The organism is Thermococcus prieurii (assembly GCF_054657655.1).
The window spans coordinates 214,571-268,158 of sequence record NZ_BAAHYH010000001.1; the positions used below are offsets into that span (position 1 = coordinate 214,571).

The following is a 53,588-nucleotide window of genomic DNA, read 5'->3' on the forward strand; positions in this document are numbered from 1 at the left end:
GGCCCATCAGCTTGAGCTCGAGCCACCAGAAGATGTCGCCGATGAAGTAGCTTATCAGGAAGCCGAGGAATATCGCCGGGGCGAAGGGCATCGCCTTCTTCCTTAAAAACCTGTTCTCCAGCTTTCCCTCCTCCACGAGTCGTTTGAGTTCCTCAATCTGCTCCTTCGTGAGTCCCTCGGCCGTTGGTGATGCTATAACCCTCCCGTAGTCCGGTTTGAGGAGCGAAAGGTCCACCTTCAGGAGCGCGACTTTGAACCTCTCGAAGGGGTCCGTCCTGTCGCGTCCGATTTCTCCGTCCTTCTCGAAGATGGTTTCTCCAAGTATGTCCCACTCCCTGAGCTCCTCAACCGGCACCTCCTCCACGAGCACCTCACGCCTTATGAACTTGACGAGTGCCAGAAACACCTTGAAGGCGTAGAGGAACGCGAGGAGCCTCAGGAATGCTAAGAGAGAGCTCTCCGGTGAGAGGTAGACGAGATACGCCAGGACGAGCGCTCCAACAACGTCCCCGACCTTTCTCAGCATGCCGAAGACCGTTATGAGAGCTATCGCGAGGAGCCAGCCGATGACGGGGTTCAGTGAGAGACCGAGACCTTTCTCGAGGAGTACCCGGACGCCGAAGGCGCCCATAATCCAGAGGGACAGCTCCACGGTGAGGCCCGCTCCCGAGACGAATATCTCCCTGAGCTCGGAGAAGCGCTTTCTCACGATTATAACGCCGAAGGCGTAGATGAAGATGAACGGGAACACTGCGATGAGGCCGTTGAGGAGGATTGCTATTGGGTAGAGAGGGTAGTGGACGTAGTAGGGGGCGGTTATCTTGGCCGTATCTGGGGGGTATGGCAGGAGCGCGGAGAAGCCGGCCAGTATAACTGCGTCGCCGCTCGCCCATGCCCCGATGTAGAAGAGGAGCAGACCGAGAATCAACCCAACGACCAGGGCTATTATTCCCGAGAGGGCAACCAGAACGCTACCCTCGCTCAGTCCCTTGTAAAGATAGTAGAGGATTCCGATTTCAACGGCCGGAACCGGCAGTTTGACGAGCCACTTCGGGAGGGAAATCTCTTCCTCACCCTCATCCCAGCCGAGGAACTTTCCGATGAGCGCTAAAAAAACCGAGACGTGGTTGTCGAAGATGAAACCGGTCTTTAGGTCGGTGTACGAGGTGACCAAACCCATAACTAGCCCAACCAGAAGTGGAACCGTTTCCATACTTTCACCTCACAGGTTTTCAAGGAGCTGTTTCCTAACGCTGTCAACGTAGTTGTTGACGTTCCTGTTGAGGTCTTTCATTGAGTTGAAGATGACCCTCGTGGCTACGAGGACGAGCACGAGAACCGCGGCCAGCATGAACAGGTACTCCAGCGCAGTTTGAGCCCTTCTCATGGTCCCTCCCAATAAGGTTACGCCCCAAAGCCTTTAAAAGTTTCCCCGAACTTTTTTCGGGAGCGAAGATGAAGGTTCACAGACTGTTCGTCAGGGACGAGTACCTGGACTTCATAAAGTCCGGCCAGAAGAGGATAGAGGTTCGCGTCGCTTACCCCCAGCTGAGAAAGATTCAGCCAGGGGACAAGCTCATCTTCAACGACTCGATTCCGGCCGTTGTTACCGAGGTCAAGCGCTACGAGACCTTTCGCCAGGTTCTCCGGCAGGAGCCGATAAAGAAAATCTTCCCCGACGAGCCGAGCTTCGAGAGGGCCGTAAAGAGGTTCCACAACCTCTACCCCAAGTGGAAGGAGAACCGCTATGGCGTAATAGCCATAAAGTTCAAGCTCATCGGTGAGGAGCGATGAAGCACCTCGAGTTCGATGGTCGCTATGCCGATGCGATACTGAAGGGGAAGAAGAGGGCAACCGTCAGGCTGGGCAGGAGGCCGAACCTCATGGAGGGCGACACCGTCCTAATCCACGCCGGCGGTTACGCCCTCGGAAAGGCCGTAATCGAGAGGGTCGAGAGCAAGACGGTGAAGGAGCTCACCGATGAGGATGCTTTCCTTGACGGCTTCTCGAGCAGGGAGGAGCTGATTAAGGCTTTGAAGGAGCACTACAAGTACGTAAACGACGATTCCAAGGCCCACGTGATAGTCTTCCGCCTCGTGGAGAAGTTTGACAAACCAGTGATGAGCTCGGACTACGCCTACGAGGGCAACCTGCCGGTTGAGATAGCCGAGAAGGCGTTAAAGTACCTCGACCTGCCCGAGGAGGACAGAAAGCTGATAGAGCTTTTCCTCAAAACTGGAAGCCTGAGGAAAGCGGCCTACAGGCTTGGCGGCCTGAACAAGCGCTACCTTATAAGGGACGCGCTGAGAAGGGCCTACGAGGAGCTGAAGAAGAAAGGAATCATGGGGCCGAAGCTTTGACGCTCTCGAGGAGCGCCACCGTCTCCTCGCCATCGACTTCCTTCTTAACGGCTGAAAGCTTGACAGGCATGAGCTTGAAGGTGTTTCCGTTGATTAACCTCCTCAGGGCCTTTTCAAACTCCTCCATCTCCCTCTCGTCCGCGAAGTCCACCTTGGCTATGAAGTCGTACTCCCCGTAGAGCCACTGCCCGTTCACGGGGAGCTTCTCCAGAACCTCGTCCCTAACGCCCCAGACGAGGAGTACCGCCTCGATTTTCTTCACCTCCGCCATAAAAGGGGGTTGTCCTACGATAAAAGCATTTCTCAGCTTTTTCCGTCAGACCTACAACCCTTCGAAATATTTTCGGGTGAAATTCGTCTTCCCGGCGGGAACCGTTTTAACGCCGGCCGAGAACCTAAACCGGTGGTGAAAATGAAGGCGGTCTTCTTCGACTTCGTCGGGACGCTCATAACGAAGGACGGCGAAAACGTGACGCACCTCAACATAATCCGCGAGGTTCTCAGGAGGGCCAACGCCAACCTTGACGCCGAAACCGTTTGGAGGGCCTACGAGGAGGAAAGCTCAAAGCTCTTCAGCGAACTGGCAGGTAAGGAAGCGAGGAAAATCCGTGAGGTCGATACGGAAGCTTTAAGACGCGTTGCAGAGCGCTACGGCTTCTCGGTTCCGAAGGACTTCTGGGAAATCAGCCTTGAGATGCACGCCCGCTATGGGGAACTCTTCCCCGATGCCATCGAGACTATTAAGGCGCTCAAGGCGCTCGGCCTCCACGTGGGAATCATAACCGACTCGGACAACGACTACATCGAGAGCCACCTAAAAGCACTCGGAATCTACGACCTCTTCGATTCGATAACCACCAGTGAGGAAGCGGGCTACTTCAAGCCCCACCCGAGGCCCTTCCAGCTGGCCCTTGAAAAGGCGGGTGTAAAGCCGGAGGAGGCCCTCTACGTCGGCGACAACCCGAAGAAAGACTGCGTTGGTGCCAAGAACGTCGGCATGACGAGCATCCTCCTCGACCCGAAGGCCGAGAAGAGAGAACTTTGGGGCAACTGCGACTTCGTCGTTTCAAAGCTGGGCGACGTCGTTGAAATAGTGAAGGGCCTGATGGAAAAATGATGGGGGTCGGCAACGGCAGGGCTCTTCATCGGCAGAGCCTCGTGTAGCGAAATTCTCGTCATTCCCCTCTTCTTCACTTCAGCCTCTGGTAGGCGACGTAAAACCTCTGGACGACGGTTATCCACGCGAGTATTCCGACGATGTAGACGCCGTACTTGACGTATTCCGCCCCGAGGAACGAGAAAACCATCAGGATTATCAGCCTCTCCGCCCTCTCTGCTATCCCCACTGCGAGCTTTCCTGAGCCGGCCAGCTCGGCCCTGCAGCGCTCGTAGCTCACCAAGTAGCTCCCCATGAACGTCAGGAAGGCAGCGCGCCAGTCGGCGAGACTTCCGAGCGCGATTCCAAAGAGCACCGCGCCGTCGCTTATCCTGTCGAAGGTCGAGTCGAGGAAGGCCCCGAAGCGGCTCGTCTTTCCGGTCAGCCTCGCCAGCGTTCCATCGAGGGCGTCAATGAGAGAACCTATCAGGAGCGTTAAAGCTGCTAACCTCGGCTCGCGGAGGTAGTAGAGGTAAGCCGCGAGGAGACTTATAAGGAGGCCTATCACAGTAACCGCGTTCGGCGTCAGTCCGGCCCTTGCGAGGGGCTTTACTATCGCCTCAAGGTAGCCCCTGACGTTCTCTCGATACCTGTTGAGGACCATTTCCTTCACCCGTCGAGCTGGATTACCTTCTTCCCCCTCTCCTGTGGAATTATTTTGAGCCTCGCGTTCTGGAACTCCCTGCGCAGGCCCTCGCCGTCGAGGAGCCTGTCGAGGAAAACAGCGAGAGCCGCCACCTCGCTGTGGGGCTGGTTGCCAACTGCCACGTTGTAGTGGGCCAGCTCGTAAACGTCTCTCGGAACCTTCTCGGCACCAACGACGATGAGGAAGTCCTTTCCAGCCCTCAGCTCCTCCTTAAGCTTCGGCATCGCGTCGTCTATGTGCACCCCGTACATCGTCAGATGGACTATAACGCCCCTCTCGCGCCACTCCCTCAGGATTTTCTTCCAGCTGGGGTCGAAGGTTATCTCGAACGGTCCTCCCCACCTCCTCACGACGTCCTCAACGCTCTCCCTGACGTGCTCGTCTTCCTCGGCGGCGATGATTATTTTGTCGGCTCCGAAGGCCCTCGCCGTCAGGGCCACGTGCGTTGTGATTCGTTTGTCCCTCTCCGGCCTGTGGCCGAGTCTGAGCACCGCTATCATCACACCTCACCCGTGAAGACCCTCCAGTAGTAAGTGAAGTCGTCCCTCCAGGGTAGGTTGTGGTAGAACTCGTAGAGGGCTTTTATATTTTCCTGTATCCTCTTTACACTCCACGTCTCGAAGATTTCGTTCAGGCTCGCCTCGTTCGGCGCGGACGCGAATACGAAGAGGGCATAGAGCTGTTCCGACGGCGGCATTCCCGCGAGTACGAGGTCGAGCTTTGAGCGGAGTTGTGGTTTTAACCTGCTCATGACGACGTTCGTGAGCCTGTCCTCTAAATCGTTCAGGAACTGGTCGGTGACGTCTACGTGTTCGTGTCCCCTCAGCTTAGTGGGGTCCTGGGCGACTATGCGGTATCCATCGATGGTAACCAGCTGATAAATTCTCGGGAAGTACGGGCTTGCTAGGTACTCGTCAAGGGTTCCTATGAAGCCGTGGCGGAAATCTGCCACGTACCATCCGCTGCCCGTGTAGAACTCGGTGATTGGGTCAATCGTGCAGTCCGTTCCGTTGAAGAGGCTGACCACCCTCGCCGGTATGTTCAGGGAGCGGAGCATGGCGGTCATTAGAATCTGAGCCTCAGCGTAGCTTATCTCGGTTCTGTTCAATATCTCGCTCGGCTGCAGTGTTGTCGTGTAGTTGTTGAGGTAGTAGCTCGACAGAATCCAGTCGTACAACTGTACTCCCGCATCGGATGCGGATTTTGCCCCGTGAATTATGGAGAGGGCTTTGGGTTTCAGGTCCTCGGGGTTGAAATGGGACGTCGATTTGAATTTTTCATTCCAGTAGGCGTCCACTATGTAGCGAGACGTTACGAAGGCGTAGTACTTTCCATAGGCGGCCTTTAAGGTGCTTTCCTTGGCCTTCCACGGCTGCCACAGAACCGTCACGTTGAAGCTCTTCACCATGCTCTCCCTCACGTTGTCCGCTATGTACTCGACGACCACCGAGGCAAGGCCACTTCTGTACGCGTACGGGGCGGAGACGGCGTAGGTCAGCGTGACGTTCTGGTGTGGGGAGAGTTGGGTTGGCACGGTCGGTGAGCTTAAGACGCGCATCCCAGGGAGTAGCCTGAGCGATACCGAAACGAGGGTTATGGCCGAATCGTAGTTGTTGGATATCTCAACGGTGACCGGGAAGTTCTCCCCACCCCTAACGGTGTCTGGGGCGTTTACCGTGATGTTTATGCCCGGCGCGGGCGTTCCGCTCTTCGAGACGACCACCATGAAGTGACCGTAGAAGCCGGTCCAGGTTCTCTTCAGTTCGTCCCTTAGCTCCAGGGACACGGGAAGGGAGTACTTGCCGGGCCTAGATGGAGCCCGGAGTATCCATATGAGCTGAACCGACTGGCCGACCTTAAGAACCGAGGGGAACGTTGGGGTCTGCACGATTTGAAAGTTGTCGTTGCCCAGGATAAGCGTGGCGCCGACCAATCCAACCTTGCCCGTGTTGTTTATCGTCACGATTAGGTGGATTGTACCACCTGGCTGAACAACGGTTTTGTCTATCGAGAACGTTACCTTGGCGGGCTGTCTTACAAGGCATCCCGATGCGAAGATTATCATGACGATACTTAAAACAAGGGCTCCTCTCTTCACCTTCATCTCCAAACCCTTTAAAGCTCGAACCGTTAATAAGCTTTAGGTGGTGGAAATGATAACGCTGACGACGGACTTCGGGCTCAAAGGTCCCTACGTCGGCGAGATGAAGGTCGCGATGCTCCGCATCAACCCGAACGCCAAACTCGTCGACGTCACCCACGCGGTAACGAGGCACTCGATAATCGAGGGCTCCTTCGTCATGGAGCAGGTGGTCAAGTACTCCCCCGAAGGAACGGTTCACGTCGGCGTTATAGACCCCGGCGTCGGGACCGAGAGGAGGGCGGTAATCATCGAGGGCGACCAGTGGCTCGTCGTTCCGGACAACGGATTAGCTACTCTCCCGCTCAAGCACATAAACCCGAGACGCGCCTGGGAGATAGACTTCGAGAAGATTAGAAAGTTCACGGGTTGGAGGATAAGCTCTACCTTCCACGGCAGGGACGTCTTTGGACCGGCCGGCGCGCTCATAGAGAAGGGGGTTTCTCCAGAGGAGTTCGCGGAGGAGATTCCGCTCGATTCCCTCGTTAAGCTCGACGTTGAACCAAAGAAGGAAGGCGACCTCTGGATTCTGAAGGTAATCTACGTGGACGACTTTGGCAACGTCATCCTCAACCTTGAGAACTACGGAAGGCCGGAGGCGGTTGAGCTCCCCGACTTCGGGCTGAGGATTCCTTACCTCGACGCCTATGGCTACGTGAAGCCCGGAGAACTGCTCGCCCTGCCCGGAAGCCACGACTACCTCGAGATTGCCGTCAACCAGGGGAGCGCGAGCGAGAGGCTCGGCCTGAAGGTTGGAGACGAGGTTAGGGTGAGGCTGGTTTAGAAAGGGTTTTGAGTAAATTGAACGAGTTTAATATGGGTGAAAAGAATGGGTGAGATAACTCTTCGGGTTCGCGTTCCAGATGGTATGGAACGACTGTTTGAACAGGAAATAAAGGCTCTGGTTAGGGCGTTCGAAGGCGGAAAGAAGGGACCGAGGGTTACCCTTGATGATGTGTTTGGCATTGTGAAGAGCGAGAAGAGTGCCAAGGAGCTGAGGTTGGAGGCCTATGAGGAGCTCTTTGGTTGATTCGTCGGTTATCATTGAGGCCCTGAAGGGCAATCCCGTTGCCAAGCGAGTGCTCCAGTCAATTGAAAACGACCCAAAGTTTACAAATCCAATAATTTTCAGCGAAGTCCTGTTTGTTTTTCTGAAACTCGCTACGGGCAAGAGCTACCTTACATTGAGGGGCAACCCCGAGGAAATTGAAAAACATCGGGATAAGCTTGAGAAAGTATATCTCTATCTCAGGGACAATTTCTCGGAGCTTCCCCTCACTGAAGAGATAGAAGAAAGGGCCTTTGAGTTCGTTCTGAATTACGGCCTGCTCCCCAACGATGCCCTAATCCTCGCCACTGCGAAATTCTATGACCTAACTCTGGTTACTCTCGATTCTGATTTCGTCGATGCCGCCAAGAGTGAGGGAATAAAAATTGTCGTTGGTGATTCGTTTAATGAAACTGAACGAGTTGTTCAAAAAGATTGAACGGGGTGGTTGCATGGTTAAGCGCGGTCTCTTCGTCGGTCGTTTCCAGCCCGTCCACAACGGGCACATGAAGGCTTTGGAGTTCGTCTTCTCGCAGGTGGACGAGGTCATAATCGGAATCGGAAGCGCCCAGGCCAGCCACACGCTCAAGAACCCCTTCACGACGAGCGAGAGGATGGAGATGCTGATAAGGGCTTTGGATGAGGCGGGCTTTGAGCGGCGCTACTACCTGATTCCGCTCCCTGACATAAACTTCAACGCCATCTGGGCGACCTACGTGGTTAGTATGGTGCCCCGCTTCGACGTCGTCTTCACCGGCAACTCTCTGGTTGCACAGCTCTTCCGCGAGAAGGGCTACGAGGTCATCGTTCAGCCGATGTTCAGGAAGGACATCCTCTCGGCGACGGAGATAAGGAAGCGCATGGTCGAGGGGAAGCCATGGGAGGATTTGGTGCCGAGGAGCGTCGCCGAGTTCATTCGGGAAATCAAGGGCTGCGAGAGAATCAGAATGCTCGCGACGGACCTCGAGAAGAACGAAAAGGAGCTCCAGGCGCCGATAAGGATTCCGGAGTTTTAGTTTTGTCCCGTTAATTTCTTTTCAATAACTCTCAGGATGTCTTCAAGAGAGATTTCTTTTGAAGGCTGGACGTTGTCTTTTGAGCCGACGTGCTTGTGGTGGGGAAAAGTCTCAACGTCCTTATGGTGTGGAGCGTTGTCCCAGCGGACGATAAGCTTTCCGTCCTTCTGCCATTGAAAAGAGTAGTTGTACTCATCCTCCGATACGAATTCCCGGATGTAAAGAACGCTCCCATCTATCAGCTCTGCCCTGATTTTCAGGAAATAAAAACTGTCCCCTTCTTTGTAGTCTATAATTTCATAGCTTTTGACTGCTGGACTGGTCTCAAGCAATTCTAACTCTCTGGGCATGTTCAATCTCCTTCAGCCTCTTCTCCAGCTCCTCAAGCTTCCTGACGTATGCTTTCCACTCGATGTAGTCGTCCCAGGCCTCGAAGGATTCTTCCGAGTCCGTAAGTTTTCTTTCAAACTCCCCCAGCGTCATCCCGTATTTCTTTTCGAAGGCCCTTACCCTCTCACGTATGGGCGCCAGCTCGGAGATTACCCTTAATCTCTCGTATGTCAACACGTCTCTCTTTGAAACCACGACCTCACTCATCTCCACCACGTTCCTAACTCGCAGTTCTTGGATAAATACCTTGTCATCCCGTTGTAGCAGACAACATGAAGAGGTTAATTTCAATGGATTTCTGAGTTCTGACAGGCTCTCACCATCTCTGTTTTATCCGCCGATGGGGTTAATCTTTTAATTCTCCCTGACAAAACACGATTGGCAAAGGTGAAATTCAGGACATATTTTCGGGCAGGTGAGACTGTGGCTTTAACACTCGCCCAGCTCCGCGAGGAGGTAAAGTACACCGCGAAGCAGGTAGGGCTTAACCTGATTTCCATTCCCTGGGTAACGGCGACAATCTACTGGCTGTCCAGCTGGTTTCCCGTTTCGAGCGGGACAATCGTCGGCCTTGCAAGCGTTTCGCTCGCCATAATATTCCCGCTCTTCTTCAGCGGGGCCGTTTTTCGGGAGAAGCTCCTGGGCATTCACGAGCTCCTTCTCTCGCTCCCGTTCCCTCCCACGCGCCTCCTCCTGCTCAAAACGCTTGCCGGGTTCGTCATTGAAGTAACCGGGATTCTTCTGGGAAGCTTCGTCGGACTGCTCCTCGCCTGGCACAGCGGGGCTCACATTCCGTTGACCCTCATACTCCCCGGACTGCTGATTTCAATGCCCCTGCTCTTCACCTTCACTTTCTTCGTGATTCTAACAACGCTCCTCTTCCAGTCCGCGTGGTTCAATGCCGTGAAGGTTGCCGTGGGTTTCGTGGCGTTCTTTGTTCCCCTCTACGTCCCGAAATACTTTGGAAACGTTCTGTCCCTGAAGCTCGCCCTCGTATTGTCCCTTGCCATCTCGGCTGGGATTTTAATTCCATCCCTCTCAATCGTGAGGTCCCTGGGCGACCGCCTCGCCGAGAGGATGGTGCTGGTGTGATGCTTTCAATGTTTGATAACCTCAAATTGAGAGAACTATTGAGAGTTGTAGAATTTTACGTTTTCAGTATTTCTGAAATAGGGCTTTTAGTGGGTTACTTTTTTTTTAAAAAATAGCTAACTCTATATTGTCAACTATTAGTTTAAGAAAAACTTTAATATTTAAAATACAATCTAACAACGGTGGTCCACATGGGATGGCTGTGTTTTGCAGAATGTACAGCAGGGTGTGCCCTTGGATGTGGAGCAGTATGTTATATAACCGGAGCAACTGCGACTTTTGTAACTTCTCAAACAGCGATGGCTGGTGCAACGGCATATGCTGTGTCCCATTGAGGTGAGAACATGAATAAATTTATTCCCTCTTTTATCTTTTTTAAAACGGACTCTGGTACTGAATATCTGTTCGATGATGTAACGGGTATTGTGCTTCAGATTCCCCGAGACGTTATCTCAAAACTCAAACATATCCTCTTTGACAGCACAACGCCCTTCGAAGCCCTAACAAACATTAAAAAGGCGTTAGACAGAGACAACGAGTATCCGGGAATGTGGATTGTATTGGAAACTTTAATCTCTAATTTCGGAGCATTTTACAGGCCTCTCCTTGAACTAAGTGATTTCGAACTCGATGAAGATGTGTTAAAATATATGGTTCTGAGAGATGGACTTTATGAAATGCTCTTAGAGGTTACCAACAACTGCAACTTTAGGTGTCGGTATTGCGTGTTCGGAGGTAATTACAAGGACTTTAGAACCCATGGATACTCCTATATGACACTGGAAACTGCAATAAAAGCCATTGACCTGTACTTTGAGTATCTAACGGAGGGAGCGTTATTGAATCCAATGAGAGAGCCAACTATAGCTTTCTATGGGGGAGAACCTCTTCTTAACTTTAAACTTATTGAAAAGTGTGTTGAATATATGAATCAGACTTATTCTGATGGATTTACCCTCCGATACACAATTACAACTAATGCTTCCTTGATAACTAAAAAAATAGCAGAATTCCTTGTCAAAAATGATTTTGATGTGGCTATAAGTTTAGACGGTCCTCAAGAAGAACATAATCGGAATAGAACCCTAGCTAACGGCAGAGGTACTTTTGACCTAGTGATGAGAGGTATATCTAACCTTAAAAAGGCTCAGAGAGAGTACGGCTCTAACAAAGAATATTTCGCTTTAATTACATATGATACAAAGTCAAATTTACATAATATCGCAAAATTTTTTGATGAAGACTCTCCCATACACCCTGTATTTGCAAGTCCGGTGCGCCCAATGGGAACTACATACTATTTCCAGTTTACGAGGAAAGATTATGAGACTCACGAGAAGATGTTACAAGAGCTCTTTAAGAAATTCCTTGATGATTCTCGGAACGGTCACAAGTCAGCCTTTTCTGAAATTTTATTTGGTGGTCCTGGATCTTTAATGTTCTATCGGAACATGTTAAGCCGCAAAAATCCAACGGTAATATTCACCTCAACCTGTATTCCAGGGTTTAAATGGTATGTAACCACCGGTGGGAAGATTCAGGTATGTGAAAGGGCACCATCCAGCACTATAATTGGGGACGTAGATAAAGGTTTAGACTTCTCTGCAATAAAAACACTAATTCAGAGGTACTCCAAGTTAATAATGGATAAATGCAATTACTGTGGTCTGGCCCACAGTTGCGCAAGATGCTTTGCATACATGGATTCAGAGGACTGCAGTCTTTTTAAGCGTTGGGTGATTGACGGATTAAAAACAGCATTCACAATATATGAGAATAATCCTGAATATTTTGAAAAAAGATTGTCAGTGTTAAATGAACGGGGTGGAATCTATGTCTTGGAAGTTCTTTAAGCTGTATCCTTGGATATATCACTATAGGGGTACTAATGGAACAACACTTTATGACTGGCTGAATGGGAAAATACTGAGCCTAAACAATGAGCAGGCAAAAGTACTGGAAAAACTAATAAATGGGGTCTTTGAGGAGGATATTCTCAAGCATAATACTATACTGGCCAAGTTGAGGGACTTTGGGTTTGTTTCTTCGGATAATATTTACATTGACAATCTCATGAGGGGATCAAAACTTCAAAAAGTGATGCAATTTATAAATACTTTCCATGTACAGCGGCTTGATTTAGTACTTAACACGCCATGCGACAAATATGAGTCATGCCCCATAAGAAATTCTATGGTTGTATCTCATGCATGTGAATCCTGCTTAGGATGTGCAAGAAATGATATACTAAGCAGAAAGATTAACCCTGAAAAACTGGCAGAGCTGTTAAATGTGTTTAGGCCACAGGTGGTGACCTTAAGCGGGGGAGAACTATTTAGTGATGCTCCTGTAGTCAATAATGTGTTATCACTGCTTTTAGAGTCTAAATATCCTAATATAGCCGTATTAATAATGCCTTTGCATTCCATTGTGAAATTCAGAAGTGAAGTTGCTAAACACGCGAGTATGTTTCTAGAACGGGGCAAAAAGCTTGCACTGACTGTTATAATTACCAAGCATGAGTTTAAAGACATCCCGAAACTCTTGGGAATGATGAAAGAACTCAATATTACTCTGACATTTGTGGCGTATATGAATCTTGATAAACCCCCTGCAGAGATACCAGAATTGAACAGCTTACAAAAAACTGTTACAATAGTACCCGCTTTCTATTCTCTCAGCGGGCAGAACGTTCTTGGGAATCTTGAGAAATTTTTAAACATGCAATACGTGAATCCCTACATAGTTAACTATCCAGCAATTGAGAACTTAATAAATGCCATCGAGTATGGCTATGCCAGTTGTTTATATGGAAATCTTATGATAGACCTTCCTAATGGGATTATAGCTCCCTGTAAAGGATATTATCTATTGAATTATAGCCAGAAAGAATTAAACCGAAAAGCACTTCAGAAGGTTATGTTGTTATGGGAAGATCCGTGCCGAGATTGTTCCCTAAAAGGAGCGTGCACTATGTGCCGCACTGTGGTTAGATCTCTCAATATCGCTCCAAACTCTTGCCCAGTATGGAAGGAATTCATAGAGGTGAGAAAATGAAATTGGCACTAGCCCGGCTCATTGAGGAAGTTACGTACGAAGTTAAGTACACTGCAAAACAAGTTGGATTCAATCTCATCTGGATTCCCGGGTTGGTGGCGGTGATTTACCTCTTCACGAGCTGGACTCCCCTTACGAGCGATGCCATCGTTGGAATCTCAAGCGTTTCAATCGCGGTTATGATTTCCCTCTTCTTCAGCGGTCCAGTTGTCAGAGAAAAACTCCTCGGAATCCATGAGATGCTTCTAGGTCTCCCCATTAGCCCCGTTCAACTCATGCTACTTAAGACCCTCGCGAGCTTCGTTATCGGAATCGCTGGAATTGCACTGGGGAGTGCCGCGGGATGCTTCCTCGTCGGGCATGCTGGCAATTCAATACCCTTAACAACAATGTTCTTTGGGATTCTGGTTTCAATTTCCCCCCTCCTAAGCTTTACGTTCCTCATAATCCTGATAACGCTCCTCTTTCAGTCAAAGTACCTTGATATAGCGAAGTCTATAATCTTCTTCGTGGCTTTCTTTGGGCCAATGTACATCCCCAAGTACTTCGGAGTTGGCCTCTCGCTGGAAACCGCACTGGTGTTATCGCTCCTGCTGTCGGCGGGGGCGTTAATTATCTCTTACTTAATCATCCACACCTCTGGAGAGGAGCTCGCCGAGAGGATAGTGCTGGTGTGAGGTGGTTCCATGATAGTCCTTGAGAACGTCCGGAAGGCCATAAGGGGAAGGGAAGTCCTCCGCGGGGTAAGCTTGACCGTAAAGCCGGGCGAAATCCACGCCTACCTCGGCCACAACGGGGCCGGCAAGACGACAACCTTTCGCCTTATTCTCGGTCTCCTCGTCCCGGACTCCGGCAGGGTTGAGGTGCTCGGCGTCAACCCGCTCAAAAACCCAGAGGTGAGGGCCGAAATCGGCTACCTCCCGGAGTACGACCTCCTCTATCCAAACCTATCGGTGTGGGACAACCTCAGGCGCTACGCTCTGCTGAAGGGAGTTTACGATGAGAAAGAACTTGGAGAGCTCCTCGAGTTCTTCGAGCTTGAAGAATACGCCAAAAAGAAGGTTTCGGCCCTATCAAGCGGGACGCGGAGGAGGGTCGCGATAGCGCGGGCCTTCCTTGGAAGCCCCGAGGTTCTAATCCTCGACGAGCCGACGAGGGGCCTCGACCCCGAGTGGAGGCTGAGGTTCAAGCGGTTCCTGAGGGAGTACGCGAGGAAGAACGACGCCTCCATCGTTTTCTCGACTCACATCCTCAGCGACGTCGATGAGGTCTGCAACACCGTGACGGTAATCCGCGAGGGTCGGGTTCTCTTCTCCGGAACCCTCGAAGAGTTCAGGAGGAGCGCGCCGGCGGAAGAGGCCGTCCTCGTGAAGGTGGCCGATGTTGAGAGGGCCATCGCGGTTCTCCGGGGGAAGGGCTATTCCCCGGAGGTCGTGAATGGCTACATAGCCCTGAAGAACGCCGAGCCGTCGGAGGTGAACGCACTCCTCGTGAAAGCCGGCCTGAGAGTTGAGGAGATTAAAAGGACGGAGCCGAGCCTTGAGGAGGTTTACGCGAGGCTCCACGGGGGGTGATTTGCGGTGCGCCCCTGGGAAGTTGCCCTCGGAAAGTTCCTCACGCCCTGGGAAGAAAACGAGGTCGTCGAGGCCGCCATCCTCACGGGAAGCTACGCCCTCGGCCTTCAAACTCCCCGCTCGGACGTGGACGTTTACATAATCCTCTCCGACGATGTGGACTGGCGGGAGAGGGGAAACGTTTTCGTTGACGGCTTTTTGATTGAGTACTTCGCGAACCCAGTGCGGGCCGTTAGGATGTACTTCGAGGAGGAACTGGCCCAGAACAGCAGGGGCACCGCGAGGATAATCCTAACCGGAAAAGTTCTCTTCGACAAGACAGGTATCGTAGAGACCCTTCGAGCCGAGGCTGAGGAGTATATGAGGAAGCCGTTCCCAAAGCCCGACCCCCTGAAAGTCGAGCTGGCCAAGTACTTCCTCTGGGACGCCCTCGATAGCCTGAAGGATTCCGAGGAACGGGGAGACCCGAGCTACTCTTACCTCTATCATCTGGCTCTGAGGGAAGCCCTTGAGTCCTACGCCCGGTTTTTGCGGGTCGAAGTACCGCCGGCGAGCAAGGTGTATCGTCTCTTCAGTGACGAGGCCTTCAGAAGGGCTTACCTCTTTCCCGACTTCCCGGATGATGAGTTCGTTGCCCTCTTCCTCAGGGCCATGGAAGAAGTCAGAACCGGGAACGCCGAGGCGTTGGTAAACCACGTCCTTGAGAAGATGGGCGGATTCAGAATAGATGGTTGGAGGCTGAGGACTGGGGTTAAGGTTTAGCCTCTGGTTCCATATCCCGCCAGTGCGAGGTTTCGTTTAACGGTTCCTCTAAAGCCCGCGATAGGGTAAAAATTAAGGTATCAAAAACTTAAAAAAGTGGAACCCTAAATTTCTCACATGCCGGACAAAACCCTCATCAAAAGGTACATCCTTAACTTCCACGAGAGGGACTTTGAAGGGGTAATCCCAAGGGAGCTGACGGTAAAAACGCTTCCCGGAAGGGCAACGGTTATAATCGGCCCGAGGAGGGCCGGAAAGACCTACTACCTCTTCTCCCTCATCGACCGAAACGTCCCCGAGCGTTACCTCTACGTTGACTTCGAGCACCCGGTCTTTCACCCGATGACGCCGGGGGACTTCATAGACGTTCTCGACGCCTACCACGAGCTCTATCCGGAGATAGAGAAGCCCGTTGTTCTCCTCGACGAGGTTCAGGCCGTTCAGGACTGGGAGAGAATCGTCCGCTATCTCCTCGACGAGGACTATACCGTCTACGTTACGGGCTCTTCCTCAAAGCTCCTTTCCCGCGAGGTGGCTACCCATCTTCGGGGCCGTTCGCTCACCTACACCCTCTTCCCGCTCTCCTTCAGGGAGTTCCTGCGCTTTAAAGGAGTCAAGTACCGGGGAAGGGAGCTCTACAGGAACACACCAAAGATAAACCGCCTTTTGGAAGAGTACCTTCGCTCTGGGGCATATCCGGAAGTGGCCCTCGCTCCAGAAGATGTTAGGGAGCTCATCCTGAAGGACTACTTCGACGTTCTCATAAAGAAGGACGTCCTCGAGAGGCACCGCGTTAAGAACGTCCACCTCCTCAACGAGCTCCTCTACTTCTCCCTCAGGGCGTACTCAAAGTACGTCTCCTTCGACTCCCTCTACAGGCTCTTCAAGGGCAGGCTGAGGGTGACGAAGAGGACGATAGCAAACTACTTCGCCTACCTTGAGGAGGCCTTCGCGCTCTTCCTTGTCAGGAGATACGGGCGCTCGCCCAAGGGAAGGATAGTGGCTCCAAGGAAGCTCTACCTGATTGATACGGGTCTGGCCCTCTTTGGGGAGAAGGATGTTGCGAGGGACGTTGAAAACGCCGTTTTCCTCGAGCTGAACAGGAGGTATTCCCTAAGACCTGGCCTTGAGGTTGCCTACTGGAAAGATGAAGCGGGCAGGGAGGTTGACTTCGTCGTCTCGGAGAACGGGAAGGTCAGAGAGCTGATTCAGGTCAGTCTCAGGCTCGACGATGAGAGGACGAGGAAGAGGGAGTTTCTGGCCCTGCTCCATGCATCCAAAAGGCTCGGCTGCAAAAACATGAAGGTGATAACGCTTGGGGAAGAGGGCGTGGAGGATGTCTCATTCTACGGCATGAGGGGCCGGATTGAGTTAATACCCCTCTCGAAGTGGCTCCTTGGCAGGGGCATTAGCTGACTTCCTATGGGCTATCCGCCAGAACATCGCCCCCGCCAGTAGAAACAGCCCGAAGCTCGCCGCGTAGGGCAGCGTCGGGTGGAGGCTCGCCAGCGCTCCCGCAACGAAGGGCGTAAAGAGACCGAGGAGCTTCCTGTAGCTCGATATCGCCGAATGGAACTCGCTGGTCCTCTCCTTGGGAGTCAGCTTGAACATCCAGGAGCGGTAGAACGGGAACCAGAAGGTGTTTCCGAAGTCGCCGACCGCGTAGACGATGAGGGCGAGCCAGAAGGGTGGCGAGAGTGCCATCACCAGCGCGTAGAATGCGTTAATCAGCATGCCGGCCCCTATCGCCTGGAATCCCTTCCCCTTTGGAACCCTCTCGCTCGCGTAGGTCCCTATTATCGAAGCCAGACTGCTCGCGCAGGCTATCAGCGTCACCTCGAAGACCGTTTTATGGAGCACAAAGACGACGTAGTTTATCAGCACGATTTCGGGAGCGAGCTCCCAGGCGAGAGTCAGCAACGCCTCGAAGACAAGGAGAACCTTGAACTCGCCTGCCTTGAAGGTGAAGCCCTCCGGCGTTATCCGCTCCTCCCGGCCAACGGAGGGGAGGAACCGCCAGATGTACGCTACCGTGACGGCAGAGAAGAGGCCGAAGAACAGGAAGGCCCAGCGGTAGCTTTCTGGCCCCGGATAGACGTAGCCGAGGACGTAGCCGATAATTGGAAATGTAACCAGCCTCGATATCTCCGGCAGGCGGAGGTGCCATGCGAAGATTTCCTCGTACTTATCCTCTGGGTAGATTACCTGCTCGTAAGCTCGATAAAGGGGATAGAGAACCGTCGAGAGCTTTTCAATCGTTCTGCCGACGAAGAGCATGATGGGAGCTATTGCCCCCTTCGCAAGGCCGTAGAGGACGTAGGCGATGCCATCAAGGACGTCTATCGCGATGAGGCCCTTCTTGATGTCCCAGCGGTTGAAGAGCCGGCCGAAGAGGTAAGTTAGGGGAATCACGATTATGTTGACCGCTGTGAAGAACGCTCCGACCTCAAGGATTGAGTAGCCGGTCTCCATGAGGTAGAGCGGGAAGAGTATCCAGACTATCAGGCCGGGGGAGATAAGCGTGTGGTAAAGCATGTAGGCTTTGGCGTCCCTCGGAATCTCGCTCCAGCGCATTTGAAGTCCCGTTCAGATTACAACCGGGATTTTAAAAAGTTTCCGAGACATTAGACGTAAACCAGCGCCGGCTCTTCCCACTCTGGATACGGGTCAATCAGCGCGATTCTTACGAACCCCCTCCGCTCGTAGAAGAGCCTCGTCTCATCGTAGGGTGTATGACTCAAATCACCAGACGTCTTGACAACGAGTAGCTCGAAGTCTCTCTTCCTCGCCCACTCCTCAATGAATTCAAGCAGTTTCGTGCCTATCCCCTGCCCCTCAGCTCCCTTTTAACGACCATCCAGAGGATTTTGAGGGCTTTCCTGTTGGTGGGCTTGACTGTCACGAAGCCGAGGACGTCGCTTCCCTTGACGGCGACAAAGGTTGTTTTCTCCCTCAAGTCACGTTCAATCGCCTTTAGGCCAGCCTCATTGAACCACTCCGGCAGATTGCGAGCTATCCTGAGGCAGACCTCCCTTTCGGCTTCCGTCTTAGCCTCACGAACCCTCACTCCAGCCACCCTTCCAGAGCACTGTTAACGACCCTTAAGAACTCCTCTTTCGTCCCACCTTTTCTGTAAAACTCCTCCAGCAGCTCCATGAAGCGCTTCTCCTCCTCAGTGGACCTCTCCCCACGCCAGCGGAAGATTCTGAAGAGCTCGCCGAGGAGCTCAATCGTGTGGAAGTCTCCCTCCTTTGGCGTTGGCTCCAAGTCTTTCATCAGCTCGACCGTGTTGATAACGTCGTAGCCGAGCTTCTTCCAGAAGGCTATCGCATCTTTGTCCTGCGGTAGGACGAAGAGGTAAAGCGCGCTGTCCCACTTCAGAACTTCTTTCTCGGCTCGCTCCACGAGCGCCCTTCCGATGCTCCTTCCCCTGAACTCGGGCCTTACGAAGAGCTCTTCAATCCAGAAACTGCCCTCCCTGCTTGAAACCCTGATGAAGCCAAGAGGCTCTTCCTCGATGGCGAGAAATATCAGGTCGCCTCGTCTGAAGTAGTGCGTTGCCTCGGCCCTGTATTCGGCCTCGGCATGTGGATTCCACCCCTGCTTTCCCCTGAGTTCACGAAAGAACTCAATGTAAAGCTCCTGGAAGTCTGGGAGGTATTCCCCAGACAGGCGGATTATCTCCATACCCCTCACCTCAAATCAGTTTCTTCCTGAAAACTAGAACGTTCGGCCCCTCTGTCTCGTCCCAGAGGAAAAGGCCGAGCCTCCTGAGCCCGGGCAGGAGGGGCTTAACCCCGCTCGGGAGCATCACGTCGAAGCTCTCCCTTCCGCGCTCCTTGGCGACCCACGCCATCGCCGGAAGCATCGCCTTGAGAGTTGCCAGGCCAACGTCAAGGGGCGTGAACGTTGCTCCTTTCTTGGAGACGAGGAAGCGGAAGCCGTTGAAGTCGTAAATGTAGGCGTTTTCTCGAATCCAGTTTAAAGCCTCCTCGCTCCTCCTCACGAAGCGCCAGCCGACGGGAATCAGGCCGAGGGTCAGGTCGCTCAGCTCAGGCTCGATTTTCTCGGGCTCCTCCGGTTGAAAATCCCCGACCTTGGCGCTGAAGACGAAGAACTTCGCCTTAACTCTAAAGCCTGTCCTCTCGGCCATCGAGATGCTCTCGCGGTTGAGGAAGTAGGTCTCGAACTCAAGGGCTTCGATTTTGCCTTCCCTTGCGAGTCCCTCGCCGAGTTCGAGCAGGAAGTCGTGCAAAAGCCTTCCATAGCCCCTGCCCCTGTATTCCGGATGGACCCTCAGCCCCTCGAGCCAGCCAACCTTTCCGGGCAGAACGGTTAGTTTTGCCGTCCCGATGACTCTGCCATCGAGTTCGAGCACGTAGAAGTTATCGCCGAGCCACTCGTCGAAGACCCGCGCTAGGTAGTCCTCGCCGTCCCAGGTCAGCCTCGCTATCTCCTCAATGAACGGTCTATCCTCCGGCCTTGCCTCGCGTATGAGCATGAACCCCACCGTCCTTAACTTGGGGAAACCTTTTAAGGTCCTTTCTCAACTACTCCTGGTGGTGTTAATGAAGCGCCTCCTAGCGGTCACCCTCGTTCTCCTTCTAGTTTTCACCTTCTTCGGATACGCCTACCACAGAAAGAGCGTTGAGGTGAAGAACTCAGAATCCGGTCTGCTCTCCGTTTCTACCACTGCCCTCTTCTGTCTGAGCGATATGGGGGCATTTAAGACAATGGTTGAGTACAACGCGAGCGCGGATTTACTGAGGGAGCGCGCCGGGAGATACGCCTACTGCGCGCAGGTTCTCAGTGAGGCTTCCGAGTCTCTGTATGAACTCACCGGAAAGGAAAGCTACCGGAACCTCCACGTTGCCGCATCAAACCTCGAGATTTTCTTCAACCACGTGAGGAACAGCGAAGAGCCGAAGAAGTATCTCCTCAAAAACGTCGATGCCCTCGTTGCCCTCGGTAACGCCTTCTCAGAGGCCTACAAGGTGGAGCTGAGGGGGAGTTTGGGAGAAAACCAGACGGGCCGGCTGGTCAATCTAACGAAAGGCCTTTCGTGGTGAATGCGAGGATTCCCAGCGCGAAAACTCCTAGTAGAAAGGCACCAACTGGAAGCTTCGACCCGGTTCCGGTCTCGATCAGCCACGCAAAGGTCAGTTGCGAGAGGGGGATCACCAGTGTCGCGAGCGCATCGAAAAGCCCCCGGGCAGTTCCAAGGCTCTCCAGGGGGATGAACCGCTGCATGAGGCTGTCGAACGAGACGTTGAGGAGCTCCCCGCCGAATCCCAGAATCAGAACCGCGGGAAACAGCGCTATCACAGCAGGAACGCCGACGATGAGGAGCGCGATGCTTTGAAGGAGCATTCCAGCCATCAACGGCCTCTTGAGACCAACGCCGCTCTTTTTTGCGAGAAGGGCAATAATAACAACGGCTGCAAGGCTCCCAACGGTTGTGAGAGACTGCAGAACCCCGTAGATGAACTCTCCCGCGCTCAGCCCCTTCAGCGCGGCGAAGACGAAAATCCTGAACGAGCCGAGGGCGAAGTTGAAGAGGAGCACGGAGGCGAGAACTCCGATGACGAGCCGTCTCTCAATGGTCGCTCTTCCACTGGAGCTCTCCAGCGGGGGTTCCCCGCCCTCCCCCCTCACCTCGACATTAAGATAGGGGACCAGCGCGAGCGCCCCAACGAGAAGGAGAACCGCGTCGAGGAGCATGGCCTTTATCCCGAAGCGGTAAGAAAGAAAGCCGGCCAGCGGGAAAACCATCAAAGAAACGGCGTTTCCGACGGTGGCGAGCTTTGCGTTGAGGCTCTGGAGCTCCGACGGCTCGAGGGTCATCGAGGCTACCAGCGAGAAGCCGTAGTAGCGGTGGAGAATGTCGAGGGCGGAGATTCCGGAGACGATGAGGTAGAACGCAGTGACGTTCGATGAGAGTGGAATTATAAGGACCGCGAGAATAGACTGGAGGATGAGCGCTAGGAAGGCCAGCCTTACCTTCCTGGCCGTTCTGTCGAGCGTCCTTCCGAGGAGGGGCGGGAGGATAACCCAGGGCAGGTGGGAGAAGAGGGCGAAGCCGCCGATGCTCAGGAGCGAGCCTGTGCTCTGGAGGACTCCCCAGGGTAATGCTACACTCTCGATGGCATCTCCCGCTGTTCTGAGGGCTGACGTGAGGAGCTGGAGGCGGTAGAGGGTTCGCTTCATGGCCGGACTTTGGGGGAGGATTTTAAAAGAATTGTGAAGCCCCGTTCATGGGTGAGCTCATGGAGCGCTGGGACTTCGACGGCTGGGCCGAAAGCTACGACGAGGACGTCGAGACGGAGGACTGGATACACCGCGACTACTGGAGAGTTCTGAGGCTCGTGGCTGAGAGAGCCCAGGGCCTCGTCCTCGACGTCGGCTGTGGAACGGGCAACATCCTGCGCTTCCTCGACCCGGAAAGCTACATCGGCGTCGAGCCCTCCGCGGGGATGCGCAGGAAGTTCAGGGAGAAGCACGGGTTCGAGCCACTCGACGGGCACTTCCTGAGGATTCCCCTCCCAGACGGGAGTGTCGATACCGTGATAACGACCTATGCCTTCCACCACGTGCCCGATGAAGAGAAGGAAGACGCGATAAAGGAGATGCTCCGCGTCCTGAGGCCCGGCGGTAAAATCATAATAGCGGACGTGATGTTCAAGTCGGAGGAGGCGAAGAGGCGCATCGGCGAGGAGGACGGACTCACAGAGGAGATAGAGGACGAGTACTTCACGACCATTGAGGGGCTTAGGGAGATATGCGCCGAGCTCGGTCTGGAGTGTCGGTTTGAAAGGCTCAATCGCTACGTCTGGGTTGCGGAACTGCTCACCCCTGACCGGAAACGCTAAAGGACTGACCACTCAACTTCCAACCATGCCCGATGAGGAACTCGTCAGGGAAGTGCAGGAGCTCAGGAAGGCGCTCGAAGAGCTGAGGGAGAGCTTCGCCCTCGTTTCCCAGCTGGCGCAGGCGTATCTCCGATTAATCAACCTCTACGCCCAGTACGGTGGTCTGGGGATAGAGGTGGCCGTTCCCGAGGTTACAGACCCGATATCGAGGGAGATCGTCCGGATTCTCTTCGACCTCAAGCGGGCGAACGTGAGCGAGATAGCGCGGGAGCTGAAGGGCAGGCGCGGAAAGGCCTCGCGCAACACCGTGAGGGCAAGGCTGACCGAGCTTCGGGAGATGGGAATCGTCGTTGAGGTTCCGGGTGAGAGGGGGAAGTGCTACGCCCTCTCAAAGAAGGTGGTCAAAAAGTGGCTTGAAATAATCGGAATCCCGATTAAGCTTGACCGGGCTAATGATTATCGAGGTGGTTGGTATGGAGGAGAAGGTTGGAACCCCCAAGAGGAAGCTGGAGGAACTCCTGGACGAGATCGTTGAAGAGATGAGGAACGCGAAGACGCCGGAGGAAGTGAAAGTCCTCAGGGAGAAGGTGGAAATCCTCGAAGACCTCACCGAGGCCTACGGGGGCGACAAGAACTTGGAGAAGATACCTGCACTCCTGGATCTCATGGATAAGGTAGGGGACATGATAGAGGACATCCTCCAGCCGCTCAAGGAGCTGCTCAACGAGCTCTACAGCCCGGAGAGGGTTCAGGCGATGGGGAAGAGCGTGGCGGAGTTCTACAAGAACCTCGTCGAGGCGGGCATGGACAAGGAGGCGGCGCTTGAGCTCACCAAGGAGTACATGGACTCGATAAACCCAGGTAAGAAGCTCATGGAGATGCTCGGCGGCCTTATAAAGGGACACGGCGGGAAGTTCCAGATTCCGGGCTTCCCTCAGGGGTTTGGGGGGGAGAGAAAGACCGACGGGGGTAGTGAATGAACCCGCTTTCCCTCCTCCGCTTTTTTCTCCGCCTTCCATCGCTCGCGTTTAAAATCGCCGGTCTCGTGAGGACAACCAACCGGGCGAGGCGGGGCTTTAAGCGTGTTCTCAGGGCTGAAGGCCTTCCAGAGGACGTGGTTGGTGAACTTGGAGAGCATTTCTCCCCACAGCTCCCGTCTCTTTTCAAACGGTAACCTCAATGCCCGCGACCTCTTTCACGATTCTCCTGAACCTCTCGAAGTCCACTTTCTCCTCTTTTAGGAGTTTCCTTAGGACATCGTAGAATGCATCCCCTGCCCGCTGGTGGAGCTCGCACAGAATCAGTGCGCCCTTCGTGTAGGAGAGCTCCCAGAGGCCGAGTCTCCCCCACTCCGACGGTCTGAGCTTCTCCGCTTCTGGAAAGCGCTTAACGATGGCTTCGTAGTTCCTTTTTAGGCCTTCGATGAAGCGATTGAACGCTTCTTCGCCGTGTATTTCTCTAATTGCAAGCGCCGTCAGGTAGTTGGCGAAGGCCTCGTCGAAGAACCTGCTCAGGTGCGCCTCGGGTGTTGCCCTCGGGTTCCAGAGATGGGCGAGCTCGTGGTATAGGTTTGCAGGTATCCCGGCCCTGAGCGAGCTTCCGGGGACGAGTGCGTAGCCCTTCCCGGCCTGCCCGCCGTAGTTCTCCGGCGTCTCGATGACGGTGAACTTATTCGCCCTGCGTCCCAAGATGGACGAATAAAACCCGTATGCCTTCTCAAGCAGTTCGAGGGTTCTGCCGATTCCTTCCTCGCCCAGAACGAAGAGCCTGAAGGGTTCCTCCTCAATCACTGTGAAGGGTGCCACCGCGATGTCGAGCCTGTTTGTGCCCTCAATCTTCAGCCGGTTCCCCTTGATTTCCCCGCCAAACGCCACCACTAACCCTTCCGGAACGTCCTCGACCGTTATTTCCGCGCTAAATTCGGAGCCAACGACCGACTTGATGAGGCTTTCAAAGTCTGGCTCCGACGGGATTGGATAAAAGAGCGAGTCCGTCCTGAGCAGGGTGTACTCCGGGTTCACTGAGTCCTTGAGGTAGGGGAGGACGTTTTCATAGCTCTCAAGCCTTCCCGAGTATTTCAGCTCGACTTCCTCGAGCGGTTCTTCAAGCCGGACGACGCCGGCCTCGAAGGCCTCAAAGCCTTGGAGACCCTCCAAGCACCATGAAAACGGGACGCTCGCGGATTTCACTCGCAGACCGCGATTGAGGAGGAAGGTTCCCGCTTTTCCGGCCAGCTTTAACTTCGCCTCTGCTTCCAATGTTCCCCTCTCGAAGTTGAGATTCAAATGGAGTTCCAAGCGCTTAATCATTTTTCATCCTCTTGTTCTTACTTCCCCGCCCCACATAAAACTCCCAAACAAAATAAAATCTCCTCTTCTGGATATAATAAAACGAATGGTGAAGAAACCCTACCAAAATATGACACTGAATTAAGTGGTATAAATTCAGTATCCGTTTTTGAATTTGAATACCCATATTTAGCTCCAATAATTATTCCTATTTTATCATTATTTTTAAGAGTTATTCTGTTCGACTCTATTAATTCACATATTATACTCTCAAAGGGGCGAGGGGCGTAGCTTGTGACCCCTATTGTAAACTTATAGTTTTTTAGTGCCATTAATAGTTCATCTCTGTTTTTTATTATCTTATAACTCAAACCAAAGTCATTCAATATCTTGCCTATTTTAGCTTCTTTTATACGGTTCTCCTTGTTATATATCAAAAATTCAAATATATTAAAAGGTGTTTTCCTAAATTCATAACTTGCCTGAGAGTTTTTAGTATCCTCTAAACTGTTATTCGACGGTTTGTCGACGATTCCAATAATATCTGAAATACTAAATACTCCATCTATTAGTGGATTGTTATCCCCCATAGTCACAATCATATCTCCCCTGATATCCACTATTCTGTGTAAGACTGTGCCACTGAAAGTCTTGACTAGTACGATATCTCCTATGCCAAGTGGAGTTTCCGAGTAAAATTTTCGTATTGTAACCATATCCCCGTCTTTTATTGTGGGATACATGCTATTACCTGTAGCTTTTAGTCTTATTATGCCTCTCTTTTCTAATGCCATTCTGTAAAGAATTTCTAAATCTTTTTTGTTCATACTTTTCATTCAGAATCTCCCTCCTTTAACAGGTATCCCTTTGAAATTAAGTCTCTAATAAATGTATTAATATCTTCCATAATCCTTTGCACATTTTCATGCCCTGTTAGTATATGGATATGCATGGCAATATCTTTTACAGTATAATGTTCACAGAGTATAAATATCAAGTAACCAATTTCATTTGTCATATGTATATTTCCTGACTCTGGATCATAAAAGATAATGTCTCCATTGGAATTCCTCTGTACGATTATATTCTCGTTTTTTTGAACTTTCATTTACATCACTCTCCGTATATTATTTGTTGGGAGATTAACTTCGACTCCAAACTCTTTAAAAAACAAGAATGTGGGGAAAGTTGATTTCACTATTTCGCAGTTGTACATGTCCACGGCGTCTATCTTTCCATACATGGCAAATGCGTTTCCTCTGCATCCTCCACCACATACATACCTAAATATGCATGATGAACAAGAGGACAAAGATGTTACTTCAATTTTTTGAACGAATTCAGTAGCTTTGTGTGAATGTAAAATTTGAGATAGTTTTGTTTGCATAATATTCCCAAGTCTAAAATTGGGATATTCAAGCATTCTGCAGGGATACACATCACCATTTGCATCTATCAAGGCTTCAGTTCTCAATGCCCCACATGAAATTCTTCTTTTTATTTTTTCAAAATAGAAACTTTTCATATTTGGTATAGTTTTTCTCTTAAAGCTATCAATTGATATCTTTCTTATAATTTCTCTTATTGAAACACTTACGTCCATATGATCTTTTGCCCTTCCAAGTGGTAACATTGGTATTAGGTTAATATTGTGCCTTTTAACTCCAATATCCTCAAAAAATTGTATTGTTTCTGATAGAGTCTTAATGTTGTACTTGGTAATAACTATGTTCAGCGACACTTCAATTCCATTTGATATACACATCTTTATACCTCTCAGAATTTCCGAAAGAGTGCCCTTTCCTCTAGTCTTTGAGTTAATCTCCTCTATGTGGCTGTCAACACTAATAGTCACATGCTTGAAATAGTTGGCAACGCTATCAACAATGTTTCCGCGTAATAATACCCCATTTGTTATGAGAGCTAATTCTAAGCCAAGATTTTTTGCATACTCTGCAATGGTAAAAATATCCTTTCTAAGTAATGGTTCGCCACCTGTGAATACTATTTCCCTTCCATCATTTTCATGTATTTCGTCAATGACCTTAATCCACTCTTTCGTATTTAATTCAGTGTTTAAGGGTTTCCATTTCTTATCCTCCCCAGAATTATAACAATAAATGCATCTAAGATTGCATCTATTAGTTAACTTGATATAATATATGCTTGGCTTTATTTGGGAATTATTTTTTGTATTTTGTGTTATAGTGGGCACGTCAAGTAATAAACAATTTGCTAACAGTTTGGATACTATCTTAACAGCCTCTTTATTACTAACCGCACCTTTATCGACACCATTATTTTTTAACTCGTCAAGTTTATGCAACTCTTCTTTAGAGATAGTGACCCAGCTTGGGACTTCTGGGTCAAAAGCTATGTATTTGCCATTATACTCAAAGACAACAATTCTTTTTAAATTTTCAACAGCCTTAAGGATTGGTATCTTAATCACAACTCCCACCCCCATCACACTTGTGTGAATTTTTTGAGCTCCTTTGAAGCATGTATGATTAACAACAGGGTCACAATACCACTAGCTAACAACACAACTAGGGGCGTCTTTCCTAGGAACATTTGACTCCTTAGCATGTAGAGGAAGTATGTTGCAGGATTCACATACGTAATTGGATGAAGATAGCTGGGAATTGCTTCGACAGGATAGAAAATTGGCGCTGAGTACATCCACACGAGATTGAGTATATTAATAAGGCTCGAGAAAGCACTAATAGTTTTTATTCTGACAAGCATAATTATGTAAATTGCTGAATACATTAAGCTAGCTATTAAAATTGTGACTATTACTAGGGGGACACTACTAACAGACATCCCCACATTAAACCCCAAACCAGCAATAAGCAACATCAGTAGGCCCTGCAATATTGTTATTATTGACACCCCAAGGATTTTCCCGATTATATAATGACCTCGCCCTATGGGAGCTGATAATATAAGCGTTATTATATTAGAGAATCTTTCATTAAAGATTGATTGAGCACACATCATTGATGTAAACATTATGGTCATTAACACTATACCCGGAACAGCAAATGAAGAATACGATATCAACACATTTCTGAACTCAATGTGTCCAACTACATTGTTAATAGAACTCATAAAGAAGATAATTAGGATTATTGGCTGGATTAGTAAGGACAGCAAAAATGCCCTTGACTTTGTATACAGCTTAAGTTCTCTATAAAGGATTGGAGATATCACCCTATCACCTCCAGATATATATCTTCAAGATCTTTCACGCCCAATGTGACCCTATATGGTCTCAAACCGCTATTTGCAAGAATACGAAACACTTCTTGTATTTCCCCCTCATCCGATAGCCGTACAATCACAGTAGTGTCCGAAACTTTTTTGCCATTCAGAATATCAGCCGCTTGGTCTGCGAGACGTTTTTCATCAAATTCTACTATTACTATGTTTTCAGAAAACATGCGTCTTATTTTCTTTGGGGGACCTTCCAGAATCTTTTTGCCATGATTAATTAATACGACTTTATCTGCATTTTCTTCAACTTCCTCCATGTAGTGTGTAGTCCACAATACAGCACGTTGGGTAGTTTTCATGAAATCTCTTACGAGATCCCAGAAGTCTCTCCTACTCTGGGGATCCAGACCTACGGTAGGTTCATCCAATATCAAAATCTCTGGGTCTATTGCGAATGCCCGTGCTAATTGTCCTCTCCTAACAAGCCCACCAGAAAGTTTTTCAATTGGCTCTTTTCTCTTTTCCCACAAATTGAATTCTTTCAGTACCCTTACTATTCTATCCTCACGCTCTTTCTTGGGGAATCCATACATTCTCAAAAAGATGTCTAGATTATCCCAAAGGGATAAGAAATAGTCAAATGCGTTATCCTGAGGTACGAATGCGATTTTCCTTTTCACACTCAAGAATGCTCTTTCGTCGGTAGGAGAAACACCACAGACAGAGACAGAGCCTGAAGTGGGAGTTAAAAAACCCATAATAATTTTCAACGTTGTTGTTTTTCCAGCACCGTTTGGCCCTATAAGTGCAGTTATTTCATTCCGATATACTTTAAAGGACAAATTGGACAATGCTGTAATCCCACTGGGATATCTCATTGTTACATTTAGAGCTTCAATTGCGGTGTTCATACACCTCCCCCCAATGGAATATGCTCAAATGAAACATGACGAAATATGGGACAAAAAGATAAAAGAGATTATGTCATAGTAACTTTTCCACCTCCACCACCCACAAGAAGTCCACACTGGCAGGCACAAGCCAGTATATCCTCCAACTCTACTTCCATAAGTTTGGGTTGTATATACTCCATTTTGGGATCACCTCCCAAGCAGTTTTCGTGTAATTATTTACCAACATGGGTTTTAAAATTTTCGCTAACTATAATATTGCAACCTTTGGTTAAAAATGGTTAATGGAGATATCAACGTGTAACTCGTAGTTAGGGCATTAGGGTTCTTGAGAAGAACGGCTTCGAACTAGTGGGAAGGTTGAGAAATCCTCGACGAGGTAAATATCATCTGTTTCGAAACTATGAACCGATAGTTACCTTGATGGCTGTTCCAGTTATAGGCTCAATCCCAAGTTAATGAAAAGGGACCACCCAAGAGCAAAGAGGAAGAGTTTTCGGATGTTCTCTTTCATCCTCATCACCCTCGGAGGGTTTAATCCTCAAGGATGAGGATCTGCCCGAGGACGTGGTGGATGAGCTTGTCGAGCATTTAACTCCTCGGTTTCCGTCTCTTTTCAAACGGTAATCCCAATGCCTGCAGTCCCTTCACGAGCTAGAGGAACTTCTCGTAAATCAGCTCGTCTAAGTACCTCCCGTCGCTCCAGACGTGCTCCCGGAACCGTCCGCTCAATGAGAAGCCGTTCTTCTCGAGAACGCGGATTGAAGGAATGTTGTCGCTGTGAACCTTCGCCCAGACCTTGCGCAGGTTTAGGTGCCTGAAGGCGTATTCGCAGAGGAGCCTCACGACTTCCGTTCCGTAGCCCTTTCCCCTCTCCTCCGGTGCGAGGTAGTAGAACAGCTCGCCCCATCTCGCGCTCCAGTTGACCCAGTTGAAGCCCGCGATGCCTATGAGGGTTCCATCTTTTTTGAGGACGGCAAAGGTAGGTGCTTTTTCTTTGTTCTTCCTCAGCTCTTCATAGAATTCCTCCTCTTCCTCCGGGAGCGTGAAGTAAGCCGAGTTAAAGAAGTTCCTGACCGTGCTTCTCTCGTTGTACCACTCCCAGCTTTTCTTAAGGTCTTCCTTGAGCAGTATTCCTAGCGAGACTTTCTCTCCCCTGAGGATTACCGGCCGCATGGGAACACCCATCTTTACAACGCGAAAGAGTTTTAAGCGTTTTCCATGACGTTGGTTTCAGTGATACTTGTGAACCCGCTCTCGGTCTTCACTTTGGCTTTGTCTATGCTGGAATAAGGGCCATTAGGAGGAGAAGCGGGCGATGACCATCCTCCAATCTTTCGTCACGCCCGCTGCAATCCCCTCCCCCAAAACCTCGACCCAGCCGTTCTCCCAGAGCTCCCGAACCTTTGGCTCCTTTCTGCCGGCGATTTCAACGACGACTGCGTTCCCTTCGAGCTCGCCGCCAACGAGGAGCTTATTTTTGAGGGGCAGAAGCGAGGTCGCGCTTCCCTCGCCGAGCTCAACATCTCGTTCACCAATCCTGAGCCAGAAGTTCTCCCCGCGGTAGCCGGCCAGGACGAGCTCTCCGTTCCAGAGGCAGGCCGTCAGCGCTATCCCCTCCACAAGGGCTTTCTCTCCGCGGAGCTCGCCGTTTTCATCGAAGTCAAAGGCTCTGACCTCCCAGCGTCCATCTTTGACGCTCCCGATGAGCTTTAGACCATTTCCCGATGGGAGAAGGGCCGTGAAGAGGACGTCGTCCCAGCTTCCAAAATCCTTCAGCCAGAGGAGCTCGCCTTCCGGGGAGACCTTGCCAATGAAGAAGCCCCTGTTTCCCGGCCTCCCTGTTTCGTCCGCTATGATGATTCCATCCCCCGCGGGCAGGATTGAGTGAACCGCCCCGTTGCTTCTAACGTCGAGCTTCAGCTCCCAGAGAACGTTTAAGTTCCCATCAAGTCTCGCGAGGTATGCCTTCCAGCCCTCGCCGCCATAGGGCGTTGCGGTTCCCTCGACGGACCCGCCGATGAGGTAGCCGTCGTCGAGCTTAGCTCCGCTATGTCCTTCCCAGTCGTTTTTTCCGGCTAAAAAGCGCGTTTCAACTATCTCTTCCCCATCGAGCCTTGCGAGCATTATCCTGTAGTTCCTCCCGTCGTGGACGATTCCAACGAGCAGGTCGCCGGCTAAGGCCGTGGGGACGGTCTCGGTGCCGAAGGAGTAAGTTCTCATAACCTCTCAGCCTCCGTGTGACTCTACGGGGATTGCAAAGAGCTCAGGGCCAGCGTTCTGGGCTTAAACGGATTCCGACCCCGAACATGGTTCACCCCCGAGCCCAACTTTACTTTTAATGGTGTTTAAACGTTACTCCGGTTTTCTCCCGACGGTCACAACGCTGAAAATACTTCTGTAGTGGGTTCTCACGTCGAAACCAGCCTTCTTTAGGACGAACTCGACTATCCACGGGGCCCAGACGTTGATTTTAACCTTGAAGAAGTAGCCTTCTCAAAGTTCACAAAGAGTCTCTCCGCGGTCCCGGTGAGCGTGTCGAGACGAACGTGGAACGAGGTGAAGGGCTCTTCCACCAGCACCTCGCGGTAGTTCTCGTGGAGCAGCCTGACCCAGTCGGCGTACTCGACGACCAAGGTGCCGCCAGGCTTCAGGACGCAGAAGGCCTCCCAAACGGCCGAGTCAAAGTCGTAGATGCTCATATGCGGCAGGGGATTGCCGAGGAAGGCAACGAGGTCAAAGCTCTCATCCGGAAAATCAAGGTTCTTAGCGTCCATTACCTTGAACTCGGCTTTATGCCCGAGCTCCCGGGTGATTTCTTTGGCTTTCTTTACGAGCTCTTCCTGCGTGTCTATTCCCACAACCCCAAAGCCCAGCTCCTCGAGGGCGAAGGTTGAAACCCCCATGCCGCACCCTACGTCGAGGGCCTTTCCGCTAAGTCGGGGAAGAACGTCCCTGAGGAGTTCCCTCATCCGTTCGAGCCTCTTCCGTCCGGTTTCGCCCCGCGGGTCGTAGAGCCAGGGTTTCTCCTCGTAGGTCGGCTCGAAGGTTACCCCGAGGTTCCGGAACATGCCACCACCGTGTTTACAACCCCGAATTGTTTTTAAGGGTTACCATTGATTTGGAATTCAGGTGTTGGAGGTGGACGTTGAAAGAGCAGTTGAGCTCGCGCTGTCCCTCGGCGCGGAGTACGCCGAGGTGAGGGAGGAACGGCTCCTCAGGACCGGAGTCACAGGTTCAGAGGAGGTGACCGTCTCCACCCGCTCCATTGGAGGCTTCGGCGTTAGGGTCCTTGCGAACGGCTCTTGGGGCTTCGTTTCTGTGAACTCTCAGGAGGACCTTGAGTGGGCCGTTAAACGGGCGATAAAGCTCGCACGGGTCGGGAAAAGCAACGTGAGGCTCGCCGAGATAAAACCAGTTAGAGACAGGGTGAAAAGCAGGATGAAGGTTAAGCCCCCGGAAGTGCCGCTCGAGGAAAAGGTTGAGGTTGTCCGGGGGCTCCTCAACGGGCTTCCAGAGGCGTCGAGGAAGGTCGTCAAATACTCGGACTTCTCGGGTGTTAAAAGGCTCATCACGAGCGAGGGAACTGAAATCGAGTGGGAACTGGCGGGAATCTCCTTCATAACCTATTTAACGGCCTCCTCAAATGGACGAAGTGCAGAGCTCTTCAGCTTGACCGGCTCAATCGAGAGGGGCTTCGAAGCCGTTGAGGGCATGACGGAGAAAATCCTCGGCGAAATCCGCGGTCAGATGAACTGCTTCCTCCACGGGAAACGGCCCAAACTGAAAGACGTTCCGGTCCTCCTCTCGCCGCGCTTCGCGGGGATGATTGCCCACGAGGCTTTGGGACACCTCGCAGAGGCTGACGAGCTGCCGAACACGCCTTTAGCTGATAAGCTCGGCGAGAGAATCGCGCCGGAGTTCGTGGGCCTGAGCGACGGGAACGTTCCAGATGGCCACGGAAACGACCTCTACGACGACGAGGGCGTTCCCGTTAGAAAGGTCGAAATCCTGAAGGATGGGGTTTTCAACGAGCCCCTTGTGGACAGGGAGCGGGCCTTTGGGCTCGGCGTTGAGCCCAACGGGCACGCGAGGGCCGAGAGCTACGCCTTCGGGCCGATGGTGAGGATGAGGAACACCTACTTCGAGCCTGACGACTGGGCGTTTGAGGAGCTGCTCGAGGAAACCAAGCTCGGCTACTACCTCGTGAGCGCCGGCCCGGGGCAGACTGGACTCGATTCTTCATTTACAGTTGGAGTCATGGAGGGCTACGTCATCAGGGACGGCGAGATTGCCGAGCCAATCTTCGGCGCGACGGCGAGCGGTAAAGCCCTCGACGCGCTCCCCGGAATCAGGGGGCTCGGGAGGGAACTCGACTTTGAGAACTCCTACTGTGGAAAGGGGCAGGTGGTGAGGGTGAGCATGGGAGGGCCTCACGTCCTCTTCGAGAAGGGAATCCGGGTGGTGTGAATGGAGCGCGAGGTTTACCGCCTGAGGGAGGAGCGGACCGGCGTTTCCTTCGAGGGGAGCATAAAGCCCTTCGCCCGCGTTAGGGAGTTCACAGCGGCGAGGCTCATCGAGAACGGGAGGATGAGTTCAGCACTCGCCGAAGGTAAAGACGAGGAAGGAGCTTTGAGGCTCGCCCGCGAGACGCTCCGCTTTTCAAAGGAGGAGGACTACCACCTCCCGACCGGTTGCAGGGCCCGCTGGGATCGGACGTTTGAGGTGGAAGTTGAAGACCTCGCCGGCGAGCTCTCCGCGCTGGTCGGTGAACTGGAAAAGCGGGGGTTCTCGCTCTCCGGGACGGTTGAGCTTATAACGAGGCGCTTCTCGGTCGAGAGCACCGCGGGGGCGGACGTTGAAGGTTCTTACTCCCTCATGAAGGCCGAGTTCGAAATCGGGGGCGAGCTTTCATTCTCCCTCTCCGCGGGCTCGGCTTCAAGGGTTGAGCTCAGCGGGTTCATAAACCCTTACCTCTGGCTCATAGAGGGGCTCGGCGAGGCCAATCCTCCAAAGGGAAACGTTGAGACAATATTCGCCCCGACGCCTCTTTACAGCATTCTCCTCGTTCCCGTCCTCTGGAAGTTCCGCGGGAGCACTGCTCTCAAATCGCCGGGAATGGAGGCAAAAGAAGGGGAAACCTTAGCTTCATCACTCGTCACGATTCTCGACGACCCCCTCGATGAAAATTCCCTCCGCTACGTGAAGGCGGACGACGAGGGGGTTAGAGCAGGGAAGAACGTTCTGATTGAGGACGGAATCGCCAAAGGTCTGCTCTGGGACAGCCACAGCGCATGGAAGGCCGGTAGGGAGAGCACCGGGAACGGGATAAGAATTGAGGAGAAAATCATCGCCGGTTCGCATAACTTAACCCTTGTACCGGGGAACAGGACGCCGGAAGGGCTTATTTCGGAAATTGATAAGGGCTTTATTGCCCTCGGCATCAGGGGAGCGAACGCCCTTGACCCAACCACCGGTGATTTCTCGGTCGTCGTAACGCCGGCCCTCCTCATTGAGCGGGGTGAAGTTAGGGGCTTCTCGAGCTTCGAGCTCAGGGGAAACGTCTGGGGACTCCTCAAGAATGCAACGGGCATTGGGAGGGAGCTAACGAGAGTATGGCTCGAGGAGGGACTTTCTCTCTCGCTCCCGTTCCTTAGAACCGAGGTGATGCTATGAGGGACGCCTTGACGGTCCTCGCGGTTCTCTTCCTCATAGCCCTTTCTTTCCTGCCCGCTGTGCTACTCGGTCCCGTCTATTTCGCATTCCTCGCCCTATACTTTGTTGCAGTGTACCTCGCCGAGCGCATCGGGCGGACCTGGCTTGAGGAGGCCGTTTCGGTCGTGTTTGCCCTAGTCTTCGCCCATCTCATTATGGAAAAACTCGGGCGCTGGGACGTGCGCCTGTTCGGAATCTTTGCTGTCCTTGTTTTGATTTCGGCAATCCGGAGGCTGAGAAATGAGGGTAGCGCTAATCCCGATGCGCGTTGAAGCTGGAAACTTCGAGGCCAACTGGAGGGAGTTCGAGAAACGCTTTCGAGAGGCGCTGAAACACGGGCCGGACTTCCTCGTCTTCCCCGAGTACTGCCTGACCGGCTTTGAGGAGTGGGACTTCAGCGGGGCGGAACTTTACGGTGAGATAGTCGAGAGAGTTAGCGCGCTCGCACGGGAGGCCGGAGTTTACGTCGTCTTCGGCCTCCTTGAGCCATACAAGAACTGCATCTACAACTCCGCCCTCCTCATCGGGCGCAACGGCGAGGTTCTCCTCAGGCACAGGAAGTTCCAGGAGCCGATGAAGTTCTGCACCGGAAACACCGTCAGAACCGCCAGAACTGAGTTCGGGAAGGTGGCGGTAATCATCTGCGGCGACCTCTACAACAGGAGGATAGCGAAGTGGGTTAGGCGGAAGGGGCCGGACTACCTGTTCGTGCCGATGGAGTACTCGCCGGACTATGGGGAGCTTAACGATGAAGATGTTAAGGCGATGGCGGAGCGGGTGAAGTTGCTCGGCATTAGGGCCTTCATCGTCAACAGCTATCCTCCCGGAGGCGCGTGGGTCTTCGATAAGAACGGTGAGCTCCTGGCCTCTTCCCGGCGGGAAGAGATGCTCCTCTACGACCTCCGATAAAAGTGAAAAGAACAGAAAGAGGGGTCAGGCGTCCACGTAGGTGGCCTCGGCCCACTCGTAGGCGTCGAGACCGGTCTTCTCGGCCTCCTCGGGAACGCGGACGGGGGTTATCTTGTCGGTTATCCATATCAGGATGTAGGTCACCACGAAGGCGTAGATGGCGCAGAAGACCGCAGCCGCCACCTGCTTGAAGAAGAAAGTGGCGTCCCCATGGAGTAAACCGTTGCTTCCGAGTATCGCCGAGCTTCCGAAGATTCCGAGGAGGATTATTCCGGAGAAACCTCCGATGCCGTGAACGCCCCAGACGTCGAGGGCGTCGTCCCAGCCCCTCTTGTTCTTGAAGTCAACCGCCAGGTGACAGATTATGGCCGAGAGGACGCCGACAATCATCGCGGCCTGCGGGCTTATGAATCCCGCTGTGGGGGTAACTGTCGCCAGGCCCGCTATCGAGCCCGTCATGAAGCCGAGGGCACTCCACTTTCCGGTTCTCCAGTAGTCGAGGAACATCCACGTAACCGCGGCGAAGGCGGCCGCTTCCATCGTGTTGACGAAGGCAACGTTGGTGTCGACGTTGACCCTCAAAGCAGAGCCAGCGTTGAAGCCGAACCAGCCGAACCAGAGCAGGGCGGTTCCGATGAGTATCAGCGGGAGGCTGTGGTTTCCTTCCTTTACGTGCTTTCTCGCGCCAAGGTAAGCTATCACGGCAAGGGCACCGAAACCGGCGCTCGTGTGGACGACTATTCCACCGGCGAAGTCCTCAACGCCCCACTTCTGCAGGAAGCCACCGCCCCAGAGCCAGTGGGCGAAGGGGAAGTACACGAGGAACAGCCAGAGGGTCATGAAGACGATGAAGGCCTTGAAGCGCATTCTGTCGGCGAAGGCTCCAGTCATGAGAACCGGGGTGATTATGGCGAACATGAGCTGATAGACCATGAAGGTGTACATGCTGATTACATGGTTCCCCGGGTAGAGGGTGCTCGGGGTTATGTTGTTCAGGAAGAAGTAGTGGGCGTTTCCGATTACACCTTTGACGTCAGGTCCAAAGGCGAGGCTGAAACCGAAGAGAACCCAGAGTACAGTCGTCCACCCGGCCGAGAAGAAGTTCTGCATCATCATCGTTACCGCGTTCTTCTTGTTGACCATACCCCCGTAGAACAAAGCCAAACCGGGGGTCATTATAAACACCAGCGCCGCCGCTATCAGCATAAAACCGTCGCTACCTGGACTGAACATCTTTGCCACCACCGTGCGATTTGTTCCAGCGGAACCTTCGAAAAATGTTCGTAACTGTGTGTTATACTACTTTTGGTTCATCTGTCTATATCAAAGCCTATTTTGTTATTTTGTGTTATATTGTTGTCCTTTGTTATCTTTGAATAACTTTAGACTAATCTTTCATATATTTTTTTGACGAGATGTCATGTCATTAGGGCCTTTTAACGGCGTTTCTGGGGGGAATAATCTAACAATTTGATATTGCATAATAGAAAAGTTTTGTCGAAAAATATTCAAAAAGTTATGAAAAATCTTTTGGACGACTCATGGACCTGAACTGCGTCAGTGCCCTTTGCCCTTTCCCTGCCCCGTCTCCATCTCCGAGCCTATTATCTCCTCGTACTCGGCCTTGCTAAGGAGCTGGGGCTCGTAGGTCACCCCATAACTGGAGAGAGTCTTGACGAACGAACGGAGGTGGTTTCTGCTTCCCTTCATGAGGTTCTCATAGACCGCTATGATATCAACCTTGTTCGTCTGGTCAATCCTCTCCTGGAGGTCGATGATGTCTGTTTCCTCTATCAGGGCTCCAACCATGAGTGCATCAACCTCGCTCTTGCTACCCATCTCAATCAGCTGGTCATAAAGCGCCTGTAGGTCGGGATTGGTGAACACTCCAACGGGCTCGTTGGCAGTTGGGTCGGTTATGTTGTACTTCTCAAGGAGCGAGCGAACGGCATTCACGTGTGTGCTCTCACTCTGGGCTATGTTGTTGAATATCTTAAGACCCCACTTCTCGTAGAGTTTAATGTAAACGTCGTGTGCCAGCTTTTCCTCTTCTACCATGTAGAGCAAGCCCTCTTTTTCCTCCGGACTCAACTGGCCGGCCGGTACCGAGTCAACGTAGTTCTGGAGTTCTTCGGTGTTGACCGCCCCGTTCTCGTCGGTGACGTTTGGTAGCGTATCACTCGAGGGTGCCTGGACCTTCGCTGGCCCAGTCTCGGTTTCGCCGTTCAATATAGCGTAGAACTCTTCTTTGCTGAGAACCTGCGGCGTGTACTCGACGCCCATCTTTTCGAGCTGGCCGACGAAGGCCCTGAGGTGGTTTCTGCTTCCCTTCATGAGGTTCTCATAGACCGCTATGATATCAACCTTGTTCGTCTGGTCAATCCTCTCCTGGAGGTCCTTGATGTCGGTCTCCTCTATCAGTGCGCCGACCTTAAGTGCATCGACCTCGCTTTTCATTCCCATCTCGATGAGCTGGTTGTAGAGCTTCTGAAGCTCCTCGTTATGAAACTCCCCGACTCCCTCGTTCTGGGTTGGGTCCGTCAGGTTGTACTTCTCAAGGAGCAACCTAACCGCGTTCACGTGTGTGCTCTCGCTCTCGGCGATGTTTTTGAATATCGTAAGCCCCCACTTCTCGTAGAGCTTTGTGTAAACGTCGTGGGCGAGCTTTTCTTCTTCAACCATGTAAAGCAGGCCGTCCTTCTCCTCCGGGGTTAAGGTACCTGCTGGCACCGAGTCAATGTACGATTTCAAATCCCCCGTGTTTACGTTGCCGTTCTCGTTGACGGCGTTGGGCAACTGGTCGGCGCTTCCCTTTCCAGCCCCTCCGCCGCTTGTTTTGGTTCCAGTGGTTGTCCCTGTGCTTATGCAGCCCGCTCCCAGGACGCTGAGGAGCAGTATGCCAACCAGCAGAACACCAAAGAATCTCCTCATGGTTCTTTCACCTCTCCATATGCAACTTTATTATTACATATGTCTCTCTATTTAAAAACCTTTTGGTTTCTCGATTCCACCCGTAATACTTCGACGTTCGAATTTTTAACGGTTTTCCAAAAGTTTATCTACTCTCCCGTATAGTTTTCAGCGGTGAGAGCATGTATCTCCCCGCGGTTTTCATCGATGAGAACGTCGCCTTCTCGCGGATACCTATGAAAGAGCTGGACGAAGTTGCCGAAACCTTCGACGCGGTGGTGGTCCTCGTTGAGGACTTCGAGCTCCCGTATTCGCTCGATGAGTGGAAAAGACGGGAAGTTAAGGTCTTCCACAGCCCAATCCCGGATTTCAGCGCTCCTCCTTTGAGTCAACTCCTTGAAATCCTCCGCTGGATTGAAGCCAAGGTTGGAGAGGAGAAGAAAGTCCTCGTCCACTGCCTTGGTGGATGCGGGCGGAGCGGGACGGTTGCGGTGGCGTGGCTGATGTACTCCCGGCGTTTGACCCTCGGTGAGGCCCTCTCCGAGGTCAGGAGGCTCAGACCGTGCGCGGTTGAGACCGGGGAGCAGCTTGAGGTTCTTAGGGAGCTCGAACGGGTTTTGTTGGCCCGACTCCAGTACTCCGAAAGTCCCTGACCCCGAAGGCCTTATCGACCTTCCACAGCAGGACCTTTGAGAGCTCGAGGCCAAGTTCGCGTTGAGGACGAGAATGGTGTCCCGGTGGTAATAGATAACCTGTGCGTTATGTTGACGTTGTGTTGATGCCGTTGGATGCCAAAACCGAGGTTATGAATGCTATGATGCCCGGCTTCTCCAAGATGCTCTCGGGTTTACCAGAACTATTGTGGTACCTCAATGACCTTGAGGACGCCCTCCTAGTAGCTTCAAGGGAGCGCCCTTGTCCTCGCTGGAGACTGTTATCACGAACGTCTCAACGTCCTGTGTAAGCTGGAAAACGCACTCTCTCCATCTTCTTGGAGGGCTCTTTGAGGTTGGGCCGGGACGGTGCCCTTCTCTGCGGTTATGGTCGTGAGATTTGATTGAGGTGAGATTACTGCTCTATGTCCCTCCTCTCAAGCTCGTCGGTGAAGAGCCGGGCCAGGGCGCTGTAGTTGACTATCCCCAGGCTCATGCACTCCTTAACTGCCGGCTTTGTCTCTACGAGTTCCTTGACAAGTTTTGCGATGCTCGGCTTTCCCTCCTCCATCTTCACACCGCAACCTCGTATGTCACCATGGGTGATAAACTTTTCGGCCGCTGGATGGACACACCTGTCCAAACTGTTAAATATCCACGCGTCCACGCCATCCCGGTGATTTCCAATGACAGGTGATGGCTTTTGGCCTGAGCAGGGCAATTAGAAACTCAAAGAAAAACGCCATAATAGCCGAGCTGAAGGTCCATTCTCCCAAGTACGGCGATCTTTTACGGGGCCGTGATCCCTTCGGAATTCTAAGGGCGTATGAGCGTGCCGGAGCCGTTGGGGTTTCGTACATAACCGAACCCCGGTACTTCAGGGGGAGCTTTGAGTTCCTCAGAAAGCTCTGCAGGGAGACCGAACTGCCGGTTCTCAGGAAGGATTTCATAACGACCGGGGAGGACGTTGAAAGAACTGCCGAGGCAGGGGCAGCCGCGGTTCTCCTGATAGCAAGGCTCCTTGGGGAGGATCTGGCGGAGCTTGTGGATCTAGCAAAGGAGCACGGGTTGGACACGCTCGTTGAGGTGCACAGTGAGGGGGAGCTGATGAGGGCCCTGGAAACCAGCACGACGATGATAGGCATCAACAACAGGGACATAAGAAAGCTCGAGCTCGACAACGGGAACGTTTCCCTGACCGAAAGGCTCGCCCCGCTGATCCCTAGGAAATACGTCAGGGTCAGCGAGAGCGGTATATCAACGCTTGACGACCTCAGAAGGGCCCTTCGGCTGACGGACGCGGCGTTGATAGGTACCGCACTGATGAGGGCGGAGGATCCCGAGGAGCTCCTCAGGAAGTTCGTGGAGGTGGAGGTATGAGTCTTCTTGAAAGAATAATCTCGGGAGAGAACCTCAGCTTCGATGAAGCCTACGGTCTCTTTCATGAGCTTGAGAAGGAGAGCGAGGTTCGAATAGCGGCCTACCTCGCGGCGCTCCAGACCAAGGGCTACACGGGGGAGGAGATCGCGGGCCTCGCGAAGGCAATGCGCGACGCTGCTGTGAAGGTTGACCTCGGTGAGGTGGCTGATACCGCCGGCACCGGCGGGGACGGGAGCTCAACGATAAACGTCAGCACAGCCTCCGCCCTCATCCTCTCCTCCTTCACCCGCGTTGCCAAGCACGGGAACACGTCTGTAACGTCCAGGAGCGGCTCGGCCGACCTCCTCAGGGCCCTCGGGATAAACCCCGAGATCGGGCCGGAAAGGGCGAAGGAGATGGTGGAGAGGACGGGCTTTACGTTCCTCTTCGCGCCGCTGTATCACCCCGCCCTCAGGCCCATAATGCCCGTCCGGCGGGCCCTTGGTGTGAGGACCGTCTTCAACATCCTCGGCCCCCTCGCGAATCCGGCAGAGCCAGCGTACCAGATCGTCGGCGTGAACTCTCCCGGCCTCCTGGAGCTCATGGCGGAGGCCCTCTCTTTCCTCGGGGTCAAACGGGCCCTCGTCGTCCACGGAAGCGGGATGGACGAGGTGAGTCCATTCTCCGAAACGAGCGTCGTTGAGGTCAGGGGAAAACGTGCGGAATCCTACACGGTCTCGCCCGAGGACTTCGGGCTGAAGCCGGTGAAGCCCGTCCCCTGCGCCTCCCCGGAGGAGAGCGCCCGGCGCATAAAGGCCGTTCTGGCCGGGGGCGGAGGGGAGGAGGACAGGAACTTCGTTCTGGTGAACGCCTCGGCCGCCCTGTACGCGGCTGGGGTTGCCAGGGATTTCAGGGAAGGCGTTGAGATTGGAGAGAACGCCCTCGGGAAGGAGATGCTGGAGAGGCTGGAGGCGATAGCGTGCCTTTCAAGAGCCTGAGGTACGTTGATCCCCTCGACCTGTACTCCGCCCTCAGGGACTTCGACATGCCCTTCATCCTCCGCTCGGCTGAAAAAGGCGACAGGAAGGCCAGGTTCACCTACGTCTCGGCGATGCCCGAGTTCAGAGTTGAGGTCTCGGGCGGGGGCACGTTCGTGGATGGCGAGAAGGCATCAGATGAGACCAACCCATTCCGGGCCCTGAAGGGCCTCATGAATGACAGCGTCGAGGGCAACCGCTTCCTCGGCGGCTTCGTTGGGTACATCGCCTACGACGCTGTTCACAACTACGTTAAGGGAGACATCGAGGAGCCGTCGGTCTTTGGCTACTACCCCTGGGTTTTCGTGTACGACCACGTGAGGAACACCTTCGGATTCTTCTACCTCCGGGAACCGCCGTTCGACCCCGAGGCCGTGGTGAGGAGGGCAGGAGGGGGAAAGCGGTCCGGAGGTGGTTCCTCCATTGTCTCCGCAGACGCCGGGATTGAGGAGTTCGTGGAGATGGTGGAGAGGGGGAAGGAGTACATCCGCTCGGGCGACGTCTTTCAGGTCGTTCTCTCCAGGGAGTACCGCGTTGAGACGGACCTCGACCCCCTTGAGGTGTACGAGCGTCTCGTTTCCATAAACCCCAGCCCCTACACCTTCCTCCTCGAGTTCGGCAAGACCGTCGTCGGGGCGTCGCCCGAGACGATGGGTTCGGTCGAGGGAAAGACCTTCAGGATAAACCCGATAGCGGGCACCGCTCCCCGCGGCAGAACCCCTGAGGAGGACGAGAAAATCAGGAGGCGCCTCCTCAGCGACGAGAAGGAGAGGGCGGAGCACGTCATGCTCGTGGACCTCGCGAGAAACGACGTCAGGAGAGTCTCGGAGGCGGGAAGCGTGAGGCTCGTCCGCTTCTTCGACGTCCTCCGCTACAGCCACGTCCAGCACATAGAGAGCGAGGTCGTCGGGGAGCTCAGGGAGGGGTTCACCGCATTCGATGCCATGGAAGCGGCGTTTCCGGCGGGGATCCTGACCGGTGCGCCGAAGATAAGGGCGATGGAGATCATAGACGAGCTGGAGAGGAGCAGGAGGCGCGTCTACGGCGGGGCAGTCGGCTACTTCTCGGCCACCGGTGACGCGGACCTCGCGATAGCGATCAGGATGGCGGAGATAGACCGCGTTGCAAGGGTCAGGGCCGGGGCCGGAATAGTGGCGGATTCAGTTCCTGAGCGGGAGTACGAGGAGACCGAGAACAAGATGAAAGCCGTCCTGAAGGCCCTGGGGGTGGTTGAGTGATAGTTCTCGTGGACAACAGGGACTCCTTCGTCTGGAACCTAGCCGAGTACGCTTCCCTCTTCGACGATGTTAAGGTCGTTCCCAACACGCTCACGCCGGCCGAGGTGAAGCGGCTCGACCCGGACGGGATAATAATCTCCCCCGGACCCGGCTCTCCCTCAGACAGGAGGGAGGTCGGCAACTCGCCGGAGATCGTCCTCGAGGCGGAGGTTCCGGTGCTGGGCGTCTGCCTCGGCCACCAGATAATAGCGGAGGTCTTTGGCGGAAGGGTCGGCAGGGTGAACCCGAGGCACGGTAAGGCCAGCCCGGTCAGGCACGACGGAAGGGGCGTCTTCAGGGGGGTCAAGAACCCCCTGAATGCCGGCCGTTACCACTCCCTGGCCGTCATCGAGGTTCCCAAGGGGTTCAGGGTAACGGCCGTCTCCCTCGACGACGGCGTCATCATGGGAATAAGGCACAGGAAACTGCCCATTGAGGGCGTTCAGTTCCATCCCGAAAGCGTTCTGACCGAGTGGGAGAGCCGGGAGGGGCTCAAGATAATCAAAAACTTCGTGGAGATGACGAGATGATGTTCGTGAAGATATGCGGTGTCAGGAACTCGGACGAGCTGAGGCTCGTGGAGAGGTACGCGGACGCGACCGGGGTAGTGGTGAACTCGAACTCCCGGAGAAGGGTTCCGCTGACGGTTGCCAGGGAGCTTATCGAGGAATCGCGGATTCCGATATACCTGGTCTCGACGATGGTCGGCTTCTCTGAGTGGGCCAACGCCATCGAAAGAACCGGGGCGGAGTACGTCCAGGTGCACTCCAACGCGCATCCGAGGACGGTCGAGAGGCTGGTCTCCGAGTACGGGGTCTCGGTCATGAAGGCCTTCACTGTCCCGAGGGAGAGCGATTCCCCGGAGGAGGACGCGGAGAGGCTCCTCGAGCTCATCGCCCAGTACGAGGTTGACAGGATCCTCCTCGACACTGGGGCCGGGAGCGGCAGGAGGCACGACTACCGCGTGAGCGCCATCGTTGCGAGGAGATACCCAATAGTCCTCGCGGGTGGTCTAACGCCGGAGAACGTTGGGGAGGCACTGAAGTGGGTCAAACCGGCCGGCGTGGACGTCTCGAGCGGCGTTGAGCGGAACGGCGTGAAGGACAGAACGCTTATAGAGGAATTCATAGGGAGGGTAAAAAATGTGGTTCGGTAGGTTCGGAGGGCAGTTCGTCCCCGAGACGTTAATGGAGCCTCTGAGGGAGCTTGAGAAGGCCTACAACGAGCTCAAGAACGATGAGGAGTTCAACAGGACCCTCAACTACTACCTCAGAACCTGGGCCGGCAGGCCGACCCCGCTCTACTACGCCAGGAGGCTGAGCGAGAAGATAGGCGGGGCGAGGATATACCTCAAGAGGGAGGACCTGCTTCACGGCGGTGCGCATAAGACGAACAACGCGATAGGGCAGGCTTTGCTTGCGAAGTTCATGGGCAAGAGCAGGCTCATAGCGGAGACCGGGGCAGGTCAGCACGGGGTCGCAACGGCGATGGCTGGTGCGCTCCTCGGGATGAGTGTCGACGTTTACATGGGGGCGGAGGACGTGGAGAGGCAGTCCATGAACGTCTTCAGGATGAAGCTTCTCGGGGCGAACGTCATCCCGGTCCACTCCGGCTCGAAGACCCTCAAAGATGCGATAAACGAGGCCCTGAGGGACTGGGTCGCGAGCTTCGGGCACTCCCACTACCTCATAGGCTCCGTCGTCGGGCCCCACCCCTACCCCATCATCGTGAGGGACTTCCAGTCCGTGATAGGGAGGGAGGCGAGGGAGCAGATACTCGAGGCCGAGGGAAGGCTCCCGGACGCCATAGTGGCCTGCGTGGGCGGCGGAAGCAACGCGATGGGCATCTTCTACCCCTTCGTAGATGATGATGTCAGGCTGATAGGTGTCGAGGCTGGAGGAAAGGGCCTTGAGACGGGTCTCCACGCCGCGTCGCTCAACGCCGGTGAGGAGGGCGTCTTCCACGGCATGCTTAGCTACTTCCTCCAGAACGAGGAGGGGCAGATAACGCCGACCCACAGCGTCTCGGCCGGCCTGGACTACCCCGGCGTCGGGCCGGAGCACGCGCAGATGAAGGAGAGCGGAAGGGCGGAGTACGTCACGGTCACGGATGACGAGGCTCTGAGGGCCTTCCACGAGCTCTCCCGGACCGAGGGCATACTGCCTGCACTCGAGTCGGCACACGCGGTTGCGTACGCCATGAAGCTCGCGGGGGAGATGGAGCGGGACGAGGTAATAATCGTGAACCTCTCAGGAAGGGGCGATAAGGACCTCGGAATAGTCATGAAGGTGAGCGGAGATGTTTGAGAGGGGCTCGATCATACCCTACATAACGGCCGGCGACCCGAGCGTCGGGGCAACGCTGAAATTCCTCGACGCCGTAGCGGAGTACTCCGGGGCGATAGAGCTGGGGCTCCCCTTCAGCGACCCCATGGCCGACGGGAAGACCATACAGGCGTCTCACGAGAGGGCCCTCAGGGGCGGCTTCAGGCTGAGGGACCTCTTCCCCCTCGTGAGGGAGTTCAGGAAGGACCACGACACGCCGCTTGTTCTGATGACCTACTACAATCCGGTTTACAGGACCGGTCTCAGGGAGTTCCTGGGCTCGGCGAAGGCCAGCGGGGTTGATGGAATCCTCGTGGTTGACCTGCCGGTGAGCCACGCGGAACCCCTGCTGGAAATTGCGAAGGAGGAGGGGATTAAAACGGTCTTCCTCGCGGCACCCAACACCCCCGATGACAGGCTGAGGGAGATATGCAGGGCATCAACGGGCTTCGTTTACCTAATCTCCCTCTACGGAACCACCGGCGCGAGGGAAGAGATACCCGATACCGCTTTCCAGCTGTTGAGGAGGGCCAGGGCCATGTGCAACAGAAAACTTGCGGTCGGATTCGGCGTCTCGCGGAGGGAGCACGTTGAAAGGCTCCTCCAGAGCGGTGCAGACGGGGTGGTTGTGGGGAGCGCCCTCATAAGGCTCATAGAGGAACACGGGGAGGAGGCGGCCCCTCTCCTGAGGGAGACCGTAAAAGAGCTCTCAGGGCTCTAAGTTCTTTACTGGGCTTTTTCTACCTCTTCCCACGCCTTCCTTCTCAGCAGGTGGTCGGCAAGAACAAAGGCGATCACCGCTTCAACCACCGGGAGCGCTTTGGGGACGATGCAGGAGTCAAAGCGGCCCCTCAGCCTCAGCTCGACCTCATCCATCCTATCGAGGTCGACGGTCCTCTGGGGCAGGTATATTGAGGGCGTTGGCTTGAACGCTATTCTGGCAACAAGGGGCATTCCGGTCGTTATGCCACCGAGGACGCCGCCGTGGTTGTTCGTTTCTGTGACAACCTTCCCGTCCCTGATGACGAATGGGTCGTTCGCCTCGCTCCCCCTCATCTCCGCGAACTTGAATCCCAAGCCAAACTCAACCCCTTTAACAGCTGGAATCCTGAAGAGCGCCGAGGCCAGATCCGCCTCAATGTCCTCCTCCCAGGGCCCGCCCAGGCCGGGGGGAACGTTCACCGCCACGGCCTCGACCACGCCGCCCACACTGTCTCCCTTCTTCCTCGCGTCCTCCATCTCATGGAGCATCCTTTCAAAGGCGTCCTCGTCCGGGCAGTATGGGTTGGTCGAGGCGAGCAGCTCCTCCGGCTCGAAAGACGGGCACTCCACGGAGCCTACGCGCCTGAGGTAGGCCCTTATCCTCACGTTGTACCTCTCGAGGAGCTTCTTGGCGAAGTAGCCGGCTATGACGGTCCCAACCGTTAGCCTGCCGGAGAAGTGGCCGCCACCGCGGTAGTCGTTGTAGCCGAAGAACTTCAGCTTGGCGGGGTAGTCCGCGTGGCCCGGCCTCGGGGTGTTCCTTATCTCCTCGTAGTAGGATGAATCCACGTCCCGGTTCCACACCATGACCGCTACCGGCGTCCCCGTTGTGAAACCGTTGAAGACGCCGGAGAGTATAACCGGCTCGTCGCTCTCCCGTCTCTTGGTCGAGAACCGCGGGATGCCCTTTCGCCTCCCGAGCTCGACCTTCATCTCCTCAATTTTAACCTCGATTCCCGGCGGCAGTCCCTCCACCAGAACCCCCACCGCCTTTCCGTGGCTCTCCCCAAAGAGCGTGAAGCTAAGCAGTCTTCCCCTCATTTAAGCAACCTCCTCAGGTCATCGAAAAATCCGGGGTAGGACTTGGCGACGACCCCTTCGTTCTCGATGACGGTCTCCCCGCGGGCCCCGAGGCCCAGTACCGCCATGGCCATCGCCACCCTGTGGTCGTTGAAGTCCTCAACGGTAACCCCCCTCGGCCTCCCGCCCCGGATTTCCAGGCCGTCCCTCAGCTCCCTCACCTTCACCCCCGCCCTCGCGAGGTTGAGCGCCATCGCATGGACCCTGTCGCTCTCCTTGTACCTGAGCTGTTTACCGCGTATCACGCTCCTTCCGTCGGCGTAGGCGGCCAAAACCGTGAGGATCGGGAACAGGTCTGGGAAGTCGGAGCAGTCCATCTCAAAGCTCCTCAGCTCCCCCCTCTCAACCTCCACGTAGTCCCTCCCGACCCTGACCTCCGCCCCCATGCTCTCCAGAATTTCGACGATGGCGCGGTCGGCCTGGACGTCCTCCAGGTCAAGGTTCTCCACCCTGACTTTCCCGTACAGCGCTCCCGCGGCGAGGAAAAAGGCGGCGCTCGAGTAGTCGCCGGGGACGTGGAAGTCCGTTCCACTGACACCCGGGAAGACCGTGATGCCGCCGTTCCGCTCGAAATCAACGCCAAAAGCCTCCATCGTCCTGAGCGTCATCTCTATGTATGGTCTCGATACCGCGTTGTCGAACTCAACGCGAATTCCGGCTCGGGACGCGAGTATCAGGAGGGCCGTCACGAACTGGGAAGAGAGAGACGCGTCCACCCTTACCCCGCTTCCAAGGCTCCCCCCGGACACCTCGATGGGAAGTTTCTCGCCCCTCACCCTCACGCCGAGCGAGAGCAGGGCGCGGACGAGCGGGGCGAAGGGCCTCTCCCGTAGCCTTCCCTCGCCGTCGATCACGCTCCTTCCCCTCGCGAGAGAGGCCACGGCGACGCTTATCCTCGCTGTTGTCCCCGATTCCCGGGCGTTTATCCTCGCCGGCAGGATCTCCTCCGGGGGAATCACCCGGTTCCAGTCCGCCTCGGCTCCAAAGGCCCTGACCGCGCTCAGCGTTGCCTCCGTGTCGTCGCTCACGAGGGGTTCCTCTATTCTGCTCTCTCCATCCGCCAGGAGCGCGAGAAAGAAGGCCCTGTGGGTGTAGCTCTTCGACGGCGGCGCCCTGATCGTCCCTTCCAGGCGGTCAACTGGCTCTATCCTCAAGGTATCACCTCAGGCTCGTTATCTCCACCCTCCCGAACTGCCCCCACTCCTCCGAGAGGGCCTCGGGTTCATCGGTCAGGGCGAAGAAAGCGGGCCCCTTCCCGCTGAGCCCGGCAACCGCGCCGAGCCGCAGGGCGGTCCCGATGGGTTCCGTGGGGTGGCCGAGGAAGGCCGAGTACACCAGGCCGTTGATCACTAGGGCCCTCCTCCACTCGCCCCGGGCGGCCATCTCGAAGGCCTCCCCGATGTAGGGGGCTATGGACGAGAAGTCCAGGCCGGAGAGGTCAGCGGTCATCAGGGTCTCCTCGGGTATCAGGAGGACGAGAGGCTCTGACTCAACCTCCTCCCGCTTAATCAGCTCGTCCCTCACGTTGTCGGTCAGGCAGAGGCCCCCGAGAAGGGAGGCTGACGCGTCGTCAAAGGCCCCGGTGATGGTGACCCCCGCGAGCCTCGCCGCCTTCACCCCGAGCCTCACGGCTTCAACTGGCTCAATCTCGATCCCGAGGGCATCGCAGAGCGCCAGAACGAGGGCGTTTGCAGCGGCGGAGCTGCTCTTGAGGCCCTTTCCGACGGGGATTTCGGAGCTGATCTCGAACTCGATCCCGAAGTCCTCCCCGGTCTCACGCCTCACCACGTCAACGACCGCCTCAACGAGCCGGGTGTCCCCGTAGCTCTCCCCTCTAACGGTTATGCTCCCGGATATCCCCCCGTCCGTGAGCCTCACCCTGGCCTCGGTCCAGAGGTCTATCCCGACGGCCGCGCCCTTTCCGGTGGCGAAGGCGTTAACAACTGTGACGGCGCTACCAGCTCTTCCGTAGCTCCTCAAGGGCGGCCCCCCTCATCAGCTCTGGATCCGCCTTTTTTCCGGTCCACAGTCGGAAGCTCTCCACGCCCTGGTGCACGAGCATCCAGAGCCCGTCGACCGTTACGCAACCCCTCTCGGCCGCCTCCCGCAGGAGCCTCGTCCGCAGGGGTTTGTAGGCTACGTCCATGACCACCAGCCCCTCCCTCAGGAGGTCCGCCGGAACCGGGCTCTCGTCGGAGTTCATGCCGACGGACGTGGCGTTGATGAGGATGTCGGCCTCTCTGATGTAGCGCCTCAGGTTGTCGGCCGTCAGGGCATCCCCGATGACGCCGAAGCGCTCGAGCGCCCTGGCCTTCTCGGGAGTTCTGTTGAGGACAACGACGTTGGACGTCTTCGAGAGCTCGTAGGCTATGGCCCTTCCTGCCCCGCCCGCACCGAGTACGAGGACGTCCTTCCCTTCCAGCCGCGTCACCATTTCGAGGGCCCGCCTCGCGCCGATGCCGTCCGTGTTGTAGCCGAGCAGCTCGCCGTCGTTGACGATGGTGTTCACGCTCCCTATCTCCTCCGCGTCTCCAGAGAGCCCGTCGAGGTGCTCCATTACAGCCGTCTTGTGCGGCATCGTGACGTTCAGGCCCTTCACCCCCAGTCCCCTTACGCCCTCAACGGCCATTCCGAGCCGCTCGGGGGGACCTCGAAGGCGAGGTAGACCGCGTTTATCCCGAGCTCCCTGAATGCTGTGTTGTGCATCGCTGGGCTGAGGGAATGCCGGACAGGGAATCCAATTACGCCGTATAGCCTTGTCTCAGCGTCCATTCAGCATCACCAGGAGCCTCTCGAGCTCCTCCACGCTCATCTGACCGGGCGCCGCGGAGCCGTCGATGGAGGCATAGGTGAAGGGGGCAAGGAGTGCGCTGAACAGCCGGGATATCCTTCCGAGAGGCCCCATGCAGAAGGCCACCAGGTTGTCGGCCTGCTCATAAAGCCTAAGAACCCTCACGTTGTCCCTGAGCTCCCTCGCCGTGGGAACTATCTTTATCACGTCAGGGTCCATCTCCTCCATGTCGTCGAGGATCCCTATCAGCCCCCCGAAGGTGGGGGTCTTTTCAAAGTCGTGGTGGGAGAGGATGACGCCCACCTTTTTCCTCCTCGCCTCCTCAATGACCTCGCCCGCTATCCCGGAGTAAACTTCGACGTCAACGTACCTCGGTCCCAGCTCCATCGCCCTTCTGTAAAACTCGAGCCTCTCCTCCTCGGGGATCCTTCTGTATCCTCCCTCCTCGGCCCTCCTGACCGTGAGGATCAGCCGCTCCGCATAGGGCTTGAGCGGGGAGAGATCGAAGGATTCGAAGTGGTCGAGCCTGACCTCGTAGAGGTCGGCTCCGCTTCCCTCTATCTTTGCTGCCGCTTCCCTGGCGTCTCTGGCCAGCACAACACCCGCTATCATCTTACCGCCTCCAGGGCCCTCCTCACAACATCCTCTTCCACTTCCTCAACGGTTACCTCGCCGATGTCAACGGGGACGACGAAGGTCAGCTTTCCGTACCACGACTTCTTGTCGAGCCGCATCTCCCTCAGCACTTCGTCCGGTTCGAATGGGAGCCTCGTAGGCAAGCCCGAACTTCTCGAGGAGCTCCCCGACCTTCCCGGGGTCGAAGCCGTACAGGGTCTCGCCGACCCTCGCTGCCACCATCAGGCCTATCGAGACCGCAAAGCCGTGCTTTATCGTGTAGTTCGAGAGCTTCTCTATGGCGTGGGCGGTGGTGTGCCCGAGGTTCAGGACGCGCCTCTTACCGCCCTCCCTCAGGTCCTCCTCAACGACCCTCAGCTTAACCCCGGCGCAGGCCCTCACGAGCTCCGGGTCGATGTCCTCAACTGATCCGAGCCTTTTCAGGAGGGAATGGACGTTGCCGTCGAGGACGCCGTACTTGACGACCTCAGCCATCCCGTTCAGGAGCTCCTCCCTCGGGAGGGTGGAGAGCGTTTCGTGGGCTATCAGCACGAAGTCCGGGAGGTAAAACGTGCCGATCATGTTCTTGCCGTTGAAGTTGACGCCGGTCTTTCCACCGATGGCGGCGTCCACCTGCGCCAGTAGCGTGGTCGGCACGAGGCCGAGCATCGTTCCGCGCATGTACGTCGAGGCTACAAAGCCCGCTATGTCGGTGATGACACCTCCGCCGAGGCCGATGAGGAGGGACTTCCGCGTGAAGCCCAGCCCCTGCAGCCTGGCCCAGATCTCCTTCACCGTTTCGATGTTCTTGTGCTCCTCGCCGTCGGGAATTACAATGGCCTCCGCGTCAATCCCCTTCAGCTTTCCGAGCCACAGCCTCTCAACTGTCGTGTTGGTCAGTACGACGGTTCTGTACGGGGAAAGCTCGGAAACGAGGGAAGAAAGGTCGGAGAGGGTCCCGAACTTCACCCCTTCCATCCGAGGCCCTCCAGCTCCTCGAGGAGTTTGGCGAAGCCGTCAAAGGTCAGCTGCTGGGCCGAGTCCGAGACGGCCTTTTCCGGCTCGGGGTGAACCTCGACGATTATGCCGTCTGCCCCAACGGCGTAGGCCGCCTTGGCCAGCGGGATGACGAGGCTCCTTTTTCCAGCTGGATGTGATGGGTCGACGACGATCGGAAGGTGGGTGAGCTCCCTGGCAACCGGCACCGCCGAAATGTCAAGGGTGAAGCGCGTTGAGGTCTCGAACGTCCTTATGCCGCGCTCGCAGAGGATCACGTTCTCGTTGCCCTCGCTCATTATGTACTCTGCCGAGTAGAGGAGCTCCTGAACCGTGTTGCCCATGCCCCTCTTGAGCAGCACGGGGTTGTCTATCCTCCCGACCTCCTTGAGGAGCTCGAAGTTCTGGGCGTTCCTGGCACCGATCTGGACTATGTCTGAGTACTCCGCGACGAGGGGAACCTGCCTGGTGTCCATTACCTCCGTCACCGTCACGAGCCCGTACTCGTCGGCGGCCTTTCTCATCCATTTTAGGGCCTTCTCGCCGTGGCCCTGGAAGGAGTATGGGCTCGTCCTGGGCTTGAAGGCGCCGCCCCTCAGGACCTTCACGCCCATCTCCGCGAGAAAGCCGGCCACCTTCGTTATCATCTCTTCACTCTCGACGGCGCAGGGGCCGGCCATTATCGTGAAGCCATCACCTATTTTAACGTCTCCAACCTTCACCACGGTTTTATCCCTGTACTCCCTGCTGTACTTCACTCAGACCACCCCTTCAATCCTTTTCACCACGTGTTCGGCCGTGAGGCCGTAGCGCCCCAGAAGGGAGAAGTAGTCCCTGCTCGACCTTCCGAACTCGGTCGTGCCTATCCTAACCACCCTCCTCGGGAGCTTCTCTGAGAGCACCTCCGCAACGGCTCCTCCGAGGCCGCCGTAGACGCTGTGCTCCTCCATCGTGATGACGGTATCAACCTTCCTCGCCATCCTGAGGAGGGTTCTCTCGTCGAGGGGCTTCACCGTGTGCATATCGATTACACCCGCATCGACGTTCCTCCCATCCAGCGCTTTGGCAACCTCCAGCGCCACCGAAACCATCACGCCGTTTGCTACTATGAGGACGTCGCTCCCCTCCCTGAGGACGCTCGCCCTCCCGAGTTCCAGCTCGGGGTTTTCGTAGACCCTCACCGCGTGATCCCTGCCGAGCCTCATGTAAACCGGCCCCTCGTGCTCTATAACCTGCTTGAGCAGGACGGGAACGGATGGAGCGTCTGCGGGCACGACAACCGTCATGTTCGGCAGCACGCGCATCAGGGCTATGTCCTCGAGGCACTGGTGGGAGGAGCCGTCCATGTGGTCGGAAAAGCCCGAGTGCGTCGGTATGAGCTTGACGTTGAGGTTGTCCCTCGCCACGGTGTTCCTTATCTGCTCCCAAGCCCTCATGAGGAAGGCGGCGAAGGCTGAAACCACTGGAACCTTTCCCGCTATCGCGAGACCTGCCGCCGTTGACACCATGTCCTGCTCGCTTATCCCGACCTGAATAAAGCGTTCGGGAAAGGCCCTCTCGAAGTATATCGTCTTCGTGGAGCTCTTGACGTCTGCATCCAGCACCACGAGCCTTTCGTTCTCTTTCCCGAGCTCGACCAGTGCCCTTCCAAAGGCCTCCCTGAAGCTCTCTATCACCCCTCCCACCTCACGATTATGACCTTTGGCCTGCCCTTTATGCTCTCCGCGTAGTCGAGCGCCTCCGCTATCGCGTCCTCCCTGTTCGGGACCTCAATGACCACCCAGCCGAACGCCCGCCATTTTTCCGCTAGGGGCTCCTTGTTGAGGATCTCCTCGGTTTTCCCGGTGAGCTGGAAGTAGTTCCTGTCGACGATCGCTATGACGTTGTCCAGTCCGTGGTGTGCCGCCGTCATCGCGGCCTCCCAGACCTGTCCCTCGTCGAGCTCTCCGTCTCCGAGGATGACGTATATCCTGCCCTCCTCTCCGTCCATGCGCTTTGCGATGGCCATCCCGTTGGCCACAGAGAGCCCCTGGCCGAGGGAGCCGCTGGAGACCTCTATGAACGGCAGGCCGCGCATGACGTGGCTCGGCAGGCCGTCGATGTCCGCGAAGCTGTAGAGCTCCTCGTCGCTCAGCAGACCCATCTCATGGAGCATCACGTAGAACGCGGGAGCTGAGTGTCCCTTGCTCAGTATAACGGTATCTTCCGGCCTCTTTCTCCTGAGAACCGCGGCGAGTATATCCAGGCAGGTCTCGGAGGAGTCGAGGTGGAAGTTGTTAACCCCTCCGAGCATGGCCCTAAGCTTGGTTCCCCTCACGGCTTCACTCATTTCCATCCACCTCTAGAATGCTGAGAACAAGCATTCCATGCTCGGTAAGCCTAACAGGCCTCGGGTTGCTCTTCGTGCCGTAGTCAATTAATCCCAGCTCCTTGAGTATCCTTGCGTTCAGCTTCAGGGTGGAGAGGGGCCTGTTTTCGCGCCTGCTGAGCTCCTCGAGGAGCGAGTTGAGGGAGCGGTGTCTGCCGTTGATGCTCCTCAGTATCAGTCTCTGGTTTTCGTTCAAGGCCCTCAGAATCAGCTTTCTTATCACTTCGTCCCCATCAGGATCCATCAATATTGGTGGGGCATTAT

At 54.6% G+C, this 53,588-nt stretch carries 62 protein-coding genes and 4 pseudogenes (2 of these 66 running past the window's edge); 31 read left to right on the top strand and 35 right to left on the bottom strand.

The annotated features are described in order from the left end of the window. Both ACYQ04_RS01270 and ACYQ04_RS01275 read right to left on the bottom strand, forming a co-directional pair. Positions 1 to 1,213, bottom strand: the 5' portion of a protein-coding gene (locus tag ACYQ04_RS01270) for an A24 family peptidase C-terminal domain-containing protein (RefSeq protein WP_460126918.1). 5 nt of this gene lie to the left of the window's left edge; only the first 1,213 of its 1,218 coding nucleotides appear in the window; it begins with the start codon at positions 1,211 to 1,213; the stop codon falls past the left edge of the window. 9 nt (positions 1,214 to 1,222) lie between these two features. Next, a complete protein-coding gene (locus tag ACYQ04_RS01275) occupies positions 1,223 to 1,399 on the bottom strand; it encodes a class III signal peptide-containing protein (RefSeq protein ID WP_394346609.1) in 177 nt (58 codons plus the stop codon). Between the two features lie 56 nt (positions 1,400 to 1,455). Between ACYQ04_RS01275 and ACYQ04_RS01280 the strand changes: the two genes are divergently transcribed. Both ACYQ04_RS01280 and ACYQ04_RS01285 read left to right on the top strand, forming a co-directional pair. Then, on the top strand, positions 1,456 to 1,794 hold the full coding sequence (locus ACYQ04_RS01280) for an ASCH domain-containing protein (protein WP_460126919.1): 339 nt from the start codon (positions 1,456 to 1,458) through the stop codon (positions 1,792 to 1,794). Beyond that, entirely contained in the window at positions 1,791 to 2,360 is a 570-nt protein-coding gene (locus ACYQ04_RS01285; RefSeq protein ID WP_460126920.1) for an ASCH domain-containing protein, read from the top strand. The genes ACYQ04_RS01280 and ACYQ04_RS01285 overlap by 4 nt, the downstream gene beginning before the upstream one ends. Here ACYQ04_RS01285 and ACYQ04_RS01290 read toward each other — a convergent pair. Next, positions 2,341 to 2,631: a hypothetical protein gene (locus tag ACYQ04_RS01290; RefSeq protein WP_460126921.1), complete on the bottom strand. Its 291-nt coding sequence runs from the start codon at positions 2,629 to 2,631 to the stop codon at positions 2,341 to 2,343. The two genes, ACYQ04_RS01285 and ACYQ04_RS01290, sit on opposite strands and share 20 nt — an antisense overlap. A 141-nt stretch (positions 2,632 to 2,772) precedes the next feature. On the opposite strand from ACYQ04_RS01290, the gene ACYQ04_RS01295 reads away from it, so the two are divergent. Then, positions 2,773 to 3,477, top strand: a complete 705-nt coding sequence (locus ACYQ04_RS01295; protein ID WP_460127248.1) for a TIGR02253 family HAD-type hydrolase — start codon at positions 2,773 to 2,775, stop codon at positions 3,475 to 3,477. A gap of 73 nt (positions 3,478 to 3,550) precedes the next feature. On the opposite strand, the gene pgsA is transcribed toward ACYQ04_RS01295, so the two are convergent. Genes pgsA through ACYQ04_RS01310 form a run of 3 tightly spaced genes read right to left on the bottom strand, consistent with a single transcriptional unit; the run spans position 3,551 to position 6,266 of the window. After that, a complete protein-coding gene (gene pgsA, locus ACYQ04_RS01300) occupies positions 3,551 to 4,120 on the bottom strand; it encodes an archaetidylinositol phosphate synthase (RefSeq protein WP_460126922.1) in 570 nt (189 codons plus the stop codon). A gap of 5 nt (positions 4,121 to 4,125) precedes the next feature. Further along, positions 4,126 to 4,662, bottom strand: a complete 537-nt coding sequence (locus ACYQ04_RS01305; RefSeq protein ID WP_460126923.1) for a tRNA (cytidine(56)-2'-O)-methyltransferase — start codon at positions 4,660 to 4,662, stop codon at positions 4,126 to 4,128. Continuing rightward, positions 4,662 to 6,266, bottom strand: a complete 1,605-nt coding sequence (locus ACYQ04_RS01310) for a transglutaminase domain-containing protein (RefSeq protein WP_460126924.1) — start codon at positions 6,264 to 6,266, stop codon at positions 4,662 to 4,664. Before ACYQ04_RS01310 ends, ACYQ04_RS01305 begins: the two co-directional genes overlap by 1 nt. Before the next feature lie 49 nt (positions 6,267 to 6,315). Here ACYQ04_RS01310 and ACYQ04_RS01315 point away from each other — a divergent pair, with 49 nt between their 5' ends. Genes ACYQ04_RS01315 through ACYQ04_RS01330 form a run of 4 tightly spaced genes read left to right on the top strand, consistent with a single transcriptional unit; the run spans position 6,316 to position 8,366 of the window. After that, positions 6,316 to 7,086 carry a (R)-S-adenosyl-L-methionine hydrolase gene (locus ACYQ04_RS01315; RefSeq protein ID WP_460127249.1) on the top strand — a complete coding sequence of 257 codons (771 nt, stop codon included), beginning with the start codon at positions 6,316 to 6,318 and terminating at the stop codon, positions 7,084 to 7,086. 45 nt (positions 7,087 to 7,131) lie between these two features. After that, positions 7,132 to 7,332 (top strand): hypothetical protein, encoded by a 201-nt coding sequence (locus ACYQ04_RS01320; protein WP_460126925.1) that lies wholly within the window; start codon positions 7,132 to 7,134, stop codon positions 7,330 to 7,332. Next, entirely contained in the window at positions 7,313 to 7,789 is a 477-nt protein-coding gene (locus ACYQ04_RS01325) for a type II toxin-antitoxin system VapC family toxin (RefSeq protein ID WP_460126926.1), read from the top strand. The genes ACYQ04_RS01320 and ACYQ04_RS01325 overlap by 20 nt, the downstream gene beginning before the upstream one ends. 13 nt (positions 7,790 to 7,802) lie before the next feature. Continuing rightward, the gene (locus ACYQ04_RS01330; RefSeq protein ID WP_460126927.1) at positions 7,803 to 8,366 is read left to right on the top strand and encodes a nicotinamide-nucleotide adenylyltransferase; all 564 of its coding nucleotides are present in this window, start codon (positions 7,803 to 7,805) and stop codon (positions 8,364 to 8,366) included. Here ACYQ04_RS01330 and ACYQ04_RS01335 read toward each other — a convergent pair. Then, a complete protein-coding gene (locus tag ACYQ04_RS01335; RefSeq protein WP_460126928.1) occupies positions 8,363 to 8,716 on the bottom strand; it encodes a toxin-antitoxin system TumE family protein in 354 nt (117 codons plus the stop codon). The two genes, ACYQ04_RS01330 and ACYQ04_RS01335, sit on opposite strands and share 4 nt — an antisense overlap. Further along, a complete protein-coding gene (locus tag ACYQ04_RS01340) occupies positions 8,691 to 8,963 on the bottom strand; it encodes a hypothetical protein (RefSeq protein ID WP_460127250.1) in 273 nt (90 codons plus the stop codon). The genes ACYQ04_RS01335 and ACYQ04_RS01340 overlap by 26 nt, the downstream gene beginning before the upstream one ends. A 216-nt stretch (positions 8,964 to 9,179) precedes the next feature. Between ACYQ04_RS01340 and ACYQ04_RS01345 the strand changes: the two genes are divergently transcribed. The 7 genes from ACYQ04_RS01345 (at position 9,180) to ACYQ04_RS01375 (ending at position 16,657) form a co-directional block, all read left to right on the top strand. After that, positions 9,180 to 9,848: a hypothetical protein gene (locus ACYQ04_RS01345; protein ID WP_460126929.1), complete on the top strand. Its 669-nt coding sequence runs from the start codon at positions 9,180 to 9,182 to the stop codon at positions 9,846 to 9,848. A 344-nt stretch (positions 9,849 to 10,192) separates the two neighbouring features. Continuing rightward, entirely contained in the window at positions 10,193 to 11,701 is a 1,509-nt protein-coding gene (locus ACYQ04_RS01350; RefSeq protein WP_460126930.1) for a radical SAM protein, read from the top strand. Then, a complete protein-coding gene (locus tag ACYQ04_RS01355; RefSeq protein WP_460126931.1) occupies positions 11,682 to 12,905 on the top strand; it encodes a hypothetical protein in 1,224 nt (407 codons plus the stop codon). Before ACYQ04_RS01350 ends, ACYQ04_RS01355 begins: the two co-directional genes overlap by 20 nt. Beyond that, on the top strand, positions 12,902 to 13,582 hold the full coding sequence (locus ACYQ04_RS01360; RefSeq protein ID WP_460126932.1) for a hypothetical protein: 681 nt from the start codon (positions 12,902 to 12,904) through the stop codon (positions 13,580 to 13,582). The genes ACYQ04_RS01355 and ACYQ04_RS01360 overlap by 4 nt, the downstream gene beginning before the upstream one ends. A gap of 9 nt (positions 13,583 to 13,591) precedes the next feature. Beyond that, positions 13,592 to 14,479 (top strand): ABC transporter ATP-binding protein, encoded by an 888-nt coding sequence (locus tag ACYQ04_RS01365; RefSeq protein ID WP_460126933.1) that lies wholly within the window; start codon positions 13,592 to 13,594, stop codon positions 14,477 to 14,479. A gap of 6 nt (positions 14,480 to 14,485) precedes the next feature. Next, positions 14,486 to 15,241 carry a nucleotidyltransferase domain-containing protein gene (locus tag ACYQ04_RS01370; RefSeq protein WP_460126934.1) on the top strand — a complete coding sequence of 252 codons (756 nt, stop codon included), beginning with the start codon at positions 14,486 to 14,488 and terminating at the stop codon, positions 15,239 to 15,241. A gap of 117 nt (positions 15,242 to 15,358) precedes the next feature. Continuing rightward, positions 15,359 to 16,657, top strand: a complete 1,299-nt coding sequence (locus ACYQ04_RS01375) for an ATP-binding protein (RefSeq protein ID WP_460126935.1) — start codon at positions 15,359 to 15,361, stop codon at positions 16,655 to 16,657. Here ACYQ04_RS01375 and ACYQ04_RS01380 read toward each other — a convergent pair. The 4 genes and pseudogenes from ACYQ04_RS01380 to ACYQ04_RS01395 all read right to left on the bottom strand — a co-directional run bounded on the left by ACYQ04_RS01380 (position 16,613) and on the right by ACYQ04_RS01395 (position 19,742). Further along, complete coding sequence (locus tag ACYQ04_RS01380; RefSeq protein WP_460126936.1) at positions 16,613 to 17,815, bottom strand: MFS transporter; 1,203 nt, start codon at positions 17,813 to 17,815, stop codon at positions 16,613 to 16,615. The two genes, ACYQ04_RS01375 and ACYQ04_RS01380, sit on opposite strands and share 45 nt — an antisense overlap. Positions 17,816 to 17,985: 170 nt before the next feature. Further along, positions 17,986 to 18,317 (bottom strand): annotated as a pseudogene (locus ACYQ04_RS01385) (GNAT family N-acetyltransferase); the annotation flags it as partial. Further along, on the bottom strand, positions 18,305 to 18,928 hold the full coding sequence (locus ACYQ04_RS01390; protein ID WP_460127251.1) for a GNAT family N-acetyltransferase: 624 nt from the start codon (positions 18,926 to 18,928) through the stop codon (positions 18,305 to 18,307). The gene ACYQ04_RS01390 and the pseudogene ACYQ04_RS01385, both read right to left, overlap by 13 nt. Positions 18,929 to 18,938: 10 nt before the next feature. Continuing rightward, on the bottom strand, positions 18,939 to 19,742 hold the full coding sequence (locus tag ACYQ04_RS01395) for a GNAT family N-acetyltransferase (RefSeq protein ID WP_460127252.1): 804 nt from the start codon (positions 19,740 to 19,742) through the stop codon (positions 18,939 to 18,941). Positions 19,743 to 19,809: 67 nt separating this feature from the next. On the opposite strand from ACYQ04_RS01395, the gene ACYQ04_RS01400 reads away from it, so the two are divergent. Further along, the gene (locus ACYQ04_RS01400) at positions 19,810 to 20,310 is read left to right on the top strand and encodes a hypothetical protein (protein ID WP_460127253.1); all 501 of its coding nucleotides are present in this window, start codon (positions 19,810 to 19,812) and stop codon (positions 20,308 to 20,310) included. Here ACYQ04_RS01400 and ACYQ04_RS01405 read toward each other — a convergent pair. Next, positions 20,282 to 21,448, bottom strand: coding sequence for an MFS transporter (locus ACYQ04_RS01405; RefSeq protein ID WP_460126937.1), 1,167 nt, complete (start codon positions 21,446 to 21,448; stop codon positions 20,282 to 20,284). The genes ACYQ04_RS01400 and ACYQ04_RS01405 overlap by 29 nt on opposite strands. A gap of 47 nt (positions 21,449 to 21,495) precedes the next feature. Here ACYQ04_RS01405 and ACYQ04_RS01410 point away from each other — a divergent pair, with 47 nt between their 5' ends. From ACYQ04_RS01410 to ACYQ04_RS01425, 4 genes and pseudogenes are all read left to right on the top strand, one after another. After that, on the top strand, positions 21,496 to 22,110 hold the full coding sequence (locus tag ACYQ04_RS01410; RefSeq protein ID WP_460126938.1) for a class I SAM-dependent methyltransferase: 615 nt from the start codon (positions 21,496 to 21,498) through the stop codon (positions 22,108 to 22,110). Positions 22,111 to 22,135: 25 nt separating this feature from the next. Continuing rightward, a pseudogene (locus ACYQ04_RS01415) lies at positions 22,136 to 22,570 on the top strand (winged helix-turn-helix domain-containing protein); the annotation flags it as partial. Positions 22,571 to 22,583: 13 nt separating this feature from the next. Next, positions 22,584 to 23,090 carry a hypothetical protein gene (locus ACYQ04_RS01420; protein WP_460126939.1) on the top strand — a complete coding sequence of 169 codons (507 nt, stop codon included), beginning with the start codon at positions 22,584 to 22,586 and terminating at the stop codon, positions 23,088 to 23,090. Then, the gene (locus tag ACYQ04_RS01425) at positions 23,087 to 23,284 is read left to right on the top strand and encodes a hypothetical protein (RefSeq protein ID WP_460126940.1); all 198 of its coding nucleotides are present in this window, start codon (positions 23,087 to 23,089) and stop codon (positions 23,282 to 23,284) included. The genes ACYQ04_RS01420 and ACYQ04_RS01425 overlap by 4 nt, the downstream gene beginning before the upstream one ends. On the opposite strand, the gene ACYQ04_RS01430 is transcribed toward ACYQ04_RS01425, so the two are convergent. The 9 genes from ACYQ04_RS01430 to ACYQ04_RS01470 all read right to left on the bottom strand — a co-directional run bounded on the left by ACYQ04_RS01430 (position 23,274) and on the right by ACYQ04_RS01470 (position 31,599). Further along, entirely contained in the window at positions 23,274 to 24,419 is a 1,146-nt protein-coding gene (locus tag ACYQ04_RS01430) for a gluzincin family metallopeptidase (protein ID WP_460126941.1), read from the bottom strand. The two genes, ACYQ04_RS01425 and ACYQ04_RS01430, sit on opposite strands and share 11 nt — an antisense overlap. A 17-nt stretch (positions 24,420 to 24,436) precedes the next feature. Further along, on the bottom strand, positions 24,437 to 25,234 hold the full coding sequence (locus tag ACYQ04_RS01435) for a S24/S26 family peptidase (RefSeq protein ID WP_460126942.1): 798 nt from the start codon (positions 25,232 to 25,234) through the stop codon (positions 24,437 to 24,439). Beyond that, positions 25,231 to 25,506: a PqqD family protein gene (locus ACYQ04_RS01440; RefSeq protein WP_460126943.1), complete on the bottom strand. Its 276-nt coding sequence runs from the start codon at positions 25,504 to 25,506 to the stop codon at positions 25,231 to 25,233. Before ACYQ04_RS01440 ends, ACYQ04_RS01435 begins: the two co-directional genes overlap by 4 nt. Further along, entirely contained in the window at positions 25,507 to 26,850 is a 1,344-nt protein-coding gene (locus ACYQ04_RS01445; RefSeq protein WP_460126944.1) for a radical SAM protein, read from the bottom strand. Between the two features lie 14 nt (positions 26,851 to 26,864). After that, complete coding sequence (locus tag ACYQ04_RS01450; RefSeq protein ID WP_460126945.1) at positions 26,865 to 27,614, bottom strand: ABC transporter permease; 750 nt, start codon at positions 27,612 to 27,614, stop codon at positions 26,865 to 26,867. Continuing rightward, entirely contained in the window at positions 27,611 to 28,528 is a 918-nt protein-coding gene (locus ACYQ04_RS01455) for an ABC transporter ATP-binding protein (RefSeq protein ID WP_460126946.1), read from the bottom strand. The genes ACYQ04_RS01450 and ACYQ04_RS01455 overlap by 4 nt, the downstream gene beginning before the upstream one ends. Before the next feature lie 654 nt (positions 28,529 to 29,182). Next, positions 29,183 to 29,716, bottom strand: coding sequence for a GNAT family N-acetyltransferase (locus tag ACYQ04_RS01460; protein ID WP_460126947.1), 534 nt, complete (start codon positions 29,714 to 29,716; stop codon positions 29,183 to 29,185). A 111-nt stretch (positions 29,717 to 29,827) separates the two neighbouring features. Further along, the gene (locus tag ACYQ04_RS01465) at positions 29,828 to 30,751 is read right to left on the bottom strand and encodes a hypothetical protein (protein WP_460126948.1); all 924 of its coding nucleotides are present in this window, start codon (positions 30,749 to 30,751) and stop codon (positions 29,828 to 29,830) included. Between the two features lie 224 nt (positions 30,752 to 30,975). Further along, positions 30,976 to 31,599, bottom strand: coding sequence for a class I SAM-dependent methyltransferase (locus tag ACYQ04_RS01470; protein ID WP_460126949.1), 624 nt, complete (start codon positions 31,597 to 31,599; stop codon positions 30,976 to 30,978). A 70-nt stretch (positions 31,600 to 31,669) separates the two neighbouring features. Here ACYQ04_RS01470 and ACYQ04_RS01475 point away from each other — a divergent pair, with 70 nt between their 5' ends. Genes ACYQ04_RS01475 through ACYQ04_RS01490 form a run of 4 tightly spaced genes read left to right on the top strand, consistent with a single transcriptional unit; the run spans position 31,670 to position 35,152 of the window. After that, positions 31,670 to 32,998 (top strand): metallopeptidase TldD-related protein, encoded by a 1,329-nt coding sequence (locus ACYQ04_RS01475; protein ID WP_460126950.1) that lies wholly within the window; start codon positions 31,670 to 31,672, stop codon positions 32,996 to 32,998. Beyond that, positions 32,999 to 34,204, top strand: a complete 1,206-nt coding sequence (locus ACYQ04_RS01480; protein ID WP_460126951.1) for a TldD/PmbA family protein — start codon at positions 32,999 to 33,001, stop codon at positions 34,202 to 34,204. It abuts the gene before it with no gap. Then, positions 34,201 to 34,515, top strand: a complete 315-nt coding sequence (locus ACYQ04_RS01485; RefSeq protein WP_460126952.1) for a hypothetical protein — start codon at positions 34,201 to 34,203, stop codon at positions 34,513 to 34,515. The genes ACYQ04_RS01480 and ACYQ04_RS01485 overlap by 4 nt, the downstream gene beginning before the upstream one ends. Further along, complete coding sequence (locus ACYQ04_RS01490) at positions 34,484 to 35,152, top strand: carbon-nitrogen hydrolase family protein (protein ID WP_460126953.1); 669 nt, start codon at positions 34,484 to 34,486, stop codon at positions 35,150 to 35,152. Before ACYQ04_RS01485 ends, ACYQ04_RS01490 begins: the two co-directional genes overlap by 32 nt. Before the next feature lie 24 nt (positions 35,153 to 35,176). On the opposite strand, the gene ACYQ04_RS01495 is transcribed toward ACYQ04_RS01490, so the two are convergent. Continuing rightward, positions 35,177 to 36,385: an ammonium transporter gene (locus ACYQ04_RS01495; protein WP_460127254.1), complete on the bottom strand. Its 1,209-nt coding sequence runs from the start codon at positions 36,383 to 36,385 to the stop codon at positions 35,177 to 35,179. Positions 36,386 to 36,709: 324 nt separating this feature from the next. After that, complete coding sequence (locus ACYQ04_RS01500; protein ID WP_460126954.1) at positions 36,710 to 38,083, bottom strand: DUF2202 domain-containing protein; 1,374 nt, start codon at positions 38,081 to 38,083, stop codon at positions 36,710 to 36,712. Between the two features lie 161 nt (positions 38,084 to 38,244). Between ACYQ04_RS01500 and ACYQ04_RS01505 the strand changes: the two genes are divergently transcribed. Next, positions 38,245 to 38,715, top strand: a complete 471-nt coding sequence (locus ACYQ04_RS01505) for a protein-tyrosine phosphatase family protein (RefSeq protein WP_460126955.1) — start codon at positions 38,245 to 38,247, stop codon at positions 38,713 to 38,715. A gap of 415 nt (positions 38,716 to 39,130) precedes the next feature. Here the strand turns inward: ACYQ04_RS01505 and ACYQ04_RS01510 are convergent, their stop codons facing one another. Continuing rightward, positions 39,131 to 39,292 (bottom strand): hypothetical protein, encoded by a 162-nt coding sequence (locus ACYQ04_RS01510; RefSeq protein ID WP_460126956.1) that lies wholly within the window; start codon positions 39,290 to 39,292, stop codon positions 39,131 to 39,133. A 116-nt stretch (positions 39,293 to 39,408) separates the two neighbouring features. On the opposite strand from ACYQ04_RS01510, the gene trpC reads away from it, so the two are divergent. The 7 genes from trpC to trpA are packed head-to-tail and all read left to right on the top strand — an operon-like array spanning position 39,409 to position 45,433. Next, entirely contained in the window at positions 39,409 to 40,095 is a 687-nt protein-coding gene (trpC, locus tag ACYQ04_RS01515) for an indole-3-glycerol phosphate synthase TrpC (protein WP_460126957.1), read from the top strand. Continuing rightward, on the top strand, positions 40,092 to 41,072 hold the full coding sequence (trpD, locus tag ACYQ04_RS01520) for an anthranilate phosphoribosyltransferase (RefSeq protein WP_460126958.1): 981 nt from the start codon (positions 40,092 to 40,094) through the stop codon (positions 41,070 to 41,072). Before trpC ends, trpD begins: the two co-directional genes overlap by 4 nt. After that, entirely contained in the window at positions 41,054 to 42,349 is a 1,296-nt protein-coding gene (locus ACYQ04_RS01525) for an anthranilate synthase component I (protein WP_460126959.1), read from the top strand. Before trpD ends, ACYQ04_RS01525 begins: the two co-directional genes overlap by 19 nt. After that, entirely contained in the window at positions 42,346 to 42,918 is a 573-nt protein-coding gene (locus tag ACYQ04_RS01530; RefSeq protein ID WP_460126960.1) for an aminodeoxychorismate/anthranilate synthase component II, read from the top strand. Before ACYQ04_RS01525 ends, ACYQ04_RS01530 begins: the two co-directional genes overlap by 4 nt. Continuing rightward, positions 42,918 to 43,544: a phosphoribosylanthranilate isomerase gene (locus ACYQ04_RS01535; RefSeq protein WP_460127255.1), complete on the top strand. Its 627-nt coding sequence runs from the start codon at positions 42,918 to 42,920 to the stop codon at positions 43,542 to 43,544. Before ACYQ04_RS01530 ends, ACYQ04_RS01535 begins: the two co-directional genes overlap by 1 nt. Further along, the gene (gene trpB / locus ACYQ04_RS01540; protein ID WP_460126961.1) at positions 43,531 to 44,694 is read left to right on the top strand and encodes a tryptophan synthase subunit beta; all 1,164 of its coding nucleotides are present in this window, start codon (positions 43,531 to 43,533) and stop codon (positions 44,692 to 44,694) included. Before ACYQ04_RS01535 ends, trpB begins: the two co-directional genes overlap by 14 nt. Next, positions 44,687 to 45,433: a tryptophan synthase subunit alpha gene (gene trpA, locus ACYQ04_RS01545; RefSeq protein ID WP_460126962.1), complete on the top strand. Its 747-nt coding sequence runs from the start codon at positions 44,687 to 44,689 to the stop codon at positions 45,431 to 45,433. The genes trpB and trpA overlap by 8 nt, the downstream gene beginning before the upstream one ends. Before the next feature lie 5 nt (positions 45,434 to 45,438). On the opposite strand, the gene aroC is transcribed toward trpA, so the two are convergent. The 10 genes and pseudogenes from aroC to tar form a co-directional block, all read right to left on the bottom strand. After that, positions 45,439 to 46,515 (bottom strand): chorismate synthase, encoded by a 1,077-nt coding sequence (gene aroC / locus ACYQ04_RS01550; RefSeq protein ID WP_460126963.1) that lies wholly within the window; start codon positions 46,513 to 46,515, stop codon positions 45,439 to 45,441. Continuing rightward, entirely contained in the window at positions 46,512 to 47,708 is a 1,197-nt protein-coding gene (gene aroA, locus ACYQ04_RS01555; protein ID WP_460126964.1) for a 3-phosphoshikimate 1-carboxyvinyltransferase, read from the bottom strand. The genes aroC and aroA overlap by 4 nt, the downstream gene beginning before the upstream one ends. Positions 47,709 to 47,712: 4 nt before the next feature. Then, positions 47,713 to 48,534: a shikimate kinase gene (locus ACYQ04_RS01560; RefSeq protein WP_460126965.1), complete on the bottom strand. Its 822-nt coding sequence runs from the start codon at positions 48,532 to 48,534 to the stop codon at positions 47,713 to 47,715. Beyond that, a pseudogene (locus ACYQ04_RS01565) lies at positions 48,509 to 49,326 on the bottom strand (shikimate dehydrogenase). Before ACYQ04_RS01565 ends, ACYQ04_RS01560 begins: the two are co-directional and overlap by 26 nt. After that, a complete protein-coding gene (locus tag ACYQ04_RS01570; protein ID WP_460126966.1) occupies positions 49,316 to 49,957 on the bottom strand; it encodes a 3-dehydroquinate dehydratase in 642 nt (213 codons plus the stop codon). The pseudogene ACYQ04_RS01565 and the gene ACYQ04_RS01570 overlap by 11 nt, the downstream one beginning before the upstream one ends. Then, positions 49,954 to 50,938, bottom strand: a pseudogene (gene aroB / locus ACYQ04_RS01575) (3-dehydroquinate synthase). The gene ACYQ04_RS01570 and the pseudogene aroB overlap by 4 nt, the downstream one beginning before the upstream one ends. Beyond that, complete coding sequence (gene aroF, locus ACYQ04_RS01580) at positions 50,926 to 51,714, bottom strand: 3-deoxy-7-phosphoheptulonate synthase (RefSeq protein ID WP_460126967.1); 789 nt, start codon at positions 51,712 to 51,714, stop codon at positions 50,926 to 50,928. The pseudogene aroB and the gene aroF overlap by 13 nt, the downstream one beginning before the upstream one ends. Beyond that, positions 51,715 to 52,632, bottom strand: a complete 918-nt coding sequence (locus ACYQ04_RS01585) for a transketolase family protein (protein ID WP_460126968.1) — start codon at positions 52,630 to 52,632, stop codon at positions 51,715 to 51,717. Next, positions 52,629 to 53,285, bottom strand: coding sequence for a 1-deoxy-D-xylulose-5-phosphate synthase N-terminal domain-containing protein (locus ACYQ04_RS01590; RefSeq protein ID WP_460126969.1), 657 nt, complete (start codon positions 53,283 to 53,285; stop codon positions 52,629 to 52,631). The genes ACYQ04_RS01585 and ACYQ04_RS01590 overlap by 4 nt, the downstream gene beginning before the upstream one ends. Next, positions 53,278 to 53,588 carry the 3' portion of a TK0271 family transcriptional activator gene (tar, locus tag ACYQ04_RS01595; protein ID WP_460126970.1) on the bottom strand. 4 nt of this gene lie beyond the right edge of the window, so the window shows 311 of its 315 coding nt (coding positions 5-315); its start codon lies beyond the right edge, outside the window — the gene reads right to left on this strand; the stop codon is at positions 53,278 to 53,280. Before tar ends, ACYQ04_RS01590 begins: the two co-directional genes overlap by 8 nt.

Excerpts from the sequence above, each read along its gene's own strand:
- ACYQ04_RS01340 (WP_460127250.1), bottom strand. The coding sequence starts at position 8,963 with ATGAGTGAGGTCGTGGTTTCAAAGAGAGACGTGTTGACATACGAGAGA.
- ACYQ04_RS01590 (WP_460126969.1), bottom strand. The coding sequence starts at position 53,285 with ATGAGTGAAGCCGTGAGGGGAACCAAGCTTAGGGCCATGCTCGGAGGG.
- ACYQ04_RS01380 (WP_460126936.1), bottom strand. The coding sequence starts at position 17,815 with ATGCGCTGGAGCGAGATTCCGAGGGACGCCAAAGCCTACATGCTTTAC.
- ACYQ04_RS01480 (WP_460126951.1), top strand. The coding sequence starts at position 32,999 with ATGGAGCGCGAGGTTTACCGCCTGAGGGAGGAGCGGACCGGCGTTTCC.
- ACYQ04_RS01430 (WP_460126941.1), bottom strand. The coding sequence starts at position 24,419 with ATGATTAAGCGCTTGGAACTCCATTTGAATCTCAACTTCGAGAGGGGA.
- ACYQ04_RS01290 (WP_460126921.1), bottom strand. The coding sequence starts at position 2,631 with ATGGCGGAGGTGAAGAAAATCGAGGCGGTACTCCTCGTCTGGGGCGTT.
- pgsA (WP_460126922.1), bottom strand. The coding sequence starts at position 4,120 with ATGGTCCTCAACAGGTATCGAGAGAACGTCAGGGGCTACCTTGAGGCG.
- ACYQ04_RS01395 (WP_460127252.1), bottom strand. The coding sequence starts at position 19,742 with ATGCTCATACGCGAGGCAAGGCCGGAGGATAGACCGTTCATTGAGGAG.
- ACYQ04_RS01375 (WP_460126935.1), top strand. The coding sequence starts at position 15,359 with ATGCCGGACAAAACCCTCATCAAAAGGTACATCCTTAACTTCCACGAG.
- ACYQ04_RS01500 (WP_460126954.1), bottom strand. The coding sequence starts at position 38,083 with ATGAGGAGATTCTTTGGTGTTCTGCTGGTTGGCATACTGCTCCTCAGC.
- ACYQ04_RS01495 (WP_460127254.1), bottom strand. The coding sequence starts at position 36,385 with ATGTTCAGTCCAGGTAGCGACGGTTTTATGCTGATAGCGGCGGCGCTG.
- ACYQ04_RS01465 (WP_460126948.1), bottom strand. The coding sequence starts at position 30,751 with ATGAGAACTTACTCCTTCGGCACCGAGACCGTCCCCACGGCCTTAGCC.
- ACYQ04_RS01360 (WP_460126932.1), top strand. The coding sequence starts at position 12,902 with ATGAAATTGGCACTAGCCCGGCTCATTGAGGAAGTTACGTACGAAGTT.
- ACYQ04_RS01490 (WP_460126953.1), top strand. The coding sequence starts at position 34,484 with ATGAGGGTAGCGCTAATCCCGATGCGCGTTGAAGCTGGAAACTTCGAG.
- ACYQ04_RS01350 (WP_460126930.1), top strand. The coding sequence starts at position 10,193 with ATGAATAAATTTATTCCCTCTTTTATCTTTTTTAAAACGGACTCTGGT.
- ACYQ04_RS01455 (WP_460126946.1), bottom strand. The coding sequence starts at position 28,528 with ATGAACACCGCAATTGAAGCTCTAAATGTAACAATGAGATATCCCAGT.
- ACYQ04_RS01285 (WP_460126920.1), top strand. The coding sequence starts at position 1,791 with ATGAAGCACCTCGAGTTCGATGGTCGCTATGCCGATGCGATACTGAAG.
- ACYQ04_RS01365 (WP_460126933.1), top strand. The coding sequence starts at position 13,592 with ATGATAGTCCTTGAGAACGTCCGGAAGGCCATAAGGGGAAGGGAAGTC.
- ACYQ04_RS01470 (WP_460126949.1), bottom strand. The coding sequence starts at position 31,599 with ATGTTCCGGAACCTCGGGGTAACCTTCGAGCCGACCTACGAGGAGAAA.
- ACYQ04_RS01440 (WP_460126943.1), bottom strand. The coding sequence starts at position 25,506 with ATGAAAGTTCAAAAAAACGAGAATATAATCGTACAGAGGAATTCCAAT.
- ACYQ04_RS01435 (WP_460126942.1), bottom strand. The coding sequence starts at position 25,234 with ATGAAAAGTATGAACAAAAAAGATTTAGAAATTCTTTACAGAATGGCA.
- ACYQ04_RS01330 (WP_460126927.1), top strand. The coding sequence starts at position 7,803 with ATGGTTAAGCGCGGTCTCTTCGTCGGTCGTTTCCAGCCCGTCCACAAC.
- ACYQ04_RS01485 (WP_460126952.1), top strand. The coding sequence starts at position 34,201 with ATGAGGGACGCCTTGACGGTCCTCGCGGTTCTCTTCCTCATAGCCCTT.
- ACYQ04_RS01310 (WP_460126924.1), bottom strand. The coding sequence starts at position 6,266 with ATGAAGGTGAAGAGAGGAGCCCTTGTTTTAAGTATCGTCATGATAATC.
- ACYQ04_RS01535 (WP_460127255.1), top strand. The coding sequence starts at position 42,918 with ATGTTCGTGAAGATATGCGGTGTCAGGAACTCGGACGAGCTGAGGCTC.
- ACYQ04_RS01425 (WP_460126940.1), top strand. The coding sequence starts at position 23,087 with ATGAACCCGCTTTCCCTCCTCCGCTTTTTTCTCCGCCTTCCATCGCTC.
- ACYQ04_RS01390 (WP_460127251.1), bottom strand. The coding sequence starts at position 18,928 with ATGGAGATAATCCGCCTGTCTGGGGAATACCTCCCAGACTTCCAGGAG.
- ACYQ04_RS01305 (WP_460126923.1), bottom strand. The coding sequence starts at position 4,662 with ATGATAGCGGTGCTCAGACTCGGCCACAGGCCGGAGAGGGACAAACGA.
- ACYQ04_RS01460 (WP_460126947.1), bottom strand. The coding sequence starts at position 29,716 with ATGGGTGTTCCCATGCGGCCGGTAATCCTCAGGGGAGAGAAAGTCTCG.
- ACYQ04_RS01335 (WP_460126928.1), bottom strand. The coding sequence starts at position 8,716 with ATGCCCAGAGAGTTAGAATTGCTTGAGACCAGTCCAGCAGTCAAAAGC.
- ACYQ04_RS01405 (WP_460126937.1), bottom strand. The coding sequence starts at position 21,448 with ATGAAGCGAACCCTCTACCGCCTCCAGCTCCTCACGTCAGCCCTCAGA.
- ACYQ04_RS01355 (WP_460126931.1), top strand. The coding sequence starts at position 11,682 with ATGTCTTGGAAGTTCTTTAAGCTGTATCCTTGGATATATCACTATAGG.
- trpA (WP_460126962.1), top strand. The coding sequence starts at position 44,687 with ATGTTTGAGAGGGGCTCGATCATACCCTACATAACGGCCGGCGACCCG.
- ACYQ04_RS01315 (WP_460127249.1), top strand. The coding sequence starts at position 6,316 with ATGATAACGCTGACGACGGACTTCGGGCTCAAAGGTCCCTACGTCGGC.
- ACYQ04_RS01325 (WP_460126926.1), top strand. The coding sequence starts at position 7,313 with ATGAGGAGCTCTTTGGTTGATTCGTCGGTTATCATTGAGGCCCTGAAG.
- trpB (WP_460126961.1), top strand. The coding sequence starts at position 43,531 with ATGTGGTTCGGTAGGTTCGGAGGGCAGTTCGTCCCCGAGACGTTAATG.
- ACYQ04_RS01280 (WP_460126919.1), top strand. The coding sequence starts at position 1,456 with ATGAAGGTTCACAGACTGTTCGTCAGGGACGAGTACCTGGACTTCATA.
- ACYQ04_RS01295 (WP_460127248.1), top strand. The coding sequence starts at position 2,773 with ATGAAGGCGGTCTTCTTCGACTTCGTCGGGACGCTCATAACGAAGGAC.
- aroC (WP_460126963.1), bottom strand. The coding sequence starts at position 46,515 with ATGAGGGGAAGACTGCTTAGCTTCACGCTCTTTGGGGAGAGCCACGGA.
- ACYQ04_RS01400 (WP_460127253.1), top strand. The coding sequence starts at position 19,810 with ATGAAGCGCCTCCTAGCGGTCACCCTCGTTCTCCTTCTAGTTTTCACC.
- ACYQ04_RS01420 (WP_460126939.1), top strand. The coding sequence starts at position 22,584 with ATGGAGGAGAAGGTTGGAACCCCCAAGAGGAAGCTGGAGGAACTCCTG.
- ACYQ04_RS01410 (WP_460126938.1), top strand. The coding sequence starts at position 21,496 with ATGGGTGAGCTCATGGAGCGCTGGGACTTCGACGGCTGGGCCGAAAGC.
- ACYQ04_RS01320 (WP_460126925.1), top strand. The coding sequence starts at position 7,132 with ATGGGTGAGATAACTCTTCGGGTTCGCGTTCCAGATGGTATGGAACGA.
- ACYQ04_RS01505 (WP_460126955.1), top strand. The coding sequence starts at position 38,245 with ATGTATCTCCCCGCGGTTTTCATCGATGAGAACGTCGCCTTCTCGCGG.
- trpD (WP_460126958.1), top strand. The coding sequence starts at position 40,092 with ATGAGTCTTCTTGAAAGAATAATCTCGGGAGAGAACCTCAGCTTCGAT.
- ACYQ04_RS01570 (WP_460126966.1), bottom strand. The coding sequence starts at position 49,957 with ATGATAGCGGGTGTTGTGCTGGCCAGAGACGCCAGGGAAGCGGCAGCA.